49 protein-coding genes and 1 pseudogene (2 of these 50 running past the window's edge) are annotated in these 57,671 nt (G+C 64.0%); 13 read left to right on the forward strand and 37 right to left on the reverse strand.

Annotation, left to right across the window (positions count from 1 at the left end):
• A protein-coding gene (locus tag LB533_RS12930; RefSeq protein ID WP_224677311.1) for an AsmA family protein crosses the window boundary here: on the reverse strand, positions 1 to 2,300 show its 5' portion. The gene continues 1,573 nt to the left of window position 1, outside the view; only the first 2,300 of its 3,873 coding nucleotides appear in the window; the start codon lies at positions 2,298 to 2,300; the stop codon falls past the left edge of the window.
• Between the two features lie 224 nt (positions 2,301 to 2,524).
• On the opposite strand from LB533_RS12930, the gene LB533_RS12935 reads away from it, so the two are divergent.
• Positions 2,525 to 3,508, forward strand: a complete 984-nt coding sequence (locus LB533_RS12935; RefSeq protein WP_224556461.1) for a Dyp-type peroxidase — start codon at positions 2,525 to 2,527, stop codon at positions 3,506 to 3,508.
• Between the two features lie 111 nt (positions 3,509 to 3,619).
• Here the strand turns inward: LB533_RS12935 and LB533_RS12940 are convergent, their stop codons facing one another.
• Positions 3,620 to 4,141, reverse strand: a complete 522-nt coding sequence (locus tag LB533_RS12940; RefSeq protein WP_140639172.1) for a hypothetical protein — start codon at positions 4,139 to 4,141, stop codon at positions 3,620 to 3,622.
• A gap of 101 nt (positions 4,142 to 4,242) precedes the next feature.
• Entirely contained in the window at positions 4,243 to 5,658 is a 1,416-nt protein-coding gene (locus LB533_RS12945; protein ID WP_140639173.1) for an FAD-binding oxidoreductase, read from the reverse strand.
• Positions 5,659 to 5,873: 215 nt separating this feature from the next.
• Here LB533_RS12945 and LB533_RS12950 point away from each other — a divergent pair, with 215 nt between their 5' ends.
• Complete coding sequence (locus tag LB533_RS12950; protein ID WP_140495288.1) at positions 5,874 to 6,359, forward strand: thioesterase family protein; 486 nt, start codon at positions 5,874 to 5,876, stop codon at positions 6,357 to 6,359.
• 147 nt (positions 6,360 to 6,506) lie between these two features.
• Positions 6,507 to 6,704, forward strand: coding sequence for a hypothetical protein (locus LB533_RS12955; RefSeq protein WP_140495286.1), 198 nt, complete (start codon positions 6,507 to 6,509; stop codon positions 6,702 to 6,704).
• Between the two features lie 51 nt (positions 6,705 to 6,755).
• Here LB533_RS12955 and LB533_RS12960 read toward each other — a convergent pair whose 3' ends face one another.
• The gene (locus LB533_RS12960; protein ID WP_140639174.1) at positions 6,756 to 7,235 is read right to left on the reverse strand and encodes an Lrp/AsnC family transcriptional regulator; all 480 of its coding nucleotides are present in this window, start codon (positions 7,233 to 7,235) and stop codon (positions 6,756 to 6,758) included.
• Positions 7,236 to 7,324: 89 nt separating this feature from the next.
• Between LB533_RS12960 and LB533_RS12965 the strand changes: the two genes are divergently transcribed.
• Positions 7,325 to 8,227, forward strand: a complete 903-nt coding sequence (locus LB533_RS12965; RefSeq protein WP_140639175.1) for an EamA family transporter — start codon at positions 7,325 to 7,327, stop codon at positions 8,225 to 8,227.
• An 8-nt stretch (positions 8,228 to 8,235) separates the two neighbouring features.
• Here the strand turns inward: LB533_RS12965 and LB533_RS12970 are convergent, their stop codons facing one another.
• A complete protein-coding gene (locus LB533_RS12970) occupies positions 8,236 to 9,135 on the reverse strand; it encodes a dienelactone hydrolase family protein (RefSeq protein ID WP_140639176.1) in 900 nt (299 codons plus the stop codon).
• Between the two features lie 390 nt (positions 9,136 to 9,525).
• Here LB533_RS12970 and LB533_RS12975 point away from each other — a divergent pair, with 390 nt between their 5' ends.
• Positions 9,526 to 9,960, forward strand: a complete 435-nt coding sequence (locus LB533_RS12975; protein WP_140639177.1) for a hypothetical protein — start codon at positions 9,526 to 9,528, stop codon at positions 9,958 to 9,960.
• A gap of 29 nt (positions 9,961 to 9,989) precedes the next feature.
• On the opposite strand, the gene LB533_RS12980 is transcribed toward LB533_RS12975, so the two are convergent.
• Complete coding sequence (locus tag LB533_RS12980; protein WP_140639178.1) at positions 9,990 to 12,305, reverse strand: glucose/quinate/shikimate family membrane-bound PQQ-dependent dehydrogenase; 2,316 nt, start codon at positions 12,303 to 12,305, stop codon at positions 9,990 to 9,992.
• A 182-nt stretch (positions 12,306 to 12,487) separates the two neighbouring features.
• Between LB533_RS12980 and LB533_RS12985 the strand changes: the two genes are divergently transcribed.
• The gene (locus tag LB533_RS12985) at positions 12,488 to 15,142 is read left to right on the forward strand and encodes an ATP-dependent helicase (protein WP_140639179.1); all 2,655 of its coding nucleotides are present in this window, start codon (positions 12,488 to 12,490) and stop codon (positions 15,140 to 15,142) included.
• Between the two features lie 186 nt (positions 15,143 to 15,328).
• Here the strand turns inward: LB533_RS12985 and LB533_RS12990 are convergent, their stop codons facing one another.
• Together LB533_RS12990 and LB533_RS12995 are read right to left on the reverse strand one after the other, a co-directional pair.
• Positions 15,329 to 15,643, reverse strand: coding sequence for a hypothetical protein (locus LB533_RS12990; protein WP_140639180.1), 315 nt, complete (start codon positions 15,641 to 15,643; stop codon positions 15,329 to 15,331).
• Between the two features lie 115 nt (positions 15,644 to 15,758).
• Positions 15,759 to 17,489 (reverse strand): annotated as a pseudogene (locus LB533_RS12995) (trimethylamine methyltransferase family protein); the annotation flags it as partial.
• Positions 17,490 to 17,839: 350 nt separating this feature from the next.
• On the opposite strand from LB533_RS12995, the gene LB533_RS13000 reads away from it, so the two are divergent.
• Together LB533_RS13000 and LB533_RS13005 are read left to right on the forward strand one after the other, a co-directional pair.
• On the forward strand, positions 17,840 to 19,330 hold the full coding sequence (locus LB533_RS13000; protein WP_140639181.1) for an esterase-like activity of phytase family protein: 1,491 nt from the start codon (positions 17,840 to 17,842) through the stop codon (positions 19,328 to 19,330).
• A gap of 168 nt (positions 19,331 to 19,498) precedes the next feature.
• Positions 19,499 to 20,971, forward strand: coding sequence for an MATE family efflux transporter (locus tag LB533_RS13005; RefSeq protein ID WP_140639182.1), 1,473 nt, complete (start codon positions 19,499 to 19,501; stop codon positions 20,969 to 20,971).
• A 12-nt stretch (positions 20,972 to 20,983) separates the two neighbouring features.
• On the opposite strand, the gene LB533_RS13010 is transcribed toward LB533_RS13005, so the two are convergent.
• Together LB533_RS13010 and LB533_RS13015 are read right to left on the reverse strand one after the other, a co-directional pair.
• Positions 20,984 to 22,192 (reverse strand): MFS transporter, encoded by a 1,209-nt coding sequence (locus LB533_RS13010; RefSeq protein ID WP_140639183.1) that lies wholly within the window; start codon positions 22,190 to 22,192, stop codon positions 20,984 to 20,986.
• 196 nt (positions 22,193 to 22,388) lie between these two features.
• Positions 22,389 to 22,793 (reverse strand): SH3 domain-containing protein, encoded by a 405-nt coding sequence (locus LB533_RS13015; protein WP_140639184.1) that lies wholly within the window; start codon positions 22,791 to 22,793, stop codon positions 22,389 to 22,391.
• Positions 22,794 to 23,031: 238 nt separating this feature from the next.
• On the opposite strand from LB533_RS13015, the gene LB533_RS13020 reads away from it, so the two are divergent.
• The gene (locus tag LB533_RS13020) at positions 23,032 to 23,607 is read left to right on the forward strand and encodes a TMEM175 family protein (protein WP_140495258.1); all 576 of its coding nucleotides are present in this window, start codon (positions 23,032 to 23,034) and stop codon (positions 23,605 to 23,607) included.
• A 4-nt stretch (positions 23,608 to 23,611) separates the two neighbouring features.
• On the opposite strand, the gene LB533_RS13025 is transcribed toward LB533_RS13020, so the two are convergent.
• Positions 23,612 to 23,893 (reverse strand): hypothetical protein, encoded by a 282-nt coding sequence (locus LB533_RS13025; protein WP_140639185.1) that lies wholly within the window; start codon positions 23,891 to 23,893, stop codon positions 23,612 to 23,614.
• 158 nt (positions 23,894 to 24,051) lie between these two features.
• Between LB533_RS13025 and LB533_RS13030 the strand changes: the two genes are divergently transcribed.
• The gene (locus tag LB533_RS13030; protein ID WP_140639186.1) at positions 24,052 to 24,918 is read left to right on the forward strand and encodes an SDR family NAD(P)-dependent oxidoreductase; all 867 of its coding nucleotides are present in this window, start codon (positions 24,052 to 24,054) and stop codon (positions 24,916 to 24,918) included.
• An 80-nt stretch (positions 24,919 to 24,998) separates the two neighbouring features.
• Here the strand turns inward: LB533_RS13030 and LB533_RS13035 are convergent, their stop codons facing one another.
• The 3 genes from LB533_RS13035 to LB533_RS13045 form a co-directional block, all read right to left on the reverse strand.
• Positions 24,999 to 25,439 (reverse strand): low affinity iron permease family protein, encoded by a 441-nt coding sequence (locus LB533_RS13035; protein ID WP_181169327.1) that lies wholly within the window; start codon positions 25,437 to 25,439, stop codon positions 24,999 to 25,001.
• 304 nt (positions 25,440 to 25,743) lie between these two features.
• The gene (locus tag LB533_RS13040) at positions 25,744 to 26,385 is read right to left on the reverse strand and encodes a DapH/DapD/GlmU-related protein (protein ID WP_140639187.1); all 642 of its coding nucleotides are present in this window, start codon (positions 26,383 to 26,385) and stop codon (positions 25,744 to 25,746) included.
• 86 nt (positions 26,386 to 26,471) lie between these two features.
• A complete protein-coding gene (locus LB533_RS13045) occupies positions 26,472 to 26,975 on the reverse strand; it encodes a CreA family protein (RefSeq protein ID WP_140630936.1) in 504 nt (167 codons plus the stop codon).
• 218 nt (positions 26,976 to 27,193) lie between these two features.
• Between LB533_RS13045 and LB533_RS13050 the strand changes: the two genes are divergently transcribed.
• From LB533_RS13050 to LB533_RS13060, 3 genes are all read left to right on the forward strand, one after another.
• Positions 27,194 to 27,772: an SCO family protein gene (locus tag LB533_RS13050; RefSeq protein WP_140639188.1), complete on the forward strand. Its 579-nt coding sequence runs from the start codon at positions 27,194 to 27,196 to the stop codon at positions 27,770 to 27,772.
• Positions 27,773 to 27,782: 10 nt separating this feature from the next.
• Positions 27,783 to 28,655: a 50S ribosomal protein L11 methyltransferase gene (locus LB533_RS13055; protein ID WP_140557545.1), complete on the forward strand. Its 873-nt coding sequence runs from the start codon at positions 27,783 to 27,785 to the stop codon at positions 28,653 to 28,655.
• Between the two features lie 86 nt (positions 28,656 to 28,741).
• Complete coding sequence (locus LB533_RS13060; RefSeq protein WP_140639190.1) at positions 28,742 to 30,586, forward strand: aminopeptidase P family protein; 1,845 nt, start codon at positions 28,742 to 28,744, stop codon at positions 30,584 to 30,586.
• A gap of 131 nt (positions 30,587 to 30,717) precedes the next feature.
• Here the strand turns inward: LB533_RS13060 and LB533_RS13065 are convergent, their stop codons facing one another.
• From LB533_RS13065 to mraZ, 23 genes are all read right to left on the reverse strand, one after another.
• Entirely contained in the window at positions 30,718 to 31,014 is a 297-nt protein-coding gene (locus tag LB533_RS13065) for an AzlD family protein (RefSeq protein ID WP_140639191.1), read from the reverse strand.
• Positions 31,011 to 31,739, reverse strand: coding sequence for an AzlC family ABC transporter permease (locus tag LB533_RS13070; protein WP_140639192.1), 729 nt, complete (start codon positions 31,737 to 31,739; stop codon positions 31,011 to 31,013). The genes LB533_RS13065 and LB533_RS13070 overlap by 4 nt, the downstream gene beginning before the upstream one ends.
• Before the next feature lie 111 nt (positions 31,740 to 31,850).
• Positions 31,851 to 32,543, reverse strand: coding sequence for a DUF2461 domain-containing protein (locus LB533_RS13075; protein WP_140639239.1), 693 nt, complete (start codon positions 32,541 to 32,543; stop codon positions 31,851 to 31,853).
• Positions 32,543 to 34,747, reverse strand: coding sequence for an NAD-dependent DNA ligase LigA (gene ligA, locus LB533_RS13080; protein ID WP_140639193.1), 2,205 nt, complete (start codon positions 34,745 to 34,747; stop codon positions 32,543 to 32,545). The genes LB533_RS13075 and ligA overlap by 1 nt, the downstream gene beginning before the upstream one ends.
• 211 nt (positions 34,748 to 34,958) lie before the next feature.
• Positions 34,959 to 36,632: a DNA repair protein RecN gene (gene recN / locus LB533_RS13085; protein WP_140639194.1), complete on the reverse strand. Its 1,674-nt coding sequence runs from the start codon at positions 36,630 to 36,632 to the stop codon at positions 34,959 to 34,961.
• Between the two features lie 13 nt (positions 36,633 to 36,645).
• The gene (locus LB533_RS13090) at positions 36,646 to 37,515 is read right to left on the reverse strand and encodes an outer membrane protein assembly factor BamD (protein WP_140639195.1); all 870 of its coding nucleotides are present in this window, start codon (positions 37,513 to 37,515) and stop codon (positions 36,646 to 36,648) included.
• Between the two features lie 262 nt (positions 37,516 to 37,777).
• The gene (gene lpxC / locus LB533_RS13095; RefSeq protein ID WP_140639196.1) at positions 37,778 to 38,728 is read right to left on the reverse strand and encodes a UDP-3-O-acyl-N-acetylglucosamine deacetylase; all 951 of its coding nucleotides are present in this window, start codon (positions 38,726 to 38,728) and stop codon (positions 37,778 to 37,780) included.
• 283 nt (positions 38,729 to 39,011) lie between these two features.
• Positions 39,012 to 40,694, reverse strand: a complete 1,683-nt coding sequence (gene ftsZ / locus LB533_RS13100; RefSeq protein ID WP_140639197.1) for a cell division protein FtsZ — start codon at positions 40,692 to 40,694, stop codon at positions 39,012 to 39,014.
• Between the two features lie 66 nt (positions 40,695 to 40,760).
• The gene (ftsA, locus tag LB533_RS13105) at positions 40,761 to 42,068 is read right to left on the reverse strand and encodes a cell division protein FtsA (RefSeq protein ID WP_140553117.1); all 1,308 of its coding nucleotides are present in this window, start codon (positions 42,066 to 42,068) and stop codon (positions 40,761 to 40,763) included.
• On the reverse strand, positions 42,065 to 43,006 hold the full coding sequence (locus LB533_RS13110; protein WP_140639198.1) for a cell division protein FtsQ/DivIB: 942 nt from the start codon (positions 43,004 to 43,006) through the stop codon (positions 42,065 to 42,067). The genes ftsA and LB533_RS13110 overlap by 4 nt, the downstream gene beginning before the upstream one ends.
• Entirely contained in the window at positions 42,994 to 43,920 is a 927-nt protein-coding gene (locus tag LB533_RS13115; protein WP_140639199.1) for a D-alanine--D-alanine ligase, read from the reverse strand. The genes LB533_RS13110 and LB533_RS13115 overlap by 13 nt, the downstream gene beginning before the upstream one ends.
• A 301-nt stretch (positions 43,921 to 44,221) precedes the next feature.
• Positions 44,222 to 45,187 carry a UDP-N-acetylmuramate dehydrogenase gene (murB, locus tag LB533_RS13120; protein WP_140639200.1) on the reverse strand — a complete coding sequence of 322 codons (966 nt, stop codon included), beginning with the start codon at positions 45,185 to 45,187 and terminating at the stop codon, positions 44,222 to 44,224.
• A complete protein-coding gene (gene murC, locus LB533_RS13125) occupies positions 45,184 to 46,584 on the reverse strand; it encodes a UDP-N-acetylmuramate--L-alanine ligase (RefSeq protein WP_140639201.1) in 1,401 nt (466 codons plus the stop codon). The genes murB and murC overlap by 4 nt, the downstream gene beginning before the upstream one ends.
• Positions 46,581 to 47,708 carry an undecaprenyldiphospho-muramoylpentapeptide beta-N-acetylglucosaminyltransferase gene (gene murG / locus LB533_RS13130; RefSeq protein WP_140639202.1) on the reverse strand — a complete coding sequence of 376 codons (1,128 nt, stop codon included), beginning with the start codon at positions 47,706 to 47,708 and terminating at the stop codon, positions 46,581 to 46,583. The genes murC and murG overlap by 4 nt, the downstream gene beginning before the upstream one ends.
• A gap of 1 nt (position 47,709) precedes the next feature.
• The gene (ftsW, locus tag LB533_RS13135) at positions 47,710 to 48,861 is read right to left on the reverse strand and encodes a putative lipid II flippase FtsW (RefSeq protein WP_140516599.1); all 1,152 of its coding nucleotides are present in this window, start codon (positions 48,859 to 48,861) and stop codon (positions 47,710 to 47,712) included.
• Complete coding sequence (murD, locus tag LB533_RS13140) at positions 48,861 to 50,261, reverse strand: UDP-N-acetylmuramoyl-L-alanine--D-glutamate ligase (protein ID WP_140639203.1); 1,401 nt, start codon at positions 50,259 to 50,261, stop codon at positions 48,861 to 48,863. Before murD ends, ftsW begins: the two co-directional genes overlap by 1 nt.
• A 9-nt stretch (positions 50,262 to 50,270) precedes the next feature.
• Positions 50,271 to 51,353, reverse strand: a complete 1,083-nt coding sequence (mraY, locus tag LB533_RS13145) for a phospho-N-acetylmuramoyl-pentapeptide-transferase (protein ID WP_140495211.1) — start codon at positions 51,351 to 51,353, stop codon at positions 50,271 to 50,273.
• 24 nt (positions 51,354 to 51,377) lie between these two features.
• Entirely contained in the window at positions 51,378 to 52,835 is a 1,458-nt protein-coding gene (locus tag LB533_RS13150; RefSeq protein ID WP_140639204.1) for a UDP-N-acetylmuramoylalanyl-D-glutamyl-2,6-diaminopimelate--D-alanyl-D-alanine ligase, read from the reverse strand.
• Positions 52,832 to 54,286 (reverse strand): UDP-N-acetylmuramoyl-L-alanyl-D-glutamate--2,6-diaminopimelate ligase, encoded by a 1,455-nt coding sequence (locus LB533_RS13155; protein WP_140639205.1) that lies wholly within the window; start codon positions 54,284 to 54,286, stop codon positions 52,832 to 52,834. Before LB533_RS13155 ends, LB533_RS13150 begins: the two co-directional genes overlap by 4 nt.
• 54 nt (positions 54,287 to 54,340) lie before the next feature.
• Positions 54,341 to 56,050 (reverse strand): peptidoglycan D,D-transpeptidase FtsI family protein, encoded by a 1,710-nt coding sequence (locus LB533_RS13160; RefSeq protein ID WP_140639206.1) that lies wholly within the window; start codon positions 56,048 to 56,050, stop codon positions 54,341 to 54,343.
• Complete coding sequence (locus LB533_RS13165; RefSeq protein WP_140580013.1) at positions 56,047 to 56,442, reverse strand: hypothetical protein; 396 nt, start codon at positions 56,440 to 56,442, stop codon at positions 56,047 to 56,049. The genes LB533_RS13160 and LB533_RS13165 overlap by 4 nt, the downstream gene beginning before the upstream one ends.
• 3 nt (positions 56,443 to 56,445) lie before the next feature.
• Positions 56,446 to 57,477 (reverse strand): 16S rRNA (cytosine(1402)-N(4))-methyltransferase RsmH, encoded by a 1,032-nt coding sequence (gene rsmH, locus LB533_RS13170; RefSeq protein ID WP_140639207.1) that lies wholly within the window; start codon positions 57,475 to 57,477, stop codon positions 56,446 to 56,448.
• A protein-coding gene (gene mraZ / locus LB533_RS13175; protein WP_140639208.1) for a division/cell wall cluster transcriptional repressor MraZ crosses the window boundary here: on the reverse strand, positions 57,474 to 57,671 show its 3' portion. Its footprint extends 261 nt past the window's final position; 198 of the gene's 459 nt are visible here — the last part of the coding sequence; its start codon lies beyond the right edge, outside the window; the stop codon is at positions 57,474 to 57,476. Before mraZ ends, rsmH begins: the two co-directional genes overlap by 4 nt.

Genomic DNA, 57,671 nt, shown 5'->3' on the forward strand with positions numbered 1-57,671 from the left:
GCCGCATCGAGGCTGACCTTGCCCTTTGCGACCGGACCTTGCGGTGTGTCGGCTACGGTGCCGTCGAAACCGGCGTTGAAGTCGTTGCCGGCAAGGCTGAAGCTCGTCGCCAGGCCGCCGCCCAGCGTGCCCTTGGCCTGGATGTCGGTGCTTGCCTCGCCGAGCATGCCGAGCGGCAGCGCCGGCAAGCCGTAAAGTGCCAGCAGCGCGGTGGCGTCGGGGTTCCTGGCATTGAAGGTCAGCGCCACAGGCGCTTCAAGAAGCTTCTCGACCGCTCCCTTCCCCGACAGCGAGGCGGAAAAGGACGATCCGCCGGCCTTGCCTTGCCCACTCACCGCAAGCCCCGTTGTGCCGTCGCCATTGTCGGCGGCACTCACCACAAGATCGACGCGTGAATCCTGGAACAGGTCGGGATAGGCTGCGGCGCGGCTAGCCAGTCCCTTGAGCACGGCATTGTCGGCATAGTGCTGCGCCGCCACGTCGATCAGTGGCTTCAGGTCTACGGCGACCACGGAGGCGTCGAGCTTGCCGGTCGGGCTCGCCGGAAAATCCTTGATCCGGCCGGTGGCGCTGATCGACGCGCCAGCCAGCCCGCCCACCGACAGCCGGTCGATCTCAAGTAGCCCGTCGCGCAGCCTGAGCGCGGTGTCGACCGTATCGGCGGTCAAGCCTCCGGCACTGACCGGTCCCGCCTTGATCTGGAAATCGAGGTCGCGGTCGGCAAATCGGTTGGCGCCCTTGTCGCTGATGAAGATCGAGGCGAAGGCCGCCAGCCCGTCGACATCGAGATCGCCGCCTTCCAGCCGCATCAGCACCGAGGGCCTGGCGTCGTCGGGCTGGCTGGAATCGATGCGGCCGGAAAACGTCGCCTTGCCCAGGACCAGTTCGAGATCGCTGAAGGCCTGGCGCTTTTCGGAGAGATCGACCCTGGCCCGGAAGCCGGCGGCGGGCAGGCGCCGGATCGCCTCGTCGACATCCTTCGACAACCAGGCAGCGAAGCCGGAAGGCTGCGCCACGGCCAGCAGCAGCGAACCGGTGAAGCCGAAATGGTTCTCGACGCTGAGCAGGCCGTCGGCCTCCAGCGTGGCGCGGCCGGGCAGTGTCGCGGCAAGCGATTTCACCGACCAGCCGCCATCGACCGGTTCGGCGGAAAGATGAACGTCGCGAACCGTGGTGTCGCCGGCCACGACGGCCGGCAACCTGACCTCGACCGTTCCGGGAATGGTCGGCTTAGGCAGGTCGAGCAAGGCCTGTTCCAGTCCGGCAATGCGCTGATCCAGTGTCAAGCCGGCGCCTGCCGCCGCACCCACGGCCTCGTCGAACTGCACCTGCGCGCCATTGGCCTCGATGGCGAAGCTTGGATTCTGCCCGAGATCGACCGAGGCCTTGCCGTCGGCGGTATATGGATTGTCGAGCGGCCCGGTCTCGAAGCGGAATTCATCGATGCCGAGCTTCTGGTGATCGAGCGCGAACTTGCCGTTGACCCGAAAGCCGGGATCGGACTTGCCGGTGCCGACCTTCACCGTCTCGCCATCGGTGCCCCGCAACTGGGCCGAGTTCTTGTCGGCGCCGGAAATCTTGAACTGTCCGGAGTAGATGGCGGCTCCGTTGACGATGCCGGCATTGCCGTCGGTTTCGATGACCAGCGGATAGGCGTCGGGATCGGCCTTGAGCCGAAACCGCATCTGGCCGTTGGCTTCGACCTTGCCGGTGGTGGCGGCAACCGTCGTGCGCAGGCCGTCGAACCTCAGCGTGCCCTCCATGCGCCACGGGCCCGCCAGCGATTTGGCCGAAATGGTCGAATTGATCTCGGACATGATGTGGCTGCGTCCGCCGGCGGCATGACGCAACTCGATCTGCCCTTCCGTCACCGTCAGCTTCTCGATCGATATCTGGTTGAGGTTGAAGGGCGAGGACGGCCGCATCGCCCAGTCGACAGTGCCATTGGCGGCGATGTCGATCGTCGCTTTCGGCCGCACCAGCCGCATGTCGAAAATCAGCACCTCGCCACGCAGGAACGGCGCCAGTTCCGCATCCATCGAAAACGTCTCGACGGTCATAGCCGGCTGGCCGGCGGGGCCGCCGGCAACGGCGACATTGGAGAAGGTTACCGACGGAAACGGCAACAAGCGCGCCGTGGCGGCGCCCTGCACGGTCACCTTGCGGCCGAGAATGGCGCTCGCTTCGCGCTCGAACTGCGCTCGATAGCCGGACCAGTCGACAAAATACGGCCCCACCAGCGCCGCGCACAGCACCAGCACGAACAGGCCACCGAAGATCACGAACAGGCGTGCGAGCATCAGCTCCGAACGGCTTGGTTGAAATCAGCCGCACTCTACCTGCATCCGCGTGTCGATAAAGAGGCAATTCGATCGTCGTCGGCGACAACCATGGACCGGGTTCGATGTTGCGCGGTCGCTCTTGATCGCGATACCTTGCTTTGGGCGTCCTCGCCCTGTTCCGGTCGCGGCGTTTTCCGATCCGGGATCGTCTGAAACAATCCTGGAAAAGCGGAGAATTGGGGATGTCGGGGAAGAACTGGGACCGTGTGCCGATCGATGCGCAGAGCGTCGATGCGCCGCTTTCGCAATCTGCGATTTTCCTTGTCGTCACCATAGCCGATGAACCGCCGGTTCTCGCAAGGGTTTGTTCCGTGCTCGGCGACCTTGACGACCTGGTCAAGACCGTCGGGTTCCGCGACCTTGGCGGGCGCCTATCCTGCATCGCCGGCATCGGCCGCGACCTCTGGGATCGGCTCAGCCCCGGCCGGCGGCCGGCGGAGTTGAAGCGGTTCGCGCCGATCAAGGGAGCGGTTCACGCCGCGCCGACGACGCCGGGCGACCTTCTCTTCCATATCCGCTCCGAGCGGCCCGACATGTGCTTCGAGTTCGAGCGTATCCTGCTGGACAGGCTTGGTCCCGGCGTGACCGTCGTCGACGAAGTCTCGGGCTTCCGCTATTTCGACGCGCGTGACCTGCTCGGCTTTGTCGACGGCACGGCCAACCCAACCGGCCTCGACCTGCCCGCCTCGGCACTGGTCGGCGACGAGGACGCCGAGTTCGCCGGCGGCAGCTACGTCGTCGTTCAGAAGTATCTGCACGATCTCGGCGCCTGGGCGGAAATTCCAACGCCTTTGCAAGAAGCGATCATCGGCCGCACCAAGATCGACAATATCGAAATCGATGACGACGACGCGCCGCGCAAATCGCACAAGTCGCTTGCCACCGTGGTCGATGCCGACGGCAACGAATACGACATATTGCGCGACAACATGCCGTTCGGCAGGCCGGGACAGCGGGAATTCGGCACTTACTTCATCGGCTATTCGAGGTATCTCTGGGTGATCGAGAAGATGCTGCAGCGCATGTATGTCGGCGACCCGCCCGGCGCCTATGACCGGCTGCTTGATTTCTCCACCCCTCACACCGGCACGACATTCTTCGCGCCCACCCGGCCGGTGCTGCAGGCGCTTGCCGAAGCAGCGCCAGAGAAGTTGGCCACTCGGTAGACGGCGCACGCCGCGTCAAAGCGTATCGACAGGTGCCGGCGGAGAAGCGTCTGTCGTGCATCGGCGTGCTGCGGAGACCAGCACGCGATCATCGGCGTCACCAGTGCGAATTCAACGCGCGTCGCGCTTTGCCTGCGCCACCTTGGCCGCCTTGCGTTGTCGGCCGAGCTCGGCCGGCCGAACCAGATTTGGCGTCCTCTGGTTTGCCACGGCCCGCATGCCCTTGTGCGCGGTGCGCGCGTTGAATGCTGGACCGTCCGTCGGCGCTTTCTGCTTCAGGGCCAGCGCCTTGCGCGCGCTGTCCACCAATGAGACGCGCGCCGCCAGTTGCCGGCGCCGTTCGACCTCGCCATTCAACCGTCGCATGGCCATCGCCAGCACCGCAAGCTTCAACTGCGAGCCGCCGTCGGCTTTCGAGGCAGCCGCGCCCTTGGGCGCGCCTTTGCCGCGGATTTCGCGCCGGCGTCGATGCGCCTCGGTCTGCGCCTTGTCGCGCCGCTCCCGCAGGCGTTTGACGAGGCCGGACAGATCGGCGTCAGAAAGGTCCTGGACCGCCGGATGGTGCGATTTCTCCACCAGCTCGTGTTCGTCGGCACTCAGCGCGCGCGCTTCTTCCTTGCGTGAAATCGCCATGACACCACTCCTCCGCTTGGATTGCCCGCCTCTTCCGGACCTCCAGCATACGGAATCTCGGCCCGATTGGCGGTGGGGTCAAGACGAGTCTATGACGGCGCCTACTCGGCAGCCGGCAGGATCTTGCCCGGGTTCATGATATCGAGCGGATCGAGCGCCTGCTTGATCGTGCGCATGATGTCGACGCCGTGGCCGAGCTCGTGGCGCAGGAAGCCGATCTTGCCCTGGCCGATGCCATGCTCGCCCGTGCAGGTGCCCTCCATGGCGATGGCCCGCATGTTGAGCCGGGCCACGAACTTTTCCGACAGCGCGATTTCCTTCGGGTCGTTCACGTCCATCAGCACCAGCACGTGGAAATTGCCGTCGCCGGCATGGCCGACGATCGGCGCGACAAGCCCCATTTCGGCAATGTCGGCCTCGGTTTCGGTGACGCATTCGGCAAAACGCGAGATCGGAACGCAGACGTCGGTCGACAGGCCCTTGGCGCCTGGCCGCAGCGTCAGCGACGACCAATAGGCATCATGCCTGGCCTTCCACAGCTTGGTGCGCTCCTCGGCGACGCTGGTCCACAGGAAAGGGCCGCCGCCATTTTCTTCCGAGATCATGCCAAAGGTCTCTGCCTGCTCGGCGACGCCGGCATCCGAGCCGTGGAACTCGACGAACAGGCACGGGCTTTCAGGATAGTCGAGCTTGGAATAGTTCTTCATTGCCCGCATCTGCAGCGCGTTGACCAGTTCGATGCGCGCCACCGGAATGCCCATCTGGATCGTCGCGATCACTGTGTCGCAAGCCGCCTCCAGGCTGGGGAACGGACAAACGCCGCCCGAGATCGCCTGCGGAATGCCTTGTAGCTTCAGCGTCAGCGAGGTGATGATGCCAAGCGTGCCTTCCGAACCGATCAACAGTCTGGTCAAATCATAGCCGGCCGAGCTCTTTTTCGCGCGCTTGCCCGTCGTCACCGCCTCGCCGTCGGCCATCACAACCGTCAGCGACAGCACATTCTCGCGCATGGTGCCGTAGCGCACCGCATTGGTGCCGGATGCCCGCGTCGCAGCCATGCCGCCAAGCGAGGCATTGGCGCCCGGATCGATCGGGAAGAACAGGCCGGTGTCGCGCAGATGCCGGTTCAGATCCTCGCGAGTCACCCCGGGCTCGACCGTGCAGTCGAGATCCTGCGGATTCACCGATAGTATCTGGTTCATCCGCGAAGTGTCGACCGAGATGCCGCCGCCCGGCGCATTTGTGTGGCCTTCCAATGAGGAGCCGACGCCGAAGGCGATCACCGGCACGCGGTGCGCGGCGCAGGCGCGCACGATCTCCTGTACCTCGGCGGTCGTTTCCGGGAAGACGACGCCGTCCGGCGCCTGCGTCGGAATGTAGGTGGTGGTATGCGCATGCTGGGAACGGACCGCCTGGCCGGTCTGGAAGCGCTCGCCAAACCGCTGCTTGAGGATGCCGAGCACGGCGGTGATGCCTTCTTCGTTGCGCTCGACCGCATTGAGGTCGCTCAGGGCCATGAATTCCTCCGCGAATGGAACAGTGTCCATGCTTGTCATGCATTTATGGATGATGCCTAACGCAATTCCAGGAAAAGTGTGAAGCGGTTTTCCCGGGAAAAGCGCCTAGCGCTTTCCCTAGGGAATTGTGTCAAAGAGGCGGTCCGATGTTTCCGTGAAACGATGAACCGCTCTTACAACCACGCTCTGTCCAACACCAGAACAAGGAAGTTGCCATGCCGATCCCCGCCCCTTTTGTTTCTCAGCCAATGGCTATCGAGAAGGACTGGATCGACTATAACGGCCATCTCAATATGGCCTACTACAACGTCCTGTTCGACCGCTGTTCGGATGAAGCCTTCGAGGCGATGGGCATGGGACTGGACTATGTCAAGAACCGCCGCCTCACCATCTACACCGCCGAAGTCCATGTCTGCTATGTGCAGGAACTGCATCTCGACCACAAGGTCACGGTCTCCTTCCAGCTCATCGACCATGACGAGAAGCGGTTGCGGTTCTATCAGGAAATCCGCCATGCCGACGGCTGGCTCGCCGCCACGTCCGAGCAGCTTGCACTGCATGTCGACATGTCCGGGCCCAAGGTAGCCCCCTTCCCCGCCGACGTGCTGGCCAAGATCGAAGCGATGCGCGCCGCTCACGCAGCCTTGCCGATGCCCGAGCGCGCTGGCCGCTCGATCGGCATCAAACGCAAGACGGCTTGAACCCGCCCGGGGCCCGCGTTAACCTTACCGAGGTTTTAACGGGAACAAGCCGATTGGACCGTTGCGCGACTCAGCGGGCCGTTCGAAAACGATCCGCATCGAAGTAGCGACACGGGCGGCGGGGCATAGCCGATTCGGGGGACGTGCATGAAAACCGATATCAAAGTCGAGGTGGACAGGCTCGCCGCCGATCCGCGCATTACCGACTATGATTTCTGGCGCTCGCTGAAGAACGTCAACAACGAGATCTTCCACATCGCCAACAACAATGAGCCGATCCCCTTCGACATGATCCGCTGGCGCGTTATCCTTAAGCAGGCCCGCATGAAGCGCGGCCACGCCTGACGCTGCGGGTAGAGCGGCTACTTCCGTTGACGACATTCCAGGGGTTTGACCTCAACCCTGTCGCCTGATTGCCGCCAGCGGCGAGCGCGCCGCCACCGGCGATGACTGGATGATCGCCGTGTTGGTCATCGCGTAGGGAATGATGCGGTCGATCACCCGTTCGAGTTCGGCCATTGAGCCGACATGCGCCAGCGCGATGAAACAGTCCTCACCGGTTACCCGGTCGCATTGCGCGATCTCCGGCAGGTCGCGGATGATCTCGGCCACGACGGCGAGCTGCCCCGGCACCGGCCTGACGCGCAGCCATGCCGACAGGTTCAGGCCAAGCGCCGCCGGATTGATCCGCACGCAATAGGCTTCGATGACGCCGCTCTCCTGAAGCTGCCTGATGCGCTCGGATACGCTCGGCGCCGACAGGCCGACGGCGCGCGCCAGTTCGGCCGTGCTGGCGCGCGCATCTTTTTCCAGCAGGCGCAGGATCTTCAGATCGACCGCATCGAGATCGATATTTTGGTTTCGAAGGTGTTTCATCAAAAACTCCTTGCATCTGGAAAGCGATCGAGATCATCGAATGATCACCACCCATATCAGACGGAAAAATTACCTGCGATACTGATCCGGTGAACGATCAGGCGCAAGTCCAAACCACGCGCACCGCAGGTGCGGCCTTTACCAGACTGACGACATCACTGCCGCCGCATGTCTGGTTCTGCGTCAGCGCCGTGTTCCACTATCTCGGCCCTGCCTTCGCCGTACTTTTGTTCGCGCAGATCGGCGTGCTTGGTATGGCCTGGTTGCGCATCGCCACCGCCGCGTTGATCTTCGCGCCGCTGACGCGTCCGTGGCGAATCTTCGCCCAGGCCGATCGGTCGACACGGCTGCTGCTGCTCGCCTTCGGCGCCTGTCTCGCAGTGATGAATTGCTCCTTCTATCTGGCGCTCGACCGCCTGCCGATCTCGCTGGTGGCCGCGATCGAATTCGTCGGCACCATCGGCGTCGCGCTGGTCGGTCTCCGAAGCGCGCGCAATCTCGCTGCCCTTGCTGTCGCCGTGGCCGGCACCTTGCTGCTGATCGACGTCAAATGGTCCAGCGATCCCATCGGTCTGTTCTGGGCCTTCCTCAATGGCGCGCTCTTTGTGGGCTATATCGTGCTCGGCCATCGCGTCGCCGCTTCAGGCGCCGGCGGCGGCATTGCCGGGCTCGGCGCCGCCATGGCCGTCGCCTTCCTGGTCGTGCTGCCGATCGGCTTCACCGATGCATTGCCGGCCTTTTTCGCCCCGCTGCTGTTGCTGGCAGCCATCGGCGTCGGCATCTGTTCCTCGGTCATCCCCTATATCTGCGACCAGCTCGCCATGGCGCGGCTGCCGCGGTCGAGCTTCGCGCTGATGCTGTCGCTGCTACCGGTCACCGCGACGCTGATCGGCATCTTGGTGCTGCGCCAGATCCCCGGCATCAGCGACTGCATCGGTATTGCGCTGGTGGTGGCCGGCGTTGCCTTGCACAGGCCGGCGAGCGCGCAGTAGATCCTGCGCTAAGCCAGTTTCTCCTTCAGGAAGGCGACGGTCCGGCCCCAGGCGAGATCAGCCGCCTTCTTGTCATAGCGCGCTGCCGAAGTGTCGTTGTTGAAGGCGTGATTGGCGCCTTCATAGACATAGACCATGTATTCGACATGCGCGGCATCGAGCTCCTTCTTGAAGGCGTCGATCCCGGCATTGGTGCGCTCATCCAATCCCGCATAATGCAGCATCAGCGCCGCCTTGATCTTCGAAACGTCCGCGGCCTTCGGCTGCATGCCGTAATAGGCGACGCTTGCCGCCAGATCAGGCGCGTTCACGGCGAGCATGTTGGCCGTGCCGCCGCCCCAGCAGAAGCCGACGGCGCCGACCTTGCCGTTGCCGTCCTTGTCGGCCTTGAGGAAAGCCACTGTCGCGACGCCATTGGCGACCGTCTGCGCCGTATCCAGCTTGGTGAACATGTCGCGCGCCTTGTCCTCGTCGGCGGGCGTGCCGCCGAGCGGCGACAGGAAATCCGGCGCGAGCGCCACGAACCCCTCGAGCGCCACGCGCCGGGCGATGTCGCGTATATGCGGGTTGAGTCCTCTGTTCTCGTGGATGACGATGACGGTGCCGAGCTTGCCCGCCTGATCCGCCGGCCTGACCAGATAGCCCTTCATCTCGCCACCGGCCCCAGGATAGGTGATGTCCTGGCCTTTCACGCGGGGATCGTTCTCCGCGACGATGGCCGCCTGAGCGGAATTCGCCGCCAGCATCGGTGCGATCGCCGCGGCCGCCGCCCCTGACCCGGCAAGCCGGGTCAGTTGCTCCATGAAGCGGCGGCGATCGAGTGTCAGATGCGTGTATTCGTCATAGGCGTCGATCATCGCCTGGGTGATCCCAGGCTTTGCTGGTGTCGTGGCGGCTGCTTTGGTCATGGCGCATTCCTCGGCTTCAAGCTTCAATACCGGAGCTACATAGGAGCGCGGCTGGCCCGGTCCAGCCTGGATGGGCGCAGCGGCGAGCAATGCCCGCAGCCGGCAATGTCGGCGCCCCACATCACATTTTGGTCATCGCCATGAATCCTGCAGGCACCTGCCACAACAATAAGGGAAGCTGCGTGCTACCGATGCCCGTGCCATCCCGTTCCGACCAGAAGGACTGCCGCCGATGACCATGCCTATCCTCACCAGCGCGTTCATCCTTGCTCTGGCTGCCGCTCAGGCATTACGCTTCAGGCTTGCGGACGCAGGCAGGCGGTCGATGATCGAGCTTCGCATCGGCCGGGACCCCGCACGGACCCGAAATCCCAAATTTGAGGTGAGACCATGAACATTCAGGATATCGTCAACACCGTCTCGCAAAAGGCGGGCCTCGACCAGGCAACGACCGAGAAAGTCGTCGGCACCATCTTCTCGGTACTGGAGCACGAGGCGGAAGGCACCAACGTCTCGGGTTTCTTCGCCAAGATTCCCGGCGCCGACGATCTCGCCCGCCAATACGACGTCATGGCCGCTGGCGCGGCCGGCGGTGGTGGCCTGCTGTCGTCACTGCAAGGCGCGCTGGGCGGTGTTCTTGGCGAAAAAGCCGGCGCACTGATCAACGGCGTCGCCGCGCTCAAGGCCTCCGGCCTCGACATGGCGCAGATCAGACAGGCCGGCGCCGCGCTGATCCAACAGGCCGAAGCCGCCGCCGGGCCTGACCTCACCAATGAAGTGCTCGGTTCGGTGCCCAGCCTGAGGGGCCATCTCGGAATCAGTTAGGGCGCGATCCTGCGGGACTGTACCCGTTCCTACTTCGGAAGCGCATACGCCATCACATAATCGCCGGGCTTGGTGCCGACGGAGCCATGGCCGCCGGCGACTATGACCACGAACTGACGCCCGTCAGCCACCGTATAGGTCATCGGCGTCGATTGCCCGCCGGCTGGCAGGCGCGCCTGCCAGAGCTGCCTGCCTGAGGTCACGTCGTAGGCGCGCAGGTAGTCGTCGACCGCGGCGCCGAGGAAAGCCACCCCGCCGGCGGTGATCATCGGCCCGCCAATGCCGGGCACGCCGACCTTCAGCGGCAAAGGCAGCGGCGTCATGTCATAGACCGTGCCGTTCCTGTGCTTGTAGACGATCTGTCCGGTCCTGAGGTCGGCGCCGGCGACATAGCCCCATGGCGGCGCCTGGCACGGAATGCCGAGCGGTGACAGGAACGGTCCCATCACCACCGCATAAGGAGCGCCGTCATTGCGGTTCAGCCCCTGCTCGCTGCCCTTGGCGTCGCCAGGCGGCGGCACGTCCGCACGGGGCACAAGCCTCGAGGTGAAGGCAAGATAAGTCGGCATGCCGAACAGTACCTGCCGCACCGGATCGACCGCCACCCCGCCCCAGTTGAAGACTCCGAAATTGCCGGGATAGACCAACGTGCCCTGTAGCGAGGGCGGCGTGTAGCGGCCCTCATAGCGCAATCTGTGCAGCGAGATCCGGCAGGCCAGCTGGTCGAACATGGTGATGCCCCACATGTCGGCACCGGTCAGCGGCGGCGGATTGAAGGAAAGGTCAGATACCGGCTGCGTCGGCGATGTGTGGTCGCCTTCGATAGCGCCGCCAGGCGCTGGCACTTCCTTGACCGGAATGATCGGCTCGCCGGTGCGCCGGTCGAGCACATAGAGGTCGCCCTGCTTGGTCGGCCCGACCAGCGCCGGCACGACGGTGCCGTCGGCCTTGGTGATGTCGACCAGGCTCGGCTGCGCTGGCACGTCCATGTCCCACAAATCATGGTGCACGGTCTGGCGCACCCATTTCAATTGCCCCGTATTGAGGTCGAGCGCGGTGATCGAGGAGGAGAATTTCTCGACATTGGCGCTGCGGCCGGCGCCGAGCTGGTCCGGCGTCTGGTTGCCTAGCGGTATGTAGAGCAGGCCGAGTTTTTCGTCGGCACTCGGCGTCGACCACATGTTGGGCGAATTGGCGGTGTAGGTCTGGCCTGCCGCCAGCGGCGTGGTCTGGTCGGGATTGCCGGAATCCCAGTTCCAGATCAGCGCGCCGGTGCTGGCATCGAAGGCGCGGATGACGCCGGAGGGCTCCTGCGTCGAATAATTGTCGTTGACGGCGCCGCCGATGATGATCTTGCCGCCCGATATCAGCGGCGCCGAGGTCGAATAGTAATAGCCGGACTTGGGATAAGGCATGCCGGTCAGAAGGTTCAGCGTACCGCCTTCGGCAAACGAGGAGCAGACCTGCCCGTTGGCGGCGTCGAGCGCGATCAGCCGCGCATCCGAAGTCGGCAGGTAGACGCGGGCCGCGCAAGGCTGGCCGGGAGCGATCTTGGCGTCGGCGTAGTAGGAGACGCCGCGGCAGGTCTGGTGCTGGCGGTCCTTGTCGAGCTTGACCTGGGGATCGTAGCGCCACTTCTCCTTGCCCGTGGCCGCATCGATGGCGATGGCGAAATTGTGCGGCGTGCAGATGTAGAGCGTATCGGCGATCTTCAGCGGCGTCACCTGATAGGTGGTCTCGCCGACATCGTCGGGACCTTTCACGTCGCCGGTGCGATAAGTCCAGGCCGGCTGCAGGTTGGCGACATTCTCCGGCGTGATCTGGTCGAGTGGCGAATAGCGCTGGCCATAGGGCGTGCGGCCGTAGAAGTGCCATTCGCCGGCAGGTATGTCGCCGCCGAGATCAGCCGCCGGGGTCACCTTGTCGGTGTCGAGATTGCCGGCAATATCCTTGGGATCGGTCGTCATTGAATAGCCGGCAACCGCCAGCGACGCCAAAACGGCGAGAATGAGCGGCGCGCGGCCATCGGGACCAACAAGGCCCCGCCTCGCCCACGGCGTCAGCAGCCACAACGCGACGAGCACGATGATGCCGCCGCGCGGCCCGAGTTCCCACCAGTCGAAGCCGATTTCCCAGACCGCCCAGGCAAGCGTGCCCAGCACGATCGCGGCGTAGAGCCAGAGCGCGGTGGATCTGCGCCGGTAGAGCAGCCATGCGGCGATGAGGAAGGCGATGCCTGATATGATGTAGTACCAGCTACCTCCCAGTGAAGCCAACCAGATGCCGCCGGCGCCAAGCGCGAGGCCGATGAGGAGGAGAATGAGGGAGGTGATGGTGACAGCCAAGATGATACTCCTTCGACTGTTGCACGCCTCGAGGCGGCCGTGGGCAGCAGGATCCCCTCCCTGCCCTTTGCGCAGCTTTCCCTCACCCGCCCTGCCTGTCAAGCAGGCCGGAAACAATCAGGGGTGGAACAAAACGTAGACAGTTCTGGTCTTTCTCCGCCGAATCACTACATTCGGGGGCGATGTCCGGCTTTTCCGAAGACATGCCCTTTTTCGATGAACCCGATGCGCGGCCCACCGCCCCGTCGGGCATCGCCGCGCGCGCCATGGCTGCCCGCAGCGGCCACAACAACGCGCCCGACTATCTCAAGGGATTGAACCCCGAACAGCGGCTGGCGGTGGAAACGACCGAAGGCCCGGTTCTGGTGCTGGCCGGCGCCGGCACCGGCAAGACGCGCGTCTTGACCACCCGCATCGCCCACATCCTGGCGACCGGAAAAGCCTTTCCCTCGCAGATCCTGGCCGTGACCTTCACCAACAAGGCCGCGCGCGAGATGAAGCAGCGCATAGGCATCCTGATCGGCGAAGGCAATGTCGAGGGCATGCCCTGGCTCGGCACCTTCCACTCGATCGGCGTCAAACTCCTACGCAGGCACGCCGAGCTTGCCGGGCTGAAATCAGACTTCACCATCCTCGACACCGACGACGTCGTGCGGCTGATCAAGCAGTTGATCCAGGCCGAGGGCCTCGACGACAAGCGCTGGCCGGCCAAGCAGTTCGCGCAGATGATCGACGGCTGGAAGAACAAGGGGCAAGGCCCGGCCGATATCGCCGAGGGCGATGCGCGCAGTTTCGCCAACGGCAAGGGCCGCGAGCTCTACAGGGCGTATCAGGAGCGCCTGCAGACGCTGAACGCCTGCGATTTCGGCGATCTGCTCTGCCACCCGATCCGCATCTTCCGCGCCAATCCGGATGTGCTGAAGGAATATCACAAGCGCTTCAGATACATCCTCGTCGACGAGTACCAGGACACCAACACCGCCCAATACATGTGGCTGCGGCTCCTGGCGCAACGGCCAAATAGCGGGCGTAGTGCGACGTCTACGGATTTGCATTCGGCCGAAGGCCGCAAGCCCGACCGGGCGTTCGAGCCTTTGCGAGGCCCGCGCGGAGGGCCCGCGCCGGCAGGCGCGGAACAGCCCGTGAGCGAAAACAAAGTCAATATCTGCTGCGTCGGCGACGACGACCAGTCGATCTATGGCTGGCGCGGCGCGGAGGTCGACAACATCCTGCGCTTCGACAAGGACTTTCCCGGCGCCACCATCATCCGGCTGGAGCGCAATTATCGCTCCACCGCGCATATCCTCGGCGCCGCTTCGCACCTCATCGCCCACAACGAAGGCCGCTTCGGCAAGACGCTGTTCACCGATCGCGACGATCCCGAGGATGGCAAGGTCAACGTCCACGCAGCCTGGGATTCCGAGGAGGAAGCGCGCGCTGTCGGCGAGACCATCGAGGCTTATCAGCGCCAGAAGCATAACCTCAACGACATGGCGATCCTGGTGCGGGCGTCTTTCCAGATGCGCGAGTTCGAGGACCGCTTCGTCACGCTCGGTCTCAACTACCGCGTCATTGGCGGCCCGCGCTTCTATGAGCGCATGGAGATCCGCGACGCGCTTGCCTTCTTCCGCGTCGTCGCGCAAGGCGCCGACGATCTCGCCTTCGAGCGGATCGTCAATGTGCCCAAGCGCGGCCTCGGCGAAACCACCATCCGCCAGATCCACGACACGGCCCGCGCGCTGCGCGTACCGATGTTGGAAGCCGCCGCCAAGCTCGCCGAGAGCGATGAATTGAAGCCCAAGCCGCGCGCCGCATTGCGCGAGGTCGCGGCCAATTTCGAACGCTGGCAGAAGGCGCTGGAAACCACGCCGCACACCGAACTGGCCGAGACCATCCTGGAAGAGAGCGGCTACACCGACATGTGGAAGAACGACCGTTCGGTCGAGGCGCCCGGCCGGCTGGAGAACCTCAAGGAACTGATCCGCTCCATGGAGGAGTATGAATCGCTGCGCTCCTTCCTCGAACATGTCGCTCTGGTCATGGATGCCGAGCAGAACGCCGAACTCGACGCCGTCAACATCATGACGCTGCATTCGGCCAAAGGCCTCGAATTCGAGACCGTTTTTCTCCCGGGCTGGGAGGAAGGCCTGTTCCCGCACCAGCGCGCGCTGGACGAAGGCGGCCGTTCCGGCCTGGAGGAGGAGCGCCGGCTGGCCTATGTTGGCGTCACCCGCGCCAAGAAGAACCTGCACATCTGGTTCGTCTCCAACCGCCGCATCCACGGCCTGTGGCAATCGACGATTCCCTCCCGCTTCCTCGATGAACTGCCTGAAACCCATGTCGAAGTCGCCGAAAGCGGCAACTCCTATGGCGGCTACGGCAATTCCTATGGCGGCGGCTCGTTCGCTTCCGGCCGGGGCGGCCGCCAGAACCCCTATGGCGCCTCGCGCTTCGACAATGTCGGCGCCGAAAAATCGGGCGCCTTCTCCAACAGCTACGCCACGCCGGGCTGGCAGCGGGCGCAGCAGAACCGCACCGAAGCGACCGATCGCAACTGGGGCTCGCGCTCCGGCCACCAGGTCGAGCGCATCGGCTATGGCGAGACCGACAGCGGCTACGGCGCCGGCCGCACGAGCATCAAGGGCCGCACTATCGATGGCGAGCTGGTCGCCAAATCCGTCGCCGACACGCCGTCCCCCTTCAACGTCGGCGACCGCGTCTTCCACCAGAAATTCGGCAACGGCAACATCGCGGCCATTGAAGGCAACAAGCTGACCATCGACTTCGACAAGGCCGGCCAGAAACGCGTGCTCGACGGGTTTGTCGCGGCGGTGTGAGAAAAATGGACACTTACTCTGGTTAGGAGTTGGTCGAAAAATCCTGAGATTTCTGGATATGAAATCGAAGTAGATTTTGACCCTAATTATATTTGCGATTTCACAGCTAAAATTGACTGGAATGAATCCAATAGCGTGGACGTCCGAAGTGAACGGAACTTTCGGTAGCCACCCGGGCCGGACCGCTCAATCCACCTTCTTCTCGCCCGCCTCGCCTGCTTTGACGATGTCGCCCGTGGTGAACAGGATCTCCTTCAGTTCCGCCCGCCAGTCCTTCTTCTGGCGCAGCAGGAATTCGAGGTCCATGCCGAAATGCTTGAATTCCTCGCCTTGCGCGTTCTTCATGATGGCGCGGGCTTGCGGGTCCTTTTCCACCGACATGCGCTGCTCGTACCAACTGATCGCTTCCGCCTCCTCGATCAGCGAGGTGATCATGCGGGCAAAGGTCCGCACCTCCTGCGACAATTCCTCGGGCGGTTCGTGATATTGGTCGAAACCCATGTCGTCCTCCCTCAATGGCTCGCAAATGCAGCCTGGCCGCACCCATGAATGCACGGGGAACATGGCAGGTTCCGGATTGCGGCCAAGATTCAGGACGACGGACGGGTAAGCTATCTCACGACACCGGCGCCGCACCGCCCTCTTGCGTGCGCCGCGCGATGAATTCGTCGAGCACGCCCGATGTGGCGGCCGCAGACGCCGGCGGCTCGAAATCGGCGAGGATGCGCTTCCAGATACCGGTAGCGCGTTCGGTTGCGGTCTTGGAACCGGCCTGCGTCCAGTTGCCGAAGTTCGACCAGTCGGCCACCAGCGGCTCGTAGAAGGCGGTGCGGTAGCGCGCCATGGTGTGGCCAGCCGAGAAGAAATGGCCGCCCGGCTGCACTTCGGCGATCGCCTCGAAGCCGATGGTATCGTCGTCGCCGGGCGTGGCGGCGCACAGTTCAGCCACCGTCTGCAACGCCTCGATGTCGGTGACCAGCTTTTCGAAGGAAACGCTTAAGCCCCCCTCCAGCCAGCCGGCGGCATGGATGCACACGGTGGCGCCCGCCAGCACCGAGCCCCATAACGCGAACTGAGTCTCATGCGCCGCCTGCGCATCGGAGATGTTGGCCGCACTGCCGCCGCCCGAACGCCACGGCAGGCCGGTGAAGCGCGCCAGTTGGCCGGCCCCCAGCGTCGCCTTGATATGCTCCGGCGTGCCGAAGGCCGGCGCGCCCGATTTCATGTCGACATTGGAGGAGAAGGAGCCGTAGACGACAGGCGCGCCCGGCCGCACGATCTGCGCCAGCGTCAATCCGGCCAGCGCCTCGGCATGCTGCAGCGTCAGCGCGCCGGCCACCGTGATCGGCGCCATCGCACCCGCCAGGCAGAAAGGCGTGATGATCAGGACCTGCCCAGCCCTGGCGAAGTCGATGATGCCTTGCGCCATCGGGATGTCGAGCTGGCGCGGCGAATTGGTGTTGATGACGGTGTAGCAATGGGCGCCCGAGCGAAACGCGTCTTCGGACAGCCCGCGCGCCAGCCGAATCATCTCGAAGCTGTCGTCGACCTGCGGAGTGCCTCGCGCGAACACGAACGGGAACTTGTCCGAAAGGGTCAGTTGCGCCCGGTTGACGGCGTAATGGCGGAAACGGTTGTCGATGTCCTGCGGCTCGATACAGGGTCCCAGCATATGCAGGACGTCGAAATGCTGCACCAGCTTGATGAGTTCCTCGAAGGCGGCCAGCGTTCCGGGCCGCCGGCCGCGCTCGAGATCGGTGACGTTCGGCGCGCCGGACCCAGCCAGGAAAGTCATCGAACCCAGTTCGAGCGGCAGGTCGCGGGCACGTGCGCCGGCATGAGCGTGGATCGACCGCGGCGCCGAGGCCAACGCAGCCGCCACCATGTCGCGGCCGATCCGCACCATGTCGGTGTCGGGGTCGACCAAGGCGCCGGCGCGGGCGAGCAGGTCGCGCGCCTGCGGCAGCAGAACCGTGATGCCCAGCTCTTCCAGCACGCGCAGCGCCGTGTCGTGAATCGAGGCGACCTGATCGTCCGAAAAGATCGGCTGCGGCAGGAACGGGTTCTTCAGCGAGCGGTAATTGGGCCGGCGGCTGCTCTCGCTGCCGGCCTCGCCGATGCGTCCCCGTCGGCGCTCGCGCCTGCTTTCGCGTGCCGCGTCATCGATCATCCGGAAACCTCCCCATTGCCGCATCGCCTTGCCCAAGGGATCATAAGGCGAAGCCGGAATGACACGCGCCGGCCGCTCCGTGCCGACAATGTGCACGCAAAGCGCCGTTCCTTCCTCGGCAAAATCGTCATCCACCAACGCCAGCGCGACGCTCTTGCCGATCGTGTGGCCAAAGCGGCCGGAGGTGAGAAGCCGACGCGCCGCGGTAGTGAGACTTCAAGGCTTTCCCCCCGGACTGTCAGAAACCGGCACGATATGCGTAATGTACATAAGCGTCTAGTGCTGCGAACAGCTCCTGGACACGTCGAACCTGTGTCGGAACGATCGATTTCCGGCGCGGCTGCACTTCCCCAGCAGCGTCGCGGCGGGCCGACGCGAATGCGTCACCAACTGTCATGCAAGCATCATGTTCGCGCCTTAGACCGCTTGCCGAGGGCACAAGCGGCCCTCCAGGGCGGCAGCCTCGCCGCCCCCAAGGCAACCTCAATATTCCGCCGTCCCGGCACTTTGTCATCAAGGGGATATCCATGACGCATCTACGCTCATTCTCGTTGCGGCTGCTGGCCGCCGCGCTGGCGGCTTCGGCCGTTTCGCTGCCCGCCTTCGCCGACAGCGCGGCCAGCGTCGGCGGCGCCAGTTTCGTCAACAAGGGGCTGGTGGGGGTTGGCCGCATCCCGGCCGGCCAGCGCGACAGGTTCGGCGAGACCTTCGGCTCCGGTTCCGGCATGTCGATCGACACCGCGGGCTGGACGCATGATGCCGGCACCTACAAGGGTTCGCTGTGGCTGCTGCCCGACCGCGGTTATAACGTCGTCGGCACCACCGACTACCGCCCGCGCCTCAACACCATCAACATCGAGTTCGCCCCGGCGGCGCCAGGTGCCGCGCCCGCGGCCGGCCAGGAGCAGACCGGCGTCAAGGCGACGCTCGCCGACACCATGCTCCTGACCGACGACAAGGGTGCCGACGCCAGCGGTCTCGACCCGCTGAACGGCGTGCGTCCCGCCGCCGGCGACATGCCTGTCCTGCCGCAGGCCGATAACGGCAAGCTCGCGCTCGACAACGAGGCGATCGTGCGGCTGCCCGACGGCACCATGCTCGTCTCCGACGAATACGGTCCCGACATCTACCGCTTCTCCGCCGACGGCCGTCTGATGTCGGCGACCCAGCCTCCGGCCGCGCTCGTGCCGATGCGCCACGGCACGGCCAATTTTGCTTCCGACAATCCGGGCCCAGGTGCTGCCGAACCCGATCCAAAGGATCCCGAGACCGGCCGCCAGAACAATCAGGGCCTCGAAGGCATGGCAATGACGCCGGACGGCAAGTTCGTGATCGCGGTTTTGCAGTCGGCGACCCGGCAGGACGGCGGCGATTCGGCCTCGACGCGCCAGAACACCAGGGCGCTGGTCTATGACGCCTCCGATCTTGCCCATCTCAAGCTGGCACATGAATACGTCGTGCCGCTGCCGGTGTTCAAGGACGCCAAGGGCAAGACCAAGGTGGCTGCGCAAAGCGAGATCGTGGCGCTGTCGGATACCGCTTTCCTGATTCTGGCGCGCGACAGCGGCAACGGCCAGGGCCTGAAAGGCGAGGAGTCGCTGTATCGCAAGATCGACATTGTCGACCTTTCCGGCGCGACCGACATCGCCGGCGGTCCCTTCGATGCCGCCGATAAGCCGGTGGCGCCCAAGGGCGTGCTCGATCCGTCGGTGACGCCGGCAAGGCTGACGCCGTTCATCGACATCAACGACAAGGCCGAGCTTGCCCGCTTCGGCCTGCACAATGGCGCGCCCAACGACAAGGACAACCTCTCGGAGAAGTGGGAGGCGATGTCGCTGGCGAGCGTGCTCGATCCGAAGCTGCCCGACGACTATTTCCTGTTTGTCGCCAACGACAACGACTTCCTCGCCCAGGACGGCTTCCAGGTCGGCGCGCCCTACAAGGCCGAGGACGGCGCCGATGTCGACACCATGTTCCTTGTCTATCAGGTCACGCTTCCCGGCCTCGCCAGGAAGTAAACATCTTACCGGAGGCGCCAGGCGGCGCCTCCGGCCCGACAAGCATGATCGGATGCATGACGGCATGCCTTGCCCGCCGTCGCTCCTTTCGCAAGGGTGCATCCCGGTCGGGCCTGCGGTATCCTGCGTGCCGGACTCAAAAGAACCAGCTTTGCCGGATTGCCCGCCATGGATGAAAAGATGCCCGCGCGCCGGCGCACCGGTGACCTGACCAGCGGCCCCATTCCGCGCACGCTCCTGCTGTTCGCCCTGCCGGTGCTCGGCTCCAACGTGCTGCAATCGCTCAACGGCTCGGTCAACGCTGTCTGGGTCGGCCGCTTCCTCGGCGAATCCGCGCTTACCGCCACCTCGAATGCCAATCTGGTGCTGTTCCTCATCCTCGGCACGGTGTTCGGCATCGGCATGGCGGCTACGATACTGGTGGCGCAATCGGTCGGCGCCCGCGATCTCCCCGAGGCACGCCGCATCGTTGGTACCAGCGCCACCTTCTTCTTCTTCGTCTCGGTGCTGTTCGCCGTCTGCGGCTGGATCTGGGTCGACGCCATTCTGGGCGCGCTCGGCACACCGCCCGACGCCTTGCCGCTGGCGCGCTCCTATTTGCGCATCATCTTCGTCGCGGTGCCGATGATGAACCTTCTGTCCTTTGTCATGACGGTGCTGCGCGGCGCCGGCGATTCGCGCACGCCGTTCTTTTTCATGGCGCTCGCCGTCGTGCTCGACATCATCTTGAACCCACTGCTCATCCGCGGCATCGGGCCGTTTCCAGAGCTCGGCATCGCCGGCTCGGCAACCTCGACGCTTGTGGGCCAGACAGTGAGCGTCATTGCCATCCTGATCGTGCTCTACGTCCGCAAGCATCCGCTGCGTCTGGCCGGCGCCAATCTGGCGCTGCTGCGGCCGGACCCCGCCTTGCTGCGCGTCGTCGTCTTCAAGGGCGTTCCGATGGGTTTGCAGATGATCGTGATTTCGGCCGCGGCCCTGACGGTGATGGGCATCGTCAATTCCTACGGTTCGCAGGTGGCCGCCGCCTACGGCATCGCCGCGCAGTTATGGACCTACATCCAGATGCCCGCGCTCGCCATCGGCGCGGCCGTGTCCTCGATGGCGGCGCAGAATGTCGGCGCCGGCCGCTGGGACCGCATCAGCCGCATCGCAGCGTCAGGCGTCGGCTTCAACCTGGTGCTGACCGGCGCTCTCGTAGCACTTCTATGGGTCTTCGACCGCTCGATCCTCAGTCTGTTCCTGAGCCGCGACAGCGCCGCGATAGACATCGCCGCTCACATCAACAACGTCGCGTCCTGGTCGTTCATCCTGTTCGGCGTCACCATCGTGCTGTTCGCCACCGTGCGCGCCACGGGCGCCGTGATGCCGCCGCTGGTCATCCTGGTGATCTCGGTGCTGGTCGTGCGCACCGGCTTTGCCTATTTCATGCGGGATGTGATCGGCGAGGAAGCACTGTGGTGGAGTTTCCCCGCCGGCTCGATCACCTCCCTGCTGCTGGCCGCGGCCTACTACCGTCTCGGCGGCTGGCGCACCCTGCACATGATCGAGAACAGGCCGGCCGCCGGCGAGCCGCCCGACACCGGGCTCGGCGTGCCGCGCCAACGCGCGCATCTTTCCCCCGAGACGCCGAACGGCTGAAGCTGGCAGCTCTCAAGGCCTGTTTTTCAACCCAAAGCCCAGCGCGACCAGCGCAAACACGATGATCATCGCGGCGAACGCCAGGCTGGCCGCGATGGGGCTGGCATAGGTCGAGATGATGCCAATGCCGATAACGGGCAAGGCATTGCCGATAAAACAGCAGATGAAGAAGCTGGATATCACTTCCGCGCGGCGATCCTCCGGTGCGATCTCGCTCACCACCTGCAGGCTGCCACGATAGCCGAGTGCGGCCGTCACGCCGCAGCAGGCGGTGGCGGCGATCATCAGCGCCATCGACGCCAGCATCTGCGCCGCCACCACCATGAGGATGCTGGGAATCATCAACGCCAGCGCAGCCAGCATGGCCTTGCCGCTCTGCATTTGCTTCAGCGCTACGATGCTGAGCGCCGTGATGATCGCCAATTCGAAGAACAGCGCACCGGCGACAGCATGGTTCGTCTCATGCAGTTGCTGCGCCAGGATGCTTGGCGCCACCGCCGCATAGAAGCCGACCAGCGCCATGGCGCCGAAACCGGTCACCGCCGGCGCGACGAAGCGCGCGCGGATTTCATCCGGCACGGCAAAGTGCGGCCGCATGGAAATCTGCCCGGGGCCGCCAGGCTCCGCCACCGTTTCGCGTGTACGCCAGACCAGGATGGAGACGAATACAAGCGCCGCCAGATAGACGATGAAGACCAGGCGCAAGGGCCACGGTTCATACTGCGCCAACAATCCCGAGACGAGTGCGCCGAAACCGAGGCCCAGGAAATTGGTGCTGGTGGCAATGACGCTGGCGCGCGCCTTGTCAGCGCCAGGGAGAAGCTCGGCGATCCATGCCGTTCCGGTCCCCGCGCCGACACCGATGCCAAGCCCGCTCAGGACGCGCGCCACATCGAGCAGAACGACATTGTTGGCGAACAGAAAGACAAGCGCGCTGGCGACGGCGACGATCATGGCCGCGAGAGCGGTAGGCCGGCGCCCAACGACATCCGACGCGCCGCCCAACATCAGCAGGGCGCCGAGATTGCCGACGACATAGACCGCGTAGACCAGCGTCAGCGTGATCTGTGAAAAGCCGAATTGCTGCTTGTAGATGATGTAGAGCGGCGTCAGCACCGTGCTGCCGGCAAACAGAACGGCGATCATTGTGGCGACCACCGGAATTGCGAGAGCCTCGCCGCCTGCTTCGTTGCGCGAATGCGCCAAGTCACGAATGGCCATGGCCAAACCTCTTCATCAGTTTCAGGGATCGCGACCTTAACGCGCCCTTACTCCCGACGTTCCGGCCGGCCGGTGGGCTCCTGACAGCATGACGGACGTTGTCTGGACCGGAAACCCGTTGGCTGAACAGGCTGGTATCGGAGCCGATGGTTCCGATCCGGCACGACATCCTGTCGTGTGACCCCGCTGCAATTCGCTATTTGCAGGAGAAACCTGGTGCGATCTTGCAGTTCCCGGGACGCGGTTTGTGCGGTGGGCGATGGTGCGGAGGACGGTGCGGCCGATGCTGCCAGTGCGGCGGACGATGCGGCGGGCGCACGATGATCACCGGCGGGCGAACGACATGGGCCCGCGAGAGATAGCCGGAACTGGCCCAGCCGCTGACGCCGCCACCATGAATTCTGCACCAACCCGGCTGGCAGCCGGTGACGTTCACCCTGTAGCCAGCCGGCAGCGTCCCTACCTTGGCATATCCTGCCCCCGGCCCGGTGCGCACGTTGAGGTTGCTGCTGGTGTGGGCGCTGTACGCGAACGCGGCGGCCGACGTGCCGAGGATGGCGGCCAGAATGGTCGCGAGGCAGAGCAGAAATCGAAATCTCATCAGTCACTCCATCAGATCGCTCGGCCATATGTGGCTCAGCCAAGCTGTCTTCGATGGGAGAGACTGCGGCAAGAAAAGTCAACAACTTGCCACAGCAAACCATTGCCGCGAGCCGGCCTGGCGGGAGAGTTTCCCCTGATATAGTTGAGAAATTTCCCGGATGGCGTTTATCGGCCTGACAACATCAGCTAACGATTTACCGTCTTCAATGATCGACTCCGGACAAAGGGCGCAAATCATGGGCAAAGGCAGGGTCGAGGCATTCACCGACGGCGTCGTGGCCATCATCATCACCATCATGGTGCTTGAACTGAAGGTGCCGCATGGCGAGGATCTCTCGGCCTTGCTGCCGCTATGGCCGATCTTCTTCAGCTACGTGCTGTCCTTCATCAACGTCGGCCTTTACTGGAACAATTTGCACAATATGTTCCACACCGTGCAGCGGGTCGACGGCCGCGTGTTGTGGGCGAACCTCAATCTCCTGTTCTGGCTGTCGCTGATGCCGGTGACGACGGCCTTCATGGGCGAAAACCATTTCGCGCCGGTGCCGGTCGCCGTCTACGGCGCCGATCTTGCGCTGTGCGCCATCGCCTACTTCATTCTCGTCGTGACGCTTCACCGATTGCACGGCAACGATACGGCCTTTGCCAGGGCGATCGGCAACGACCGCAAGGGCAAGATCTCGCTTGTCGCCTATCTCTGCGCAATCCCGCTGACCTTCATCAGCCAGTGGATCGGCGTCGCGATCTATGTACTGGTTGCCCTGGTCTGGCTTGTGCCGGACCGGCGTTTCGCACGCGTGATCGAAAAATAGGGATCTATTCGCGCATCGCTTTCAGCTTCTCGGCCACCGACGCGGCAAGATCGGCGTAGCGCTCTTCCAGCCGTTCCGCCGCTTTGATGACCGCAAAGTCATGGCCGAACTTTTCCAGCGCCATGCGCAGCTTCTCGACGAAATCCGCCTGTTTTTCCAAGGCGGAAAACAGCGTCTTCACCTGTGCTTCGCTGATCTCGGGGTTTGCCAGCATCTGCGGCACTTCGCGGCTCATCTGATCGCCGATGGTGGTCTGCTGCTTCAGGATTTCGATCCAGTCCGTCAATCGGGAAATCTCCTTTTGCGAGGCACCATGCGCAGTCTCGGCCGGACCGGTCAACCCGGCCCATGCAGGCTGCTCAAGCGCAGTCAGGCGCGCGGAGGCTTGCGCCAGCCCGCTCCGGCGCTAAGTTCGGCGCCATCGCAAGAAGGAATCCGCCGCCCATGCTGACCGACGCAGACCTCCAGACCGCTTTGCCCGCGCTTGGTTCGGGCAATGCCGCAGTCATTACCGGCGCTGCCAGCGGCATTGGTCTTGCCGCCGCGAAGCGGCTGGCTCTCATGGGCATGAAGATCGTGCTTGCCGATGTCGCCGGCCCGCGTCTTGAGGATGCGGCCCGTATTGTGTCCGCCATCGCCGGCGACGATGCCGTGCTGGCCGTCGCCGCCGACGTTTCGAAGGCACAAGACGTGGATCGTCTCGCCGAAAGAGCCTTTGGCGCCTTCGGTAATGTGTCGCTGCTGATGAACAATGCTGGTGTCGGCAACAACCCGGGCAAGCCGTGGGAGAACCGCGACGCTTGGAAGCAGCTGCTGGACATCAATTTCTGGGGCGTCGTGCATGGTGTCGAAGCCTTCGTGCCCCGCATGCTGGGAGCCCGCCAGCCGGGCCTGATCGTCAACACCGGCTCTAAGCAAGGCATCACCACGCCGCCTGGAAACCTTGCCTACAACGTCTCCAAGGCCGGCGTGAAGACCTTCACCGAGGGACTGGCGCATGCCCTGCGCAATGAACCGGGTGCCCATCTGTCGGCGCATCTGCTGATTCCAGGCTTCACCTATACCGGCCTGACCGAGGGCGCGACCGAGAAGCCGGCCGGCGCCTGGACCGGCGAACAGGTCATTGATTTCATGCTGGAATCCCTGACAAAGCGCGACTTCTACATCCTGTGCCCAGACAACGAGGTGACGCGTCCGCTGGATGAGAAACGCATGGCCTGGGCGATCGGCGACATCATCGAAAACCGCCCTGCTCTGTCGCGCTGGCACCCCGACCACAAGGATGCTTTCGCGGCATTCATGAAGCGATGAGCATGTCCGAAAAAATGAGAGCCGGTGTTCGGATCAGGTCGCATTCGAGCGACGACGGAACTCTTGGGGGTTAACCGGTTTCAGCCGGTGCTTCGAGCCACCTGCTTTTTCGGTTTGCGCTTTGACGCCACGGCTTTCTTGGCAGCTATGGCCGCGATTTTCTCGTCATGCCGCTTCGCTGCCCGCTCGCATTTGGCACGGATCTCCTGGACCTCGGCTTCGGTCAGATGCTCGATACCGATGAAGGTGTTCTTGGCTTCGCTGACCCGGATCAACTCGTCGAGTTTGGCCTGGATTGCCGCGCCGTCTCGATTCTGGGTGTTTTGGATGAGAAACACCATCAGGAAGGTGATGATCGTCGTCCCGGTGTTGATCACCAGTTGCCAAGTGTCCGAGAAGGCGAAGAGTGGGCCGCTTACTGCCCAGATGATGACGATCAGGCAGCAGAGTGCGAATGTCGGCGACAGCCCCGCAAGATGGGCTACCCGGTTGGCGATTTTGGTGAAGAGCTTCTCGATCATGGGGTCCCTCAAACAGCGCCGCGCCGTGCGGTACGCCGGAAGGAACAACCGGCGGCCATATCAGGTTCCCATCGGAAAGAAATACAACCGCTGCAATCGAATGCACGCATCAAGGGAATTGGTGTCAAAGTAACGGTGCAGGCAAACAGGCCTGTTTCTTCCCTTCACAGCGGTTTACCTCCAGCCCCTTCCGTCGCCCCACCCCGCATGACGGAAGGGGTTCATCCGGAGCGCTCGCACAGTGGTTCCCTGAGGCGCGCCTTTGGCGCAAATGCGCGTGCTCTTCAGCCGCGCCGGCGCGAACTCATGCGGCGTGATTTTCCCAGCGGTCCAGGAAGATCTCGATGGTCATGGCCTGCATGTCGGGAACGGCGCTGGCGAGCTTTTCGACCGGCCAGTCCCACCAGGCGAGAGCCTCGATCCGCGCCGCGATATCGGCTGCGAAACGCGGCCGAAGCGGCTTGGCCGGCACCCCGACGACGATCGTATAAGGCGGCACGTCATGCGTGACGACGGCATTGGCGCCAACGACGGCGCCATTGCCGATGGTGAGGCCGGGCATGATCACGGCGCCGTGGCCGATCCACACGTCATGGCCGATGCTCACGGCCTCCGCCTGGCGCCGTTCGCGGAAGGCGGCATCGACGCCCAGCCAGCGGAAATATTCGTTGGGCCGGTAGCTGACCTTGTGCTGGGTCAGCCGCTCGATCGGATGATCCAGCGCATTGATGCGGCTGTTGGCGGCAATCGAGCAGAATTTGCCGATCCTCGTGTAGATCGCCTCGGCGTGCCGCTCGAAATAGGAAAAATCGCCGACACTCACTTCGCGCAGCACCACCCGCTCGCCGATCGAGGCGTAGCGGCCGAGCTTGCATGCTTTCAGCTCCGCCGTCGGATGGATACGCGGCTCGGGATCTTTCAGCACGAGATTTTCGGAACGGTCCATACGGGCGGCTTTACGTCAGGGCAATAGCTCCCGCAAGTCGGGAGCAATTGTCGGTCGGGTCAATTGCACGAAAGAACCGGATCCATCTATTTCGGTTTGCCCTTGGTCCACACCACGTTCTGGCCGTAGAGCGGCACGGTGGTGACCGACATTTTGGCCGAGCCGTTCTGCACCTGGCGCGAATGCGAGAGGTAGATCAGCGTCTCGTTGGCCTTGTCGTAGATGCGGTTCACCACCTGCTTCTTCCAGATCAGGCTGATGCCTTGCTTGAACACCTCCTCGCCGCCTTCGCTCATGTCGATGTCGCCGATGGTGATCGGACCGGTCTGGCGGCACGAAATCGAGGAATCGGAAGGATCCTCGAACCAGTTGCCCTTGTGCAGACGGTCGATGATGCCGCGGTCGAAATAGGACACGTGACAGGTGACGCCGTCCACCTTCGGGTCCTTGATCGCTTCGACGATGATGTCGTTGCCGAGCCAGTCGACGCCGACCTTGCCGACTTCATCGGCGACTGCGGCACCGGCGCCAAGGACAAGGCACGCGGCCAGAGCGCCGCCGATCAGATTTCGCCCAATCAGTCGTTGCAAGATAGCCTCCGAGTTCAAGTTTGCCGGTCTCAGGTGGGGCCAAGGACATTGCATTGCAAGCCGCCGGCCCCGATCAAAACGCCGGCATAGGTCACGGCCGGTTGCGTCAACGCGGCACCTTTGCGTGTACCCGGTCGAACCGCTAAGACTGTTCGCCAACCAAGGGCTGCCAGGCCATGGCCGGCATGCCGATGAAATTACAAGACGGAATCCTACTGATGATGCGCGCAATACTGGTCGGCATTCTCGTCCTGATGGCAGCCGGCATAGGCTGGCTGACCTTCGACTGGTATCGGGGCCACTATGGCGGCGAGCCTTTCGGTGCCGCCTTTACGCTGGTCGACCAGAAAGGCGCGCCGATCACCGAGGCCGCCTTCCGGGGCCACCCCAGCGTCGTCTTCTTCGGCTTCACCCACTGCCCCGAAGTGTGTCCGACCACGCTGTTCGAACTCGCCGGCTGGCTGAAGACGCTCGGCGACGACGGCAAGAACCTGCATGCCTATTTCGTCTCGGTCGATCCGGAGCGGGACACCCCCGCGGTCATGAACGCCTATGTCAGCAATTTCACGGATCGCATCACCGGCATATCGGGCGACCCCGACAAGGTCCACGCCATGGCGAAGTCCTTCGGCATCTACTGGAAGAAAGTCGACACCGGCGACGGCGACTACACGATGGACCATACCGCCTCGGTGCTGCTGCTCAACGGCAAGGGCGATTTCGCCGGCACGATCGCCTATGGCGAAAGCGCCGACACCGCCGTGGAAAAGCTCAAACGCCTCGCGGCCAAGGGCTGATGCGAAATCCATGACCCAGACGCGGCTCCATTTCACCGCCGGCAAGATCGAATCCACCAGAATTTTCGCCGCACTCGATGCCGCCTTTGAGGATGAAGGCTTGCCGATCGCCGTGCTGGAGGTCGATGAGGACGCGGACATTCATGAAGTCTCTCTCTATGCCGACGGCGATGTGGATGCGGTCGAGGCGCGGGTGAAGGACATTCTGGCAGGGCTAGCCCTGTCCAGGCCGGTCGAGCGCGAGACCTTGCCCGATATCGACTGGGTGGCGCGCTCGCTGGAAGGGCTGAAACCGGTGCGTGCCGGCCGTTTCTTCGTGCATGGCGCGCATGATCGCCGCAAACGCCACAGTGGCGAGCTTGCCATCGAGATCGAAGCGGGGCTGGCCTTCGGCACCGGCCACCACGGCACCACCGCCGGATGCCTGGAAATGCTGGAAAAGGTGACGCGGCGCGAGCGGCCGCGCAACGCGCTCGACCTCGGCACCGGCAGCGCGGTGCTGGCCATCGCCGTGGCCAAGCTCTTCCATATTCCCGTGCTGGCGACCGACATCGATCCGGTAGCGGTAAGCGTTGCCGCCGCCAATGCGCGGCTCAACCACGTCAAGGCGCTGGTGGAGACGGTGACCGCGCCCGGATTCCACCATCCGATCTTTGCCAGGCGTGCGCCCTTCGACCTGATCATCGCCAACATATTGGCGCGGCCGCTGATGCGGCTTGCGCCGGAAATGGCGCGACACATCAGCCTCGGCGGCTCGCTGGTGCTGTCAGGCATTCTCGACCGGCAGCGCGACGCGGTGATCTCCGCCTATGTCGGCCAGAGTTTTCGCCATGTCAGAACGCTGCACCGCGAAGGCTGGGTGACGATCCATCTCAAACGGTGACGCAACCCCGTCTGGCCCTGCTGAAATCGATTCCGGTTTCCAGCTCCATGCGTTACGGTCGGGCACTATCCGAGGGAGACGCCACCATGTTCCAGACCTTTGATTCCGCTGGCGATCCGGCCGTCGGCAGACCACGCGTGGCGTTGCTGCGCCAATGGCTGGCGGAAAACGGCCTGGACGGATTTGTCGTTCCCCGCGCCGACGAGCATCAGGGCGAATATGTCGCCGACCGCTCGGCGCGGCTGAAATGGCTGACCGGCTTCAGCGGCTCCGCCGGCGTTGCCGTCATCCTGCGCGACCGCGCCTTCATCTTCGTCGACGGACGCTACACGCTCCAGGTGCGCGGCGAGGTCGATCTCGGTATCTTCTCGATCGAGAGCCTGGTCGACAATCCGCCTGCAAATTGGCTTAAGGACAACCTTGGCAAGGGCGCGCGGCTCGGCTTCGATCCCTGGCTGCACACGATCGGTGAGATCAAGGCGCTGCAGGCCTCGGCCGAAAAGACCGGCGCCGTGCTGGTGCCGCTCGAGACGAACCCGATCGACATCATCTGGAAGGATCAGCCGGATGCACCGGTCGCTCCTGTCGAACTCCATCCCATCGGTTTTGCCGGCGAGCTCGCCAAGGACAAGCTGGCGCGGCTGGCGGCGGCGATCGGCAAGGAGGGCGCCACCCATGCGGTCCTGACCGACCCCTCCTCGATCGCCTGGGCCTTCAACATCCGTGGCGGTGACGTGCCGCACACACCGCTGGCGCTCGGCTTCGCCGTCCTCGCCGCCGACGGGTCGCACCAGCTTTTCATGGACAGCCGAAAATTCTCGCGGCAGGTCGCGGCCTATCTCACCCAGCTCGCCGATTTGCGCGAGCCCGGCGAATTCGAAGCGGCGGTCGTGGCGCTGGCCAAGAGCGGCGCGAAAATCGCGCTAGACCCCGTTTTGGCCGCCGACAAGCTGCGCATGCTGGTCGAGGACAATGGCGGCGAGGTGATTGTAGCCCCCGACCCGGCCCGCATTCCGCGCGCCACCAAGAACCAGGCCGAGATCAACGGATCGTGCGCCGCGCATCGCCGCGACGGCGCGGCCGTGGCCAAGCTTCTGTGCTGGCTCGATCGCCAGAAGCCCGGCTCGCTCGATGAGATCGCGGTCGTCACCCGGCTGGAAGAGACGCGCCGGCAGACCGGCGAGGAAACGCAAATGCCGCTGCGCGACGTCTCCTTCGACACCATTTCGGGCGCCGGCCCGAACGGCGCCATCATGCACTACCGCGTGTCGCGCGCCACCAGCCGCAAGCTCCAGGCCGGCGAGCTGTTCCTGCTTGATTCCGGCGCCCAATATCAGGACGGAACCACCGACATCACCCGCACCGTGCCGATCGGCCAGCCGACCGAGGAAATGCGCGAACGTTTCACGCTGGTGCTGAAAGGCATGATCGGCATTTCCACGCTGCGTTTCCCCGCCGGCACGCGCGGCTCGGAAATCGACGCCGTCGCCCGCATGGCGCTGTGGAAGCATGGCTGCGACTTCGCGCACGGCACCGGCCATGGCGTCGGCTCGTATCTGGCCGTGCACGAAGGCCCGCAACGCATCGCCCGCACCGGCACTGAAAAGCTGCTCGAAGGAATGATGCTGTCCAACGAGCCGGGCTACTACAAGGAGGGTTCCTACGGCATCCGCATCGAGAACCTCATTCTGGTGACGCCGGCCGCCCAGATCGACGGCGGCGACATCGCCATGCACGGTTTCGAGACGCTGACCCTGGCGCCGATCGACGTCAGGCTGGTGCGCTCGGATTTGTTGACCCGCGACGAGCTGCATTGGCTCGACACCTACCACGCCCGCGTGCTGGCCGAGATAGGCCCGATGCTCGACGGCGAGACGCTGGCCTGGCTGGAAAAGGCAACCGCGACGCTGCCGCACGACGCGAAGGTTTGATCTAGAGCAATTCCAGGAAAAGTGCGTAGCGGTTTTCCGTCCGGAATTGCGTAAAAACAAAGAGTTAGAGCGGGTCGGCGATTCCATCAAACGCTGAACCGCTCTAACTTCGAACGTTGGCGCCTCGAACTCTACCCCACGAACTGCCGCGCCAGGATCAACACCGCCGCCCCGGCCAGAAACATCGCCATCAACCCGCCACGCAGCGAAACCAGCGCGGTGACGACCAGCGCCGCCCACTCCGCCGGTCCGGCATTCAGCAGTTCCGGCGCTACCAGCGTCGTCAACACGGCAGCCGGTACGGCGTTGAGGCCGGCTTCCACGCGCGGATGGATGTAGTCGAAGCGGGAGATGACCAGATGGCCGCCGATGCGCGTGAGATAGGTGGCGATGGCGCCGGCGATGATGATCCAGAAGGTCGTGCTCATGGCCTTGCCTCCACACCGCTGCGGTGTGGCGGCAGGATGACGGCGAGCAGTACGCCGGCAATCGCGCCGATCGAAACGTGCCAGGGTGACCCCACTGTCTTGTAAGCGATGATCGAGGCGCAGGCACTGGCGATGACCACCGGCAGCCACAGCGCCCGCTTGCGGAAGCCCATCACCAGGCCAAGGAAATAGATCGGCAGCAGGAAATCGATGCCCAAGGCATGGGGATCGGGAATGAGCTTTCCAAACAGCGCGCCGAGCGCGCTTTCGATGGTCCAGAACACATAGACCGGTAGCCCAAGCCCCAGATACCAGGCAAAGCCGACGGTCTGGCCTGACTGGGCCCTGGCCTCGGCAACGGCGAATTGCGGATCGGTGAGAATGAAGAAACCGAGCGCCCGTTGCACCCCGGACCAGTGCGCGATACGCCGGCCAATGCCGGCGGAATAGAGCACGTGGCGGAAATTCACGGCGAAGATCGACAGCACGATCAGCCACGGCGCCACATGCTGGCCGAACAGTTCTATGCCGACCATCTGGCTGGCGCCGCCGAAGATCAGCGCGCTCATCAGGAAGGCTTCGAAAACGGAAAAGCCATTGTCGACGGCAATCGCGCCGAACAGCAGCCCGAACGGTGCCGCCGCCACCACGACCGGAATGGATAGCCGTACGCCTTGCCAGAAATCGCTCTTCGCGCCATTCTCCGAAATTGCTTGCGCCGACATGTCTCTCCCCGATCAGAGGGCTGATGTAGGAAGCACCACCCGGCTTGTCACACGAATTCGCTTGAGCCAAACGATCAGCGGAAATGATCGTTGCGGCGCCTGCGTGGCAGCTCAGTCCTTCGCCGCTTTGCCCTCGATCGCCCTGCCCCAGCCGAGCAACGGCCTGGCGCGCATGGTGAAGTCGACGAGTTCGTCGACCAGTTCCGGACCGTGAATGTTGGCCGGATCGATGGCGTGGCGGACGACGAAATGCCGGTTGCGGATGGCCGCGACGAGATCGGCTTCCGCGACGTGTTCGAAGCCGCGCGGCGTGCGCTTCATGCAGCCATCCGTGTCGAGCACCAGGCCGTTCTTGGCGAGCGCCTTGACCATTCCCCGAAACTGTTCAGGCTTCGTCTCGATGGCCCGACGTATCGCCAGCAGCAGCGCCGGCTGCGGGCTCCACCAGGCAACGCCGGCGAAACAGCGCTCGAGCCCGATATGAACGTAGAACACGCCCTGCTCCATCTTGGTGCCGTCGGGCGACAGGATCGCCGACAGATGCCGGTTGTAAGGCCGCTTGTCCTTGGCGAAGCGCACGTCCCGGTTGATCCGGAACAGCGACTTCTTGCGGTCGCCCTTGAGGCCGAGCCCGGCCTCGCCGAAACGTCGTGTGAGCGTCTCCACCAGATCGCCCAGCGGATCGCGCAATTCCTGGTCGAACAGGTCGCGATTCTCTACGAACCACTCGCGGCTCTGGTGGAAATCAAGCGCCTTCAGGAACGGAATAGCCTTCTGGCCGAACCCCTTGAATTCGCCTGACATCATGCCTTGCCGATCCGCTGCAGCCACGCGTCCTCGTCTATGACCTCGATGCCGAGTTCACTGGCAAGCTTGAGTTTCGAGCCGGCGCCAGGCCCCGCCACCACCAGATCGGTCTTGGCCGAAACCGAGCCCGCTACCTTGGCGCCCAGCCGTTCTGCCATCGCCTTGGCTTCGGAACGCGTCATCTTTTCCAGCGAGCCCGTGAACACGATGGTCTTGCCGGCGACCACGCTGTCGGCCGAGACGGTGACGATATAGGGCTTCGGCTTGACCTGCTTAAGCAACGCCTCAAGCACGTCGTCATTGCGCTCATTGCCGAAAAAATCGGCCAGCGCGTTGATCACCGTATCGCCGATGCCGTTGATCGACGGGAAAACACTGTGCGGATCGGCAGCCGCCGCGGTCTCCTTGCCGACGCGGATCAGTTCCTCGATTGTCGAAAACGTCCGGGCAAGCACGGCCGCCGTCGTTTCGCCGATATGGCGGATCCCAAGCGCAAAGATGAAGCGGTCGAGCTCCGGCTCGCGGCGCGCATCGATGGCCGCGAACAGCTTGTCCAACCCTTCATAGTTGCGGTCCTCGACGCTGCGCACATTCTTGCGCGTCTTGCCCGACGCCGCCTCGCGCTGCCTCGCCTGCTCCTCGCGCCGCTCGGCCAGCGCCTTGGTGACGGCGGGACGCCGATCCCTGAGCGTGAAGATGTCCGCGGCCGTCTTGACCAGACCCGCATTGAAGAACAGGTCGATGTTTTCCGCGCCTAGTCCCTCGATATCCATGGCCCCGCGCGACACGAAGTGGCGCAGCCCTTCCACGGCTTGCGCGGGGCAGATCAGTTCGCCCGTGCAACGCCTGCGGGAATCCTCCTTGCCGGTCTTCTCGTTGATCTCGCGCGTCGCCGGCGAGCCGCAGATCGGGCAAGTATGCGGGAATTCGTAAGGCACGGCATCGGGAGGACGCTTGTCGACGACGACGCTGACGATCTGCGGGATGACATCCCCTGCCCGCTGGATCACCACGGTGTCGCCGATGCGCACGTCCATACCGTCACGGATCGGCTGGCCGTTGCTGTCGAAGCCCTTGATGTAGTCTTCATTGTGCAGCGTGACGTTCTCGACCACGACGCCGCCCACGGTCACGGGCGCAAGCCTCGCGACCGGCGCCAGAGTGCCGGTGCGGCCGACCTGGATGTCGATCTTCTGCACTGTCGTCATCGCCTGTTCGGCCGGAAACTTATGCGCGATGGCCCAGCGTGGTTCGCCGGTTACGAAGCCCCACCGGCGCTGCAACTCCAGCTGGTCGACCTTGTAGACGACACCATCGATGTCGTAACCCAACGAGGAGCGCTGCTCCTCGATGCGGTGATAATGCGCGATCAGCTCGTCAACCGACCTTGCCCGCACCATCAGCGGGCTGACTTTGAAGCCCCATTCCGCGAATTTCTGCACCGAATCGTATTGTGTCGGAGCGGGATCGGCTGTCGTGTAGCCCCAGGCATAGGCAAAGAATTTGAGGTTGCGGCTGGCGGTGACAGAGGGATCCTTCTGGCGCAGCGAGCCGGCCGCCGTGTTGCGCGGATTGACATAGTCCTGGCCGCCGGCGGCCGCCGAGCGTTGCTTCAGCGCCTCGAATTCGGCATAGGTCATGTAGACCTCGCCGCGTATCTCGATGATTTCGGGCCAGCCCGAACCGTTCAGTCTGCCGGGAATGTCGGCAATGGTCCTCAGATTGGCGGTGATGTCTTCGCCGATAGCGCCATCGCCGCGCGTTGCGCCCTGCACGAACACGCCGTTCTCGTAACGCAGCGACGCCGACAGGCCGTCGATCTTCGGTTCGGCCGTGAAGGCGATATCGAGATCCTTGTCACGGTCGAAGAAACGTCGGCCGCGTTCGATGAAATCGGCGACGTCCTCGTCGGTATAGGCCTTGGCGAGGCTGAGCATGGGCACCGCATGGCGCACCTTGGCAAAGCCCTCCGCCGGCGCGGCACCGACCCTGCGCGATGGCGAATCCTCGCGCACCAGGGCGGGAAAGCGCTGCTCGATGGCAAGGTTGCGCCGGGTGAGCGCATCATAGGCCGCGTCGGTGATAACAGGCGCGTCCTCGGTATGGTAGCGGCGGTCGTGCTCCGCGATCTCCTGCGCCAGGCGCTTCAGCTCCGCTTCGGCTTCGCTCTCACTGAGTGAATCGACTGGTCTTTCAGACATCGCACGGCTTCCCTGACCAATGCACGCCGCCCAAAATATGGTGCGATTTTGGGGCAACGACATGCGCAAAACAATAACCAAGGCGCGGGGCGCTTTGGTTGGGTGCCACTATAAATCAGGATTTGGCAGGAGGGAGCCGGCCTGCGAAAAAATCATTCCTGAACAGCAGGATGCAGCCATATCCTGACTCGCCTTCACGGAAACCGAGCTTTCAGGCAGCCGCCGTATTCTCCCGCAGCAACCTCTCGGCCGCAGCGCGCGCCTCGTCGGTGATGGTGGCCCCCGCCAGCATGCGGGCGATCTCTTCCTGGCGCGCCGCCCGGTCCATTTCGGCGATACCGGTCGCGACCTTGTCGGTGCTGCCGGATTTGGAGATCAGGAAGTGCGTCGCCGCACGCGCCGCTACCTGCGGCGCATGGGTGACCGAGAGCACCTGCACGCGCTTCGACAATCTTGCCAGCCGCTGGCCGATTGCATCCGCCACGGCACCGCCCACCCCGGTGTCGATTTCATCGAAGACCAGCGTTGGCGCCGAGCCCCGGTCGGCCAGCGCTACCTTCAGCGCCAGCAGGAAGCGCGAAAGCTCGCCGCCGGAAGCGACCTTCATCATCGGCCCCGGCCGCGTGCCGGGATTGGTGCGCACCCAGAACTCGATCTGGTCGATGCCCTCTTCCATGCGGCTCTCGGCTTCGCTCTTCATCTCGACGATGAAGGCTGCGCGTTCGAGCTTCAGCGCCGGCAGTTCGGCCATCACCGCCTTGGTCAGTCCGACCGCCGCGGCATGGCGCAGCGAGGACAGTTGCGCGGCGGCGATATCATAGGCCTCGCGCGCGGCGGCCGCCTGCTTTTCCAGCCCATGCAGGCGCTCCTCGCCGGCGTCGAGATCGGCAAGATCGGCAACCATCGTGTCGCGCAATTGCGCCAAATCATCGACGGCAACGCTGTGCTTGCGCGATGCCGCGCGCAGCGAAAACAACCGCTCTTCCGCCTTTTCCAGCCGCTGTGGATCATATTCGGTGGCGCGCAAGGCCGCCTCGACGCCCGACTGCGCCGCGTCGAGCGACAGCATCGCCTCATCCAGCGACTTCACGACGTCCTCGAGCAGCCCGGGGGCCTCGCCTGCCTTGCGCTGCAACCGCCTGAGCAGGCTGGCCAGTTGCGGCAAGGGCGAGGATGGACCCGAAAGCACGTCCTGCGCGTCATGGATTTCGGAGGCGATCTTCTCGGCCCGCATCATGTGGGCGCGCAAGTCGGCAAGCTCCGTCTCCTCACCCGGCTGCGGATCGAGCTTGGTCAGCTCCGTGACCGCTGCGCGCAGGTAGTCCGCTTCGCGCGCCGCCGCCGCCACCTTGGCACGATGGCGCGAGAGCTCCTGCTCGCAGGCACGCCAGTGCCGCCAGGCCTCACCCGTCGACCGGACGGCGCCGAGATGGCCGCCGAAGGCGTCGAGCACGTCGCGATGCGCGCCGGGATCGACAAGGGCGCGTTCGTCATGCTGGCCGTGGATCTCGACCAGCGCGCGGCCGACGTCGCGCATCAGCGTCACGCTGGACGGCTGGTCGTTGACGAAGACGCGAGTGCGGCCGTCCACAGTCTGCAAGCGGCGGAGAATGATGTCGCCGTCATCCTCGATGGCGTTCTCGGCGAGCAGCGCGCGCACCGGATGGTTGCGCGGCACGTCGAACACGGCAATCACCTGGCCCTGTGCCGCGCCATGGCGTACCAGGGAGGCGTCGCCGCGCGCGCCAAGCGCCAGCGACAAAGCATCGAGCAGGATGGACTTGCCGGCGCCGGTTTCACCGGTCAACACCGAGAGGCCGGGCTGGAAGTCGATATCCAGCTTCTCGATCAGAACGATGTCGCGGATCGACAGCCTGGAAAGCATCGTTACGCCTGCATCAGGCGCCGGTGATCAGTTTCCCGGCCTTGGATATCCACGAGCCGGCATTCTCGCGCGGCGCAAGCCCGTTGCTCTGCAGGAGCTTGTAGGAATCCTTGTACCATGGGCTGTCGGGATAATTGGTGCCGAGAACGGCGGCGGCGGTCTGCGCCTCCGAAGTCAGGCCCATCGCATAATAGCTCTCGGTCAGGCGAGCCAGCGCCTCCTCGACATGGCGGGTGTTGGAGTAATTCTCGACCACATTGCGGAAGCGCTTGACCGCGGCGATGTATTCGCGGCGTTCGAGATAATAGCGGCCGATCTGCATCTCCTTGCCGGCGAGCTGGTCGTTGGCGAAGCGGATCTTTTCCTTGGCGTCATCGACATATTCTGAATCGGGCCAGCGCGTCACGAGGTCCTGCATGGTCTGCACGGTCTGGCGCGCTTCCTTCTGATCCTGCGTGACGTCCTTGATCTGGCGGTAATAGCTAAGGCCGATAATGTACTGCGCATAGGCCGCGTCATCCGTTGACGGATACAGCGTCAGATAACGCTTGGCCGATGAGATCGCTTCGTCGTAGCTGCCCTTGCGATAGTCGGCGAACGCGCCCATCACCATCGATTTGCGGGCCCATTCCGAATAAGGATGCTGGCGGTCGACCGCGTCGAACTTCTTGCTCGCCTCGTCGAGACGTCCGGCATTCAGATTGGCGAGCCCTTGGTTGTAGAGAACGTCGGCCGGCTCGGTCTGGTCGACATAGGTCGACAGGTCGATATCTTTTTCCGACGACATGCAAGCAGACAGGAAGAGCGATGGAACAACCACCGAAAGCGCCAGGAAAACGGACCGCTGCGGCGCTTTCAATTGACCGAATCGCTTGAAGAACATGATTGGATTGCGCCCTTTCGGCGTTATTTCAGTGCCTGTTGCATGTCGTTTCCCCAAAACTGGTCCCCACTTCCAGGCGACATGCACTATCGACGGCAGCAGCCATAAACCATAACCGCCTTGCCCGGCAACGCTATGTCTAGGCAATGGAACATTTTTGTGGCGGCCAGGCCGCGCCGGAGTATCCCTGCGATTTCGCCGGCGAATGATGCATTCATGCAACACTAGCGAGCTGCGATGGTATCCGGAAAGTGGCGGTGACTCAGATCATCCAGGGCGCATAGAGAGGCGCGTTGACGGTGCTCATCTCGGCCGCACGGCCGCGCTCGCGGCGAGTCGTTTCGACGACCTCGAATGCGGTACGGTCCGACAGCACGCGCCGCAAGGCGGCCGCATTCAGCCTGTGGCCGCCGCGATAGGAGCGGAAGCAGCCGATGAAGCGGGCCCCGGCCAGCGCCAGGTCGCCCATGGCATCCAGCGTCTTATGACGTGCGAACTCGTTGGGGTAGCGTAAGCCGCCCATGTTGATGACGCGGTTATCGTCACCGATCACCAGCGAATTCTCGAGCGAGGATCCCAGCGCATAGCCCGCCGCCCACAGCCGCTCGACGTCCTTCATGAAGCCGAAGGTACGGGCGCGCGCGATGTCGCGGCGGAAAATGTCCGCATTGATGTCGGACGCGAACAGCTGCCGGCCGATCGCCGGGCTTTCGAAATCGATCTCGACCTCGAAGCGGGTACCGTCATAGGGCCTGAACTCAGCCCAGGAGGCGCCGTTCTCGATACGGACCGGCTTGACGATCCGGATGTAGCGCCGCTTGACCGACAGAGTTTCGATGCCGGCCTGGTCTATGGCCTCGACGAACGCCATAGCGCTGCCGTCGAGGATAGGGACCTCATGTCCATCAATCTCGATGATGACGTTGTCGATGCCGAGCCCGAACAGCGCCGCCATGATGTGCTCGACCGTGGCGATGTGCTCGCCAGAGGGATCACCGAGCATGGTGCACAGGTCGGTTGCGCCGATCTCGGAAAACAGGGCGCGGAACTCGCGACCTTGACCGTTCTCACTGAAAAGCTGGAAAACGATGCCGGTGTCGGCATCCGCCGGGAGAAAGCTGATGGAAACTTCCTTGCCGCTGTGAACGCCGGTGCCCGTAAGCGACGCGCGCGTCTTCACTGTCGTCTGATAGTCGTGCAAGACAATCCCCATAAGCCCGAAATGCCTAGGTCCGCTTCTCCAGCCCGAGGGCGCGGCTCTCTTGTAAAAAATCGGCAGGCCAGGTCACTTCCCCCGAAATCCCGGCAAACCGACGACGGTAGGCAGCGAAGATAATGTCCCGACAGGGATAGTCCAAATCACGGTTTCTTACCCTTTGTAACTGCAACCGACGTATGGATGACGTCTTAAGTGCTTGAATTTGCATCCCTTTGAACGTTAACAGGCAAGCAATTGCTTGCCTGCCTGTTAACAATTGTTACAGCCCGTTAACCGCTCAGTTGGCCTGGCGGCGCAGGAACGCCGGAATTTCCAACTGGTCGTCCTCCTGAGTCGCCCTGGCCTGCGGCGTCAGGCGGCCCTGGTCGTCGAGCTGGCCGCGCCGGGGCGCGTAGAGCTGCGCGTCCTGACTTGCCAGACGGCGCACTTCCGGTGCCGCCTGACGCAGCTTGGGCTCGCGCGGCTGCGCCGGCTGCAGGCGTGCCGGCTCTTCCTCGCGGCGCGTCAGGCCATTGGTCAGACGCTTCAAGAGTCCCATCGGCCCGCTGTTCTCATGATCGGCGGGGCGGCTCTTGGCGTCGACCTCGGCCTTCACGACAGGCGGAAAGTCCTCAACGCGCGGCATGCGCTGGGGAGCCATCGCGACCGGCTGCTGGACTTCGCGCAGGATCTCGCGCGGCTGAGGCGCCGGCTGCATCTGCTGGACTACGGGCTGCACCATCGGTTGCGGCTGCGCCGGCGGAGCCTGGAAGATCTTGCTCTGCGGACGGAAATCATCCGCATGGGCAACCGGCGCCGGACGGGCTTGCGCCATCGCCGCGGCGTTTGCTTCGGCCATCTGGATCGCCTCCGCGACCGGATCGGCGGCGCGCGGCTCGTACGCAGCCTGTTGGACCGGCGCGGGGCGGCTTTCCGGCGCGGCAACGGCCGGGCGGGCGGCCGGCTTCTGCGGCGCGGTGCGGATCGAGATCGGAGCGGCGGCGATTTCGGCCGCCGACTTGTCGATGCCGGTGGCGACAACCGAGACGCGGATGACGCCTTCGAGCTCCTCGTCGAAAGTGGCGCCCAGGATGATGTTGGCGTCCTGGTCGACCTCCTCGCGGATGCGGGTCGCCGCTTCGTCGACTTCGAACAGCGTCAGGTCGCGGCCGCCGGTGATCGAGATCAGCAGGCCCTTGGCGCCCTTCATCGAGGTCTCATCGAGCAGCGGGTTGGCGATCGCGGCTTCCGCGGCCGCCATCGCACGGCCCTCGCCCGATGCCTCGCCGGTGCCCATCATCGCCTTGCCCATCTCGCGCATCACCGAACGAACGTCGGCGAAGTCGAGATTGATCAGGCCTTCCTTGACCATCAGGTCGGTGATGCAGGCTACACCCGAATAGAGCACCTGGTCGGCCATGGCGAACGCGTCGGCGAAGGTGGTCTTGTCATTGGCCAGCCGGAACAGGTTCTGGTTAGGGATGACGATCAGCGTGTCGACGCATTTCTGCAGCTCCTCGATGCCGAAATCCGCCGTTTTCATGCGGCGCTGGCCTTCGAAATGGAACGGCTTGGTGACGACGCCGACAGTGAGGATGCCCTTCTCGCGGGCGGCGCGCGCCACGACCGGCGCCGCTCCCGTGCCCGTGCCGCCGCCCATGCCCGCGGTGACGAAGCACATATGGGTGTTGGACAGGTGATCGATGATCTCGTCGATGCATTCTTCCGCCGCCGCGCGGCCGACTTCCGGCTGCGATCCGGCGCCAAGCCCCTCGGTGACATGCGCGCCGAGCTGGATCAGCCGGTCGGCTTTCGACATGGTCAGCGCCTGCGCGTCGGTGTTGGCCACAACGAACTCGACGCCGCGCAGACCGGCGGTGATCATGTTGTTGACGGCGTTGCCGCCGCCGCCGCCGACGCCGAACACGGTGATGCGTGGCTTAAGCTCGGTGATGTCCGGCTTTTGCAGATTGATGGTCATTGTCTCCGTCCTTTGCCTTTCCTGCCGCTTCGCCGCCGCGGCCACTTATGGGGCTGTCCCCGTCAATTAGAAACTGTCTCTCAACCACTGACTCATGCGATGCAGTTTTCCGCCCGTTCCGGTCATCCTGAGACCGGAAATTCCTTTCGCCGGATGGCTCTCGAAGCTCGCCATCTGCGGATAGATCAACAAGCCGACCGCCGCCGAGAAGGCCGGCCCCTTCGCCGCTTCGGGCAGGCCCGCCACGCCAAGCGGGCGGCCGATCCGCACATTGCGTCCCAGGATGCGGCGCGCCGCTTCCGGCAGGCCGGCAAGCTGGCTGGCGCCGCCGGTCAGCACCACGCGCTTGCCCACCGCATTGCCGTAGCCGGACTTGTTCAGCCGGTCGCGCAAAAGCTCGAGCGTCTCGTCGATGCGGGCGCGCACGATGCGCGTCATGACGGAGCGCGGGATCTGGAGCGGCACTTCGCCCTCGTCGCCGATCGGCTGGATCGAGACCAGGTCGCGGTCATCGGCGCTGCCGGGCAACGCCGAACCGTGCATCACTTTCAGCCGCTCGGCGGCATCGAGCGAGGTCGACAGTCCCTTGGCCATGTCCAGCGTGACGTGGTTGCCGCCGATGGCGATGGCGTCGCCATGGACGAACTTGCCTTCCGAAAACACCGAGATCGTCGTCGTGCCGCCGCCCATGTCGATGCAGGCGGCGCCCAGTTCCAGCTCGTCGTCGACCAATGCCGCCAGTCCACTGGCATAGGGCGTCGCCACCATGCGCTCGACCGAAAGATGCGAGCGGTTGATGGAGAGCTCCAGGTTGCGCATCGGAGCGGCGTCGCCGGTCAGCACATGCATGTCGACGCCAAGCGTGTCGCCGACCATGCCACGCGGATCGCGCACGCCGCGCTCAGCGTCGAGCGAGAAGCCGACGGGGAGCGAATGGACCACCTCGCGCTCGGTCTTCAGCGCCTGCTTGGCGCCGGCACCGAGCACCCGCTTGATGTCGGCCTCGTCGGCCTCATGGCCGCCGAGGTTTATGGTAGCCGAGAAGGCTTCGCTCTTCAGCCGGCCGGCAGTCATGTTCACGATCAGCGAATCGACCGTCAGCCCCGCCATGCGCTCGGCGGCGTCGACGGAGAGGCGAATGGCATGTTCGGCACGGTCGAGATCGATGACAACGCCCGATTTGACGCCCTGCGACTTCTGGTGTCCGATGCCGATCACCTGGATGCGGTGCGAGCGTCCGCGCAGCAGCTTGCCGTCATCGCATGGCTTCAGCTTCGCCACCATGCAGCAGACCTTGTTCGAACCGACATCCAGCACCGTCAAGGTGCCGGAGCGGCGCGACGAGGCATCGCCTGAACCGCCAAGCCAGCTCATATCTTCGTCTCCGGCTTGCGCCTCAGCGCCTTTGGTTTTTCGTTGAGCGCGGCTTCGCGCTGGGTCGCCGCCTCCGGCGTCAACTGCACGACCAGCCGGTCCGACAGCCGCATGTCGACGGCTGCGATATCGCGCGACAGCAGCCCCTTGTCATGATCCATGCCGACGAGTTCGGCGAGTGCCTGATCCTCGCCATCCTCGGGAAGCTTGACAGTGATGCCATTGTCCAGCTTCAGGTCCCAGCGCCGATCGCCGACACGGACATAGCCCCTGATGCGGGTCGCGAGATCCGGGTATTTTTCGATCTTCGCCAGGAATTCCGGCGCCTTGGCCGGCGCGCCGGCTCCGATCAGCAATGGCAGCAGCACCTGTTTGCCACCCGAGAACGGCGCGATAACGGCACCGTCTTTTTCGATGACGGAGAGATCGCTGCCCTGCTGCCAAAGCGCGAACGCCTGACGCTCCTCGACGCGCACCTCCAACGTGTGCGGATAGACCTTGCGCACCGCGGCGACCTCGATCCAGGGCAAGGTGGCGATGCGTTCCCGCGCTGCCTCGGCATCGAAGCCGATCAGCGACGTCCAGCCATCGAGTTCGAGCCTGTCGAGTATATCGATCTCGGACGTCTGGCGATTGCCGACAACCTTGACCTGGTCGACGGCAAAGCCGGTGCGGGCGGTGATGCTCTGGACGATGCCGTCGGCGTGACCGCCGAGATAGGCGCCATAGGCGCCGCTCGAAAAAATGAGCACGGCCGACATGATCGCGACGGAGAAGCGCGGCGCCTGGAACTCGCCTTCGCCCAGGCGCGCCAGGATACGCACCGGGCGGCGAAGCACGCGCGGCAGCACGAAATGGTCGAACGACAATGGCAGGCTGAACAGCGCCGGCCCGGCCGCGCCCTTCCCCTTGCCCTGCCCCCACTTCAACGCAGACACGAAGCGTCCTCCACCATCCAACTCAACAGATCGCCGAACGAATGCCCTGCCTGGGCGGCGATTTCAGGCACCAGAGACGTCGGCGTCATGCCCGGCTGGGTATTGACCTCGAGCCATACAACCTCGCCATTTTCGGAGTGACGATCGTCATAACGGAAGTCCGACCGGGAAACGCCCCGACAGCCGACAGCTTGGTGAGCCTTGAGCGCCAGTGTCTGTATTTTTTGGTAAATATTCGGTGAAACTTTTGCGGGGCATTCGTGTTTTGATCCGCCCGCGACATATTTTGAATCGTAGTCATAGAACGAATGGCCCGTCGGGATGATCTCGCAGACGCCAAGCGCCACGTCGCCCATGACGGCACAGGTCAGCTCGCGCCCATGGATGTAGCGCTCGACCATGACGGTATCGCCATATCTCCACTCGGACGAGCCGATGACCTGCGGCGGATGCGACTGCCCCTCATGCACGATCACGACGCCGAAGCTCGACCCCTCATTGACCGGCTTCACCACATAAGGCGGCTTCATCGGATGGCTGTTCTGAATGGCGAAGCGATTGGCGACCTTCGATTCGGCGACGGGGACGCCGGCCAATTTCACGACTTTCTTCGACTGCTCCTTGTTCATCGCAAGCGCCGAGGCGAGCACGCCGGAATGGGTGTAGGGAATGCCGAGATATTCGAGAATGCCCTGAATGGTGCCATCCTCGCCAAAAGGACCATGCAACGCATTGAAGGCGACATCGGGCCTGAGATCGGCAAGCACGGAGCCGACGTCGCGCCCGACATCGACGCGCGTGACTTGATAGCCTTCCGTCTCAAGCACATCGGCACAGGCCTTCCCCGAAGACAGGGACACGGGCCGCTCGGACGAGAAACCACCCAGCAGGACGGCCACATGCTTGTTTTTCATTCCCCGTCATCCCCTCTCACGGCGGATCAAAAACCAAGATTTCCGCAACATTGAGTCCGAGTCTCCCGGCAGGTTGCCCCCCAGACGGAAAACGCGGGAAACGCGTCGAACGACTCAAATCAGGAAACGCTTTGGAGCAGAGAATCAGAGAGTTGATTCACTGGCAAGTGCTTATGATTCCGAGAGATTCACTTTCTGAGAAAATGGATGCGAAAACCGTGCTGTTGAGTCTTTGGAGCAACGGTCGCACGGTCATTCCTGACCGGTTGAAGTTCATGCATCACATGAACTTCAACGATGGCTAGAGCAGCTGCCCAAGAAACTCCTGCACGGCGTGCCCGGGGCGGAAGTCCCCGATGCGCTTGATCTCCCAATGCAGTCGGATGCCGGAATGTTCGAGCACCCGAGCGCGCACCGTTTCGCCGAGATATTCGAGCTCGTAGCCGGTCGCTGTCCCAGTGTTGATCATGAAATTGCAGTGCATGGGCGACATCTGCGCGCCGCCGATCAGCAGGCCACGGCACCCTGCCTTGTCGATCTCTTTCCAGGCTGAGGTGCCTTCAGGATTCTTGAATGTCGAGCCGCCGGTCTTCTCGCGGATCGGCTGCACCGTCTCGCGATGGTTCTGCACCGCGTCCATCGCCGCCTTGATCACGGCCTTGTCCTCGGCAAAGCCCTCGAAAATCGCCGAGGTGAAGATCAGCCCGGACGGTGCCGACGAGTGCCGGTAGGCATAGCCCATATCGGCATTGCTCAGCGTCTGGACGTTGCCCTTGCGGTCGAGCGCACGCACCTCGACGACGCGCTCGCGCGTCTCGACGCCATTGGCGCCGGCGTTCATCCTCAGCGCCCCGCCGATGGCGCCCGGTATGCCGTGGTAGAAATGGAAGCCGCCGATGCCGGCTTCCAGCGCCGCCGCGGCGATGCGCTTGTCGGGTGTGGCTGCGCCAGCCTTGATCGATGTCGGCGAAACAATTTCGGTTTCACCGAACCCCTTGGCCGACAGCCTTATGACGAAACCCGGAATACCCCCATCGCGCACAAGCAAGTTCGAGCCGACGCCGACTATGGTCAGCGGTATCTCTTCGGGAACCGCTTTCAGGAAAGCAGCGAGATCCGCCTCGTCCGCTGGCTGAAAGAGCGCCTCGGCCAGTCCTCCGGCGCGGAACCAGGTGATCTTGTCCATCTCGGCATTCGGCGTGATGCGGCCGCGCAGGCCGGCAAGCCGGCCGCCAAGTCTGTCGATCAGCGCCTGGCCCTGCATCATGAGACGGCCAGTTCCTTGGGCAGCGCATAAGCCCATTGCGTGATGTTGCCGGCGCCGAGGAAGACGACGAAGTCGCCGGGCCTGGCCAGATCACGGATGACAGGTGCTATTGCCTCCGGACCCTCGATGTAGCGCGCGTCGCGATGGCCGCCGGCGCGGATGCGCGACACCAGCGCGTCCGAGGTCACGCCCTCGATCGGCTCCTCGCCGGCGGCGTAGACCGGTGCCACCATCACCGTGTCGGCGTCGTTGAAGCAGGCGGAGAATTCGTTGAACAGATCATGCAGCCGGGTAAAGCGGTGCGGCTGGGCAATGGCGATGACGCGGCCCTTGGTGGCGCTGCGCGCGGCTTTCAGCACCGCCGCGATCTCGACCGGATGGTGGCCGTAATCGTCGAACACTTCGACGCCATTCCAGGAGCCGGTGCGGGTAAAGCGGCGCTTTACGCCGGCGAAGGACGACAGGCCTTTCTTGATCGCCTCGGCCGACAGGCCGAGCTCATGCGCCACCGCGATTGCCGCCGTCGCGTTGGAAACATTGTGGCGGCCGGGCATCGGCAGACGCAGATCCGATATCGTCGTCTGGCCGCGTCCCTTGCGGTCGCGGATCACCACGTCGAATTCCGAGGTCGCGCCGGCCATGCGGTGGTTGGCGAAGCGCACGTCGGCCTGCGCGTTCTCGCCATAGGTGATGACGCGGCGGTCCTCGATGCGGCCGACCAGCGCCTGCACCTCCGGGTGGTCGGTGCACATGACGCCAAAGCCGTAGAACGGCACGTTCTCGACGAACTGGCGGAAGGCTTCGCGCACCTTGTCGAAACTGCCGTAGTGATCGAGATGTTCGGGATCGATATTGGTGACGACGGCGATATCGGCCGGTAGCTTGAGGAAGGTCCCGTCGCTCTCGTCGGCTTCGACTACCATCCACTCGCCGTCCCCCATGCGCGCATTCGTGCCATAGGCGTTGATGATGCCGCCATTGATGACGGTCGGATCGAGCCCGCCGGCTTCGAGCAGCGTCGCCACCATCGAGGTCGTCGTCGTCTTGCCGTGCGTGCCGCCGATCGCCACTGCCTGGCGGAAGCGCATCAGTTCGGCCAGCATTTCGGCGCGGCGCACGATCGGCAGCAATTTCTCCCTCGCCGCCTTCAGTTCAGGGTTGGATTTCTTGATAGCCGTCGAGACAACCACCACTTCGGCATCGCCGAGGTTTTCTTCCCTGTGGCCGACAAAGCACTCGATCCCCTTGTCGCGCAGCCGCTGCACATTGGCGCTGTCGGCCTGGTCGGACCCCTGCACCTTGTAGCCGAGATTGTGCAGCACTTCGGCGATGCCGCTCATGCCGATGCCGCCAATGCCGATGAAATGCACGAGGCCTATGGTCTGCGGCATCTTCATGCGTGCGTTCCCTTCTTAAAATCCGAAACGGTTTTGCGGGACGCAATAGCCTCTGTGAGATCGGCGAGCAACCGCGCGGCGTCCGGTTTGCCGACCGACTTCGCCGCCGCAGCCATTGCCGTGAGCCGTTCGGGCTCGGCCATCAGGGCGCCAATCAGCGCCGCGATGCGCTCGGGCGAAAGTGAGGATTGCGGCTCCACCTCGCCACCGCCGGCGGCCGCAAGAGCGGCTGCGTTCGCGGCCTGGTCGTGATCGAGCGCATAGGGATAGGGCACCAGCAGCGCCGGTCGCCCGATGACGGCGATTTCCGAGACGGTCGACGCGCCGGAGCGCGACATAACCAGCTGTGCGGCCGCTATACGCGCCGCCATGTCGCTGAAGAAGGGCGAGACCTCGACAACGACGCCGAGCGCTGCATAGGCGGCCTTCACCCGCCCGACGTCATCGGCCCGAGCCTGCTGCGTGATCACCAGCCGCTTGCGGAGTGCCTCGGGGAGCAAAGCGACGGCCGCCGGTACCGCATCGGAGAAGAACTGCGCGCCCTGGCTGCCGCCGAACACCAGCAGGCGGAAGGGATCATCCCCGGCCGAGGCAACGTAGGCGGTCTTTGCGGCTTCGAGCACCTGTGGGCGAACCGGATTGCCTGTCGTCACCGTCTTGGCGCCGACGGCGCTTTCGTCTTGCGGCAGGAAGCCGCCGGCAATCGCATCGACGCGGCTGGCCAGCGCCCGGTTGGCGCGTCCCATCACAGCGTTCTGCTCGTGGATCAGCGTCGGCACCTTGCGCCGCGTCGCGGCGTAGAGCGGCGGCAAGGTCGGATAGCCGCCAAAGCCGACCACGGCATCGGGCTTGATCCTGCCGATGATGGCGGACGCCTGGCGCACGCCGCGCCAGATTTTCCAGAAGGCGCCAAGCAGGGCAACAGGATTTTTCGAGCCCAGCGTCGCGGACTGGATCGGATGGATGGCGGCTGCGGGGAAGTGAGCGGCGAAGCGCTCGGCGCGGTCGTCGGTCGCCAGATGCACCGCCCAGCCGCGCCCGTTCAGCTCATGCGCCAGCGCTTCCGCCGGAAACAGATGTCCGCCGGTTCCGCCCGCCGCGAGAAGGATGACGCCTCTGGCCATGTCACTCCGCCGGCATGGCGCGCTGCGGCAGGGCAAAGCCCACCTGCTTGCGCTTTTCCGGCCGTTTGCGCGTCAGCGCCAGCACCATTCCCATCGAGATGGCGATGGCAATCTGCGAAGAGCCGCCATAGGAGATGAACGGCAGCGTCATGCCCTTGGCCGGCACCAGCTGCAGGTTGACGCACATGTTGATGACTGCCTGCAGGCCGAACACGGTGACGAGCCCGCCGACCGCATAGCGGGTGAAATCGTCATGCTCCTTCAGCGCCGTGTTGAGGCCGCGCAGCACGATGAAGGCGAAGATGGACATGATGAAGAAACACATGATCAGTCCGAATTCCTCGCCCGCGACCGAAAAGACGAAATCGGCATGGCTGTCGGGGATGACCCGCTTGACGGTGCCCTCGCCCGGCCCGACGCCGAACCAGCCGCCATTGATCAATGCGTCGCGGCCCATATCGACCTGGAACGTGTCGCCTTCGCCAGTGAGGAACTTGTCGATACGCAGGGCGACGTGCGGAAAGACCGTATAGGCGGCAAAGACGCCGCCGACGCCGGCCGCTCCGAGCACGACGATCCACAGCCATGGCAGCCCCGCCATGAAGAACATGATACCCCAGGTGCCGGTCGTCAGCATGGTCTGGCCGAGGTCCGGCTGCGCCACCAGCAGCGATACGACCAGTACCAAGAGCAACATGGCGAAGAGATTGCCCGGAATGTCGGGCTGGCGCTTATGTTCGGCGAACAGCCAGGCGCACATGATGACAAAGGCGGGTTTCAAAAACTCCGAGGGCTGGATCGACAGGCCGGCAAGCGACACCCAGCGCCGCGCGCCTTTCACCTCGACGCCGATGTAGAGCACCGCCACCATCAGCACCAGCATCAGGCACAGCATGATCAGCGCCATGCGCCGGATCTCTCGGGAATCGAGGAAGGACACCGCCAGCATCACGCCGAGCGCCGGCACGGTGAAGATGATCTGCCTGGTCGCGAAGTGAAAACTGTCGAGGCCGATGCGTTCGGCGACCGCGGGACTTGCGGCGAAGGACAAGACTATGCCCAGTCCCATCAACGACAGGAACGCCGCCAGGAACCAGCGATCGATGGTCCACCACCAGGTCGCAACCGGGCTTTTGTCGAGACGGCTCTGCATTATCGTGCCCCTCCGATGGGTTTGACGCCCTCGATAGCATTCGCAGCTTGCCTGAAGGCTTCGCCGCGGACCTCGAAATTCTTGAACTGGTCGAAACTGGCGCAGGCCGGCGACAACAGCACCACCGCCTCGCCGCCATCGTCCTTGGCCGCATCATGCGCCGCATGCTCGACCGCGGCTGCAAGCGTGCCCGATATCTCATACGGCACCGCCTCGCCCAGCGTCGCCGAGAAGGCCGGCGCTGCCTCGCCGATCAGATAGGCCTTGGCGATACGCGGGAAGAAGCCGCGCAGCGGCTCGATGCCGCCTTCCTTGGGCAGGCCGCCGGCGATCCAGTAGATGCGTGGAAAGCTCGACAGCGCGGGTGCCGCCGCATCGGCGTTGGTCGCCTTGGAATCGTTGACAAACAGCACGTGGTCCTTGCGGCCGACCTGCTCCATGCGATGCGCCAGGCCCGGAAAGCTTTCCAGCCCGGACTGGATCTCGCCGAGGTCGAGTCCGACCTTGAGACAGGCGGCGACCGCGGCAAGCGCGTTTTGCGCATTGTGCTGCCCGCGCAACGAGCCGATGCCTTCGAGGAAGGCGACCCGGCTATAGCGGCCATGCACAGCTTCCATCAAATTGGTGCCATCGGCGAAATAGCCGTCGGTCAGCGGCAGCCGCTTCGAAATGCGGATGACGTGCCGCCCCGCCCGCTCCAGCCGTTCGGCGATCTGCGCACACCAGGAATCGTCGACGCCGACGATCGCGGTCTCGCTGCCGGCAACCAGCCGCTCCTTGATCGAAGCGTAATGCTGCATGGTGCCGTGACGGTCGAGGTGATCCGGCGTTAAATTGAGCAGGATGCCGGCCGTCGGATTGATCGATGGTGCGAGGTCGATCTGGTAGGACGAGCATTCGACGACGTAGTGGCGGTCGGGCTGCGGCGGATCGAGCGTCATCACGGCGCGGCCGATATTGCCGCCCATCTGCGTATCGCGGCAGGAAGCCTTCAATATATGCGCCGTCAGCGCCGTGGTCGTCGACTTGCCGTTGGTGCCGGTGATGGCGATGAAGGGAGCGGCTGGCGCGCTGAGCGTCCGCTCGCGGCAGAAAAGCTCGACGTCGCCGATGATCTCGACACCCGAACCGCGCGCCAGTTCCACCGTCCAGTGCGGCTTGGGATGCGTCAGCGGCACGCCGGGCGACAGCACGAAAGCGGAAAACCTGGCCCAGTCGGCTGTGTGCAGGTCGCCGGTTGCAATCCCGGCGGCTGCCGCCTTGGCGACACTGTCGGGATTGTCGTCCCAGGCCACAACCTCAGCCCCGCCCTCGATCAGCGCGCGTGCGGTCGCGATCCCCGAGCCGCCGAGCCCGAAGAGCGAAACACACTTGCCTGCGAAGGATGCGGCCGGAATCACAGGGGGCGCCTATCTGAGCTTGAGGGTGGAAAGGCCGACCAGCGCCAGGATGACGGCGATGATCCAGAAGCGGATCACCACCTGGCTTTCGGTCCAGCCGAGCTTTTCGAAGTGATGATGGATCGGCGCCATCAGGAACACACGCTTGCCGGTCATCTTGAAGTAGCCGACCTGGATGATGACGGACAGGATCTCGACCACGAACAGCCCGCCGACGATAACCAGCACGATCTCGTGCTTGGTGGCGACCGCAACGGTGCCGATCAGCCCGCCCATGGCCAGCGAACCGGTGTCGCCCATGAAGATCGCCGCCGGCGGCGCGTTGAACCAGAGAAAACCGAGGCCGGCGCCGATGACCGCGCCCAGCACGACGGCCAGTTCGCCGGTGCCAGGCACAAAATGGATCTGCAGATATTCGGCGAATACGGCATTGCCGGAGAGATAGGCAATGACGCCAAAGGACGCCGCCGCGATCATGATCGGCACGATCGCCAGGCCATCCAGCCCGTCGGTGAGGTTCACCGCATTGCCCGCTCCCACGATGACGAAGCAGGAGAACGGAACGAAGAACCAGCCGAGATTGATCAGGAATTCCTTGGCGAAGGGGAATGTCAGCGATGAGGAGAACGGCGCCTGCCCGTTATGCATGATCGCCCAGGCGGCGATGCCGGCGATGACGAATTCGAGTGCCAGCCGCGCCTTGCCGGAAAAGCCGAGATGCGACTGCTTCGTCACCTTCAGATAGTCGTCGTAAAAACCTATCGAGCCGAAGCCCAGCGTCACCAGCAACACCACCCAGACATAAATGCTCGACAGGTTCGCCCATAGCAACGATGAGCCGATGATGCCGGAGAGGATCATCAGTCCTCCCATGGTCGGCGTGCCGGCCTTCTTGAAATGCGTCTGCGGCCCGTCGGCGCGGATCGGCTGACCCTTGCCCTGGCGCAGCCTGAGCGAATTGATGATGGTCGGCCCGAAGATGAAGACGATCAGCGCCGAGGTGATCAGCGCCCCACCGGTGCGGAAGGTGATGTAGCGGAAGACATTGAAGACCGAGATCTTGTCCGCGAAATCGACGAGCAGTGTGAACATGCGCTTTTCGTCCCCGACTTGACCCTAGGTCTGTTTGCCGATTGTCGTTTCAGCCGGGAATTTGCCCAGCAAGGCATCGACCAGCTTTGCAAAGCCGATGCCCTTCGACGATTTGATCATCACCACGTCGCCTGGCTTCAGTGCGGCAAACAGCACCGGCTTCAATTCCTCGACGTTGGCGCGGTATTCCGTCCTGATCTCGCCCGGCAGCGCTTCCGCCAGCGCCCGCATCTCCGGACCGCCGAGAAAGACGGTCTGCGTGCCGGTGCCGACGATGAGACCGGCAAGGGCCGCATGCAGCTTGGCCGAATGCTCGCCGAGCTCCAGCATATCGCCCAGCACGGCGATGCGGCGGCCTTCGCCCGTCACCGGCGTCGCGTTGAGCAGCGCCATGGCGGCCGCCATCGAGGCGGGATTGGCGTTGTAGCTTTCGTCGATCAGCGTGATCGGTCCACCGGGATGGCTCGAAGTCGAGCCACCGGGGTGACGCAGCACATGGCGTTTGCCGCGGCCGCGCTCGGCCGAGAGATCGGCCAGCGCCAGGGCAACCTTGTCGAGATCGGCGCCGACCAGACGGGCCGCGCCGAGGACCGCCAGAATGTTCTGCACCATGTGGCGGCCGGGCGCGCCGATGCGAGCCGTCACCTCGTGACCGCCGATCCTGGCGGCAATGTCGGAATGATCGGCATGGACCTCGCATTTGACCAGTCTGAAGGTTGAGCGCGCGTTCTCGCCGAACCCATAGACATGCTCGACGCCCGCGGCGTGCGCCATCTTGTCGAGAAGCTTGAAACGCGCGTCGTCGCGGTTGAGGATCGCCGCGCCGCCAGGTTCCAGCCCTTCGAAAATCTCGGCCTTCGCCTTGGCGATCTCGTCCAGATTGCGGAAGAAGCCAAGATGCGCCGCCGCGATCATTGTGACGATGGCGACATGCGGCCTTACCATCTTGACCAGCGGTCTGATCTCGTCGGGATGGTTCATGCCGATCTCGAACACGGCATAGTCGCAATCGGCCGGCATGCGCGCCAAGGTGAGCGGCACGCCCCAGTGGTTGTTGAACGACTGCGCCGAGGCATGCACCTTGCCGACCGCCAACAGCACGTGGCGCAGCGCTTCCTTGGTGGTCGTTTTGCCCGCCGAACCGGTCACCGCGATGATCTTGGCCCGGGAACGGTCACGCGATGCGACACCGAGCTTTTCCAGCGCCACCAGCACGTCCTCGACGACGATCATCGGCGCCGTCAGCCGGCCAAGCGACGGCAGCTTGCCTTCGGCAACGACCAGCACCCCGGCTCCGGCCTTGATGGCAGCGGTCGCGAAATCATGGCCGTCCATCGCCTCGCCCTTGATGGCGAAGAAGGCGTCGCCCGGCTGAAGGCTGCGGCTGTCGATCGAAATGCCCGATATGCCGTCCGGCATCGGCCCGATCGGTCGTCCGTCCATGGCGGCGACCAGCGTCTCGGATGTCCACAGCAAATTCATGCGGCCCGCTCCAGCAGCGCGGCACGGACTTCCTCGTGGTCGGAGAAATGCAGGGTCTCGGTGCCGATCGTCTGGCCTTCCTCATGGCCCTTGCCGGCCACGATCAGCGTGTCTCCGGCATGCAACATGGCGACGGCCTCGTGGATCGCCGCGCGCCGGTCACCGATCTCGATCGCGCCGGGAGCGGCGGCAAGGATCGCGGCCCGGATCGTCTCCGGCACTTCCGAGCGCGGATTGTCGTCGGTGACGATGACGACGTCGGCGAGCCGGGTCGCGATCTCGCCCATGATCGGCCGTTTGCCGCGGTCACGGTCGCCGCCGCAGCCGAACACGACGATGATCCGGCCGGTGGTGAACGGGCGCACCGAGGCAAGCACGTTTTCCAGCGCGTCAGGCTTATGCGCATAATCGACATAGACCGGCGCACCATTTGCAGTGGTCCCGACAAGGTCGAGCCGGCCGGGTGCGCCCTTGAGTTTCTCCAACGCCTTCAAGGCCTTGGCGACTGGCGTTCCCGTGGAGATGGCAAGCCCGGCCGAAACCAGCGCGTTGGCTATCTGGAAATCGCCGGCCAGCGGCAGGTCGATCTCGTAGAGCATCCCGTCGGCCTCGACCTCGGCACGCTGACGGTGGCGCTCATGCTCGACCCGCTTCAGCGTCAGGAAATCGCCATGGCGGCCGACCGTCAGCACGTCGAGCCTTGCGGCCTTCGCCGCCTGGATGGTTGGCGCCGACCACGGATCGTCGGCGAAGATCACGGCGGGCGCGCCCTTCGGCAGCAGCGCGTCGAACAGACGCAACTTGGCCCGGTGATAGTCCTCGACGGTCGGATGGTAGTCCATGTGGTCGCGGCCGAGATTGGTGAAGCCGCCGGCGGCCAGCCTGACACCGTCGAGACGGCGCTGGTCGAGACCATGGCTGGAGGCCTCCATCGAGGCATGGGTGACGCCGGCGTCCGCCAGTTCACGCAACAGCTGATGCAAGGCGACCGGATCTGGCGTCGTCAGCGAGCCATAATCGTTGCGGCCCGGCGCCACCACGCCGGTGGTGCCGATCGAGGCCGCCGCAAAGCCGGCCTGCTCCCATATCTGCCTGACGAAAGCGGCGACCGAGGTCTTGCCGCTGGTGCCGGTGACGGCCACCATCGTCTGCGGCTGTTTGCCGAAATAACGGGCCGCGCTCAGGGCCAGCGCCAGGCGCGGGTCATCGACGGCCAACACGGGAACCGGCAGTCCGTCAAGGGCGCTGTCCTTGCCCGCGACGATCGCGGCAGCCCCTCGTGCGGCGGCGTCCGCAGCATAGGCGGTGCCGTCCGCCTTGCTTCCAGCGAGCGCGAAAAAGACGACACCGGGTTTTACCTGGCGGGAATCCGACGAGATGCCGGTAACCTCCAGATCGGCGGAAGCTGTTCCTTCGACTGGCAGGATACCGGCTAGTTCTTTGAGCTTCATCGAGTTCCGTTCACCGCAACAAAATAGCGCGCAGTTGCCGGCGCGCCCTAAGAATCACTGATAGGAAACCAGCGTTGCACCATTTTCATGGCTGAAATCTGGCTTCACGCCAAGCATGGCCGCAGAACGCCTGATGATATTGCCGGCCATAACCCCCGCATTGTTGGCCGCGACGTCTGTCATCCCAGGCTTTTCCGGATGCGGGGCGTCGGCAATCGTGAACACGAGATATTGCGGATCGTCCATCGGGAAGGCGGCGACGAACGTATTGAAATTCAAGTCCTTCGAGTAGCGGCCATTGATGACCTTCTCGGCTGTTCCGGTCTTGCCGCCAACGCGATAGCCGGGGACCCTGGCATTTCTGGCCGAGCCCTTCTCGGCGTTGAGCGTATAGAGGTAGCGCATGCCCTCGACCGTTTTGTCGGCAACCACTTTCTTGGCCGCCGCCATCGCGTCCTGCTGGCTGCGGACCAGGAATGTCGGCTCCATCAGATAGCCCCCATTGACCAGCGCCGCGCAGCCGACGGCCGCTTGCAGCGGTGTCGTCGACACGCCATGGCCGAAGGCAATGGTGAACGAATTGACTTGCTTCCAGACTTTCGGTTCGGTCGGGCGGGCGACTTCGGGCAGTTCGGTCTGCATCTTCTCCAGAATGCCAAGACGATGCAGGAATTCGCGGTGCGCCTCGATGCCGACCAGTTCTGCCTCCCTGGCCGACCCGATGTTGGACGAATAGAGGAACACCTCCGGCAAGGACAGCACACGGTTCTTGCCGTGGAAATCGTGAATGGCCTGATGGCCGACCCGGATTGGATGCGAAGCGTCGAAGCGGCTCGCCATCGTCGCCTTGCCGGAATCGAGCGCCATGGCTGATGTGAAGCTCTTGAAGGTCGAGCCCATCTCATAGAGTCCCGCCGACATCCGGTTCAGCCGGTCCTTGTCCTGTGCATTGTAGGGATTGTTCGGATCAAAATCCGGCACCGAGGCCATGGCCACCACTTCGCCGGTCTTGACGTTGAGCACGACGGCACCCGCGCCCATGGCGCGATAGCGCTCCAGGCCGGCGGCAATCTCGTCGCGCACCACATGCTGGACGCGCAGATCGATCGAGAGCTTCACCGGCTTGAGATCCTTCGCCACCGCCAGGCCCGACGCCTGCAGGTCGCTCAGACCCTGCTCGTCGATATATTTCTCCATGCCGGAGATGCCTTGATTGTCGATATTGGTCAGGCCGACAATGTAGGACGAGGTTTCACCACTGGGATAGAAACGGCGCTTCTCGGTGCGGAAGCCGAAACCGGGAATGCCGAGCTGCATGATGTCGGCCTGCTGCTTGGGCGTCAGCTGCCGCTGCAGCCAGACGAAGCCGGCGCCGCTCTTCAGCTTATGGTAGGTCTGCTCGTAATCGATTTCCGGCAGCACCGTCGACAGCTTTTCGATCGCCTCGTCGGCGTCGACGATGCGGCGCGGCTCGGCAAACAGCGATGCCGTCTTGATGTCCGTCGCCAGCACCTCGCCGTTGCGGTCGACAATGTCGGGCCGCGAGGCCGTCACCCGGCTCTGCGGGCCGCCCGACATGTCGGGGGTCTGGAAGCCGAGATAGACCAGCCGCCCTGATATGATCGAGAAGATACCGAAGAACACCGCCATCGTCATGACGATGCGCGCCTTGCCTTTGCCTCCGGTCGCCTTGCGGGCGCCATCGACCACGATCGAACCGTCCTCGGTGGCCCTGGGGCGACGTTTCAGCAGTTTGCCGATCATTGGGCGATGCCTCCGGTCACGATGGGATCCTTGCCGTCCGAGGGTGTGTTGCCGGAATTGTCTGCCATGCCGCCTTGGCGCCCGTTCAGGATGTCCTGGATGTCGAGGGCTTTGGCTGGCAGGTCGCCGAGGCCGACGATCTGGTGCGCGCTGACCGGCTCCAGTTCAAGCTGCGACTTGTAGAGTTCGGCGAGCTTCTGTAGCCGCGACGGCTGGGTGAGCAGGCTCCAGTCAGCCTTGAGCAGGTCGATCGTGTCCTCCTCGTAGCGTATCTCAGCATGAATCTTCTGCACTGCAGCCAATTGGTCCTCGGCCTCGCGCTTGGTTTTGTAGGTCAGGGCCGCCGCCGAGACCATGACGGCGATAAGGACGATGTCGCTGGAACGAAACACGTGCTACCTCTCCCCCGGCCGCTCGATGCCAGGAAGTTTTGGGCCGGGAAGTTTTGGAAGGCCGAAAATCGAAAAGTCGCCGGCACGCGCCGGCGCATCGGTGCGGATGGCGGCGCGCAGCCTTGCCGAGCGGGCGCGCGGGTTGGCCGCAGTCTCGGCATCACCCGGCGTCACGCCGCCGCCGGACTTGCTGAAGGTGGCACTGCGTGCCCGTGCTTCCGGCATGTGGCGCGAGCCGCTCGCGGCGTCGGAGCGATCGGCAATGAAGCGCTTGACGATGCGGTCCTCCAGCGAATGGAAAGTCACCACCGCAAGCCGTCCGCCCGGCTTCAGCGCCCGCTCGGCGGCGAACAGCGCCTTGGCCAACTCACCGAGCTCGTCATTGACGAAGATGCGCAGCGCCTGAAAGACGCGGGTGGCGGGATGGATCTTGTCCTTCGGCGCCCGGCCGATATGCGTCTCGATGGCGTCGGCAAGCTCCAGCGTGCGCTCGAACGGACGCTTTTCGCGACGCGCTTCGATCATGCGCGCGATGCGCCCGGCGTGGCGCTCCTCCCCGAGGAAGCCGAAGATGCGGGCAAGATCGCCTAGCTTGAAGTTGTTCACGACATCTGCGGCGCTGAGGCCCGCCTGCGCCATGCGCATGTCGAGAGGCCCGTCGGTGCGGAACGAAAACCCGCGCTCCGCCTGGTCGAGTTGCATCGAGGAAACGCCGATGTCGAGCACGACACCGTCGGCACTTTCGACATGCTGGTCCAGCGTCGAGAATGGCGCCTGCACCAATCTCAGGCGGCCACCTGATTGGGTTTCGAGATCGCGACCGGCCACTATGGCATCCGGATCGCGATCGATGGCAACCACGGACGCGCCGGCCGCCAGGATGGCCTTGGTGTAGCCGCCGGCGCCGAACGTGCCGTCGACGATGACGTCCCCTTCCACTGGCGAGAGCGCCTGCAACACTTCGGCAAGGAGGACCGGAATGTGGCGGGTCGGTCCGCCAACGGCGTTGATGTCATCGCCGTGGCCCACCGTCATTCCGGTCGCTCCCCAGGCTTCGTCCCCTGCCGAAGCTGCAAAAGCCGGGCCCGCGCCTGCGCTCCGTAGGCCGCAAGCCGTCCCGGCTCCCAGATCTGAAAAAAATTGCCGCGCCCGACAAAGGCTACTTCCGCTGAAAGGCCGGCATGTTCGCGGATGAAGTCGCTGATCGTGATGCGACCATCCTGGTCCAG

Source organism: Mesorhizobium sp. BR1-1-13 (assembly GCF_020165515.1).
Lineage (GTDB): Bacteria > Pseudomonadota > Alphaproteobacteria > Rhizobiales > Rhizobiaceae > Mesorhizobium.

Coding starts and splice junctions, on each gene's coding strand:
- LB533_RS13040 (WP_140639187.1), bottom strand. CDS start 26,385: ATGGACCGTTCCGAAAATCTCGTGCTGAAAGATCCCGAGCCGCGTATC.
- murC (WP_140639201.1), bottom strand. CDS start 46,584: ATGAAGATGCCGCAGACCATAGGCCTCGTGCATTTCATCGGCATTGGC.
- LB533_RS13075 (WP_140639239.1), bottom strand. CDS start 32,543: ATGTCAGGCGAATTCAAGGGGTTCGGCCAGAAGGCTATTCCGTTCCTG.
- mraY (WP_140495211.1), bottom strand. CDS start 51,353: ATGTTCACACTGCTCGTCGATTTCGCGGACAAGATCTCGGTCTTCAAT.
- ftsW (WP_140516599.1), bottom strand. CDS start 48,861: ATGCAGAGCCGTCTCGACAAAAGCCCGGTTGCGACCTGGTGGTGGACC.
- LB533_RS12940 (WP_140639172.1), bottom strand. CDS start 4,141: ATGGCGATTTCACGCAAGGAAGAAGCGCGCGCGCTGAGTGCCGACGAA.
- LB533_RS13150 (WP_140639204.1), bottom strand. CDS start 52,835: ATGAATTTGCTGTGGACATCCGAGACGCTGGTCGCCGCCATGGACGGA.
- LB533_RS13090 (WP_140639195.1), bottom strand. CDS start 37,515: ATGTTCTTCAAGCGATTCGGTCAATTGAAAGCGCCGCAGCGGTCCGTT.
- LB533_RS13160 (WP_140639206.1), bottom strand. CDS start 56,050: ATGATCGGCAAACTGCTGAAACGTCGCCCCAGGGCCACCGAGGACGGT.
- LB533_RS12970 (WP_140639176.1), bottom strand. CDS start 9,135: ATGACCAAAGCAGCCGCCACGACACCAGCAAAGCCTGGGATCACCCAG.
- LB533_RS13060 (WP_140639190.1), top strand. CDS start 28,742: ATGTTCCAGACCTTTGATTCCGCTGGCGATCCGGCCGTCGGCAGACCA.
- murG (WP_140639202.1), bottom strand. CDS start 47,708: ATGGCCAGAGGCGTCATCCTTCTCGCGGCGGGCGGAACCGGCGGACAT.
- LB533_RS13000 (WP_140639181.1), top strand. CDS start 17,840: ATGACGCATCTACGCTCATTCTCGTTGCGGCTGCTGGCCGCCGCGCTG.
- murB (WP_140639200.1), bottom strand. CDS start 45,187: ATGATGCAGGGCCAGGCGCTGATCGACAGACTTGGCGGCCGGCTTGCC.
- LB533_RS13115 (WP_140639199.1), bottom strand. CDS start 43,920: ATGAAAAACAAGCATGTGGCCGTCCTGCTGGGTGGTTTCTCGTCCGAG.
- LB533_RS12985 (WP_140639179.1), top strand. CDS start 12,488: ATGTCCGGCTTTTCCGAAGACATGCCCTTTTTCGATGAACCCGATGCG.
- ligA (WP_140639193.1), bottom strand. CDS start 34,747: ATGTCTGAAAGACCAGTCGATTCACTCAGTGAGAGCGAAGCCGAAGCG.
- LB533_RS13050 (WP_140639188.1), top strand. CDS start 27,194: ATGATGCGCGCAATACTGGTCGGCATTCTCGTCCTGATGGCAGCCGGC.
- LB533_RS12955 (WP_140495286.1), top strand. CDS start 6,507: ATGAAAACCGATATCAAAGTCGAGGTGGACAGGCTCGCCGCCGATCCG.
- LB533_RS13035 (WP_181169327.1), bottom strand. CDS start 25,439: ATGATCGAGAAGCTCTTCACCAAAATCGCCAACCGGGTAGCCCATCTT.
- LB533_RS12990 (WP_140639180.1), bottom strand. CDS start 15,643: ATGGGTTTCGACCAATATCACGAACCGCCCGAGGAATTGTCGCAGGAG.
- LB533_RS13020 (WP_140495258.1), top strand. CDS start 23,032: ATGGGCAAAGGCAGGGTCGAGGCATTCACCGACGGCGTCGTGGCCATC.
- LB533_RS12945 (WP_140639173.1), bottom strand. CDS start 5,658: ATGGCCCTGAGCGACCTCAATGCGGTCGAGCGCAACGAAGAAGGCATC.
- rsmH (WP_140639207.1), bottom strand. CDS start 57,477: ATGACGGTGGGCCACGGCGATGACATCAACGCCGTTGGCGGACCGACC.
- LB533_RS13030 (WP_140639186.1), top strand. CDS start 24,052: ATGCTGACCGACGCAGACCTCCAGACCGCTTTGCCCGCGCTTGGTTCG.
- ftsZ (WP_140639197.1), bottom strand. CDS start 40,694: ATGACCATCAATCTGCAAAAGCCGGACATCACCGAGCTTAAGCCACGC.
- LB533_RS13010 (WP_140639183.1), bottom strand. CDS start 22,192: ATGGCCATTCGTGACTTGGCGCATTCGCGCAACGAAGCAGGCGGCGAG.
- LB533_RS13155 (WP_140639205.1), bottom strand. CDS start 54,286: ATGAAGCTCAAAGAACTAGCCGGTATCCTGCCAGTCGAAGGAACAGCT.
- LB533_RS13055 (WP_140557545.1), top strand. CDS start 27,783: ATGACCCAGACGCGGCTCCATTTCACCGCCGGCAAGATCGAATCCACC.
- LB533_RS12975 (WP_140639177.1), top strand. CDS start 9,526: ATGAACATTCAGGATATCGTCAACACCGTCTCGCAAAAGGCGGGCCTC.
- recN (WP_140639194.1), bottom strand. CDS start 36,632: ATGCTTTCCAGGCTGTCGATCCGCGACATCGTTCTGATCGAGAAGCTG.
- LB533_RS12950 (WP_140495288.1), top strand. CDS start 5,874: ATGCCGATCCCCGCCCCTTTTGTTTCTCAGCCAATGGCTATCGAGAAG.
- LB533_RS12960 (WP_140639174.1), bottom strand. CDS start 7,235: ATGAAACACCTTCGAAACCAAAATATCGATCTCGATGCGGTCGATCTG.
- LB533_RS13005 (WP_140639182.1), top strand. CDS start 19,499: ATGGATGAAAAGATGCCCGCGCGCCGGCGCACCGGTGACCTGACCAGC.
- LB533_RS13015 (WP_140639184.1), bottom strand. CDS start 22,793: ATGAGATTTCGATTTCTGCTCTGCCTCGCGACCATTCTGGCCGCCATC.
- lpxC (WP_140639196.1), bottom strand. CDS start 38,728: ATGGGGATTGTCTTGCACGACTATCAGACGACAGTGAAGACGCGCGCG.
- LB533_RS13065 (WP_140639191.1), bottom strand. CDS start 31,014: ATGAGCACGACCTTCTGGATCATCATCGCCGGCGCCATCGCCACCTAT.
- LB533_RS13070 (WP_140639192.1), bottom strand. CDS start 31,739: ATGTCGGCGCAAGCAATTTCGGAGAATGGCGCGAAGAGCGATTTCTGG.
- ftsA (WP_140553117.1), bottom strand. CDS start 42,068: ATGAGCTGGCTTGGCGGTTCAGGCGATGCCTCGTCGCGCCGCTCCGGC.
- LB533_RS12935 (WP_224556461.1), top strand. CDS start 2,525: ATGTCGGGGAAGAACTGGGACCGTGTGCCGATCGATGCGCAGAGCGTC.